Origin of the sequence: uncultured Sphaerochaeta sp. (assembly GCF_963676625.2) — a bacterium.
Taxonomy (GTDB): domain Bacteria; phylum Spirochaetota; class Spirochaetia; order Sphaerochaetales; family Sphaerochaetaceae; genus Sphaerochaeta.
Genome location: NZ_CAXXYB010000004.1, coordinates 1384114 through 1432879 on the forward strand (window position 1 = coordinate 1384114; position 48766 = coordinate 1432879).

A 48766-nucleotide genomic window follows, 5' to 3' on the forward strand; every position below is an offset into this window, starting at 1 on the left:
GTAAAGGCGTGGGAAAATGCTGGTGCAATTCCTGTACCAATGGATGTTTCTGAATTGTATTCTTCTTTGCAACAAGGTGTTGTAGATGGTCAAGAAAACCCCTTGAGTGAAATCTACAACCAGCGTTTCTATGAGGTCCAGAAATATCTTTCGTTAACTTCCCACGTTTATACTCCTATGTTGTTCAGTGTTGGAAGTACCACTTGGGCCAGACTTTCCGATGAACAGAAAGGTTGGATTAGTAAAGCTGCCAAAGATGCACAGATCTTGGTTTATGAGGTAAACGATTTAGGAAATTCTGAATTCCTTGCAAAGATAAAGGCTGCAGGGGTTCAGGTCAATGAAAACCCCAATAGAGAAGAATTCAAGAAATTGATGGTGGGTTCTCAGGTATTGTTTTCCTCACAATACGGAGATGAGTTGATTAACCTAATTAAATAGCTTGGTCCCGATTTGATCTGGAAAGTTACAAGTCAGTAACTTTCCAGTAGAGTCTACAAATTGAAAGGTGTCATTTTTTATGCATTCTTCAATAAGGAAATGGTTTTTAGTCATGGTTAATTTAAATGCATTTCTTCATCACTGTGCAATCATGGTCTCTGATATCCATTGGAATATTCATTTTTTCAATGATGTCTTTGGAATGGAAATCTATCAAATGGAGGGAAATAATGAGGCCCCTAAACAAATTTGGTTGGATGGTGGTATACAGTTGATTGCCTCACAAGGGGTTGAAATTCCAGGGAGTTGTTTACTCAATCATATTTGTCTGAGAGTCCCGGATGTAGAGACCGCTTTGATGAAAGCAAATAAATATCATATATCAACATTGGCCAAAGGTCAAAACTGGATAGTGTTGGATTATGGTCTCTGCATTGAAATACTTCCAATGGAATAGGAGCAAAGAAATGAAAAGAATTGCATTGATCCATACTGTTCCTACAGTATATATGACATTCGCCGAACAACTTAGAATTGAATTAGGTGACGTACTGATTAGCAATACGCTTGATGATTTTCTTGCTAGCGATGCTGAGATTAGAGGTGAATTTAGTATTAATAATATGGATCGCCTTTATAAATTACTTAAAGCCGCAGAAGAAACTGGGCCTGATTTGATTGCAGTCACCTGTTCTACTTTATCACCAGCAGTCATTTCTCTTCGTCAATTTTTTAAGATACCGATTGTGACCATTGACGAATTGATGATTCGGGAGGCAGTGAGGCTCGGGGAAAAAATTATGATTCTTTCTACTGCAGAGAGCACCGTAAAACCTACGAGAGAAAAATTGAAAGCTGAAGGAATAAGAATCGGAAAAGAAGTTTTGCTGGATAATATCGTTTGTCATGAAGCCTATAAGGCAATTAAAAATCAAGACAAAAGTTTGCATGATGTCCTGATTTTGGCAGTTGCCCGAGAAATTCGTGATTATGATGTGATTGTCCTTGCCCAGGCTTCCATGGCTCATTTGGAGCAGCCAATACATGATGCTACAGGTATTACGGTAGTCAGCAGTCCTCGTTATTGTGTTCAAGAAATCAAAGAAATTCTTTCACGCTAAATTTTGCTTATTTTTATTGGTATCAGGAACTTTCATGGGCAAACGTATACAGCTATTTAATGCGTAAAGAGTAAATGAAAATGACTGTTTTTAACAAAATGAAAAAATTGTAATAAGGAGAAAGAAATGAAAAAAAGACTGGTTGTCCTGATGGCATTGTTGCTTTGTTTGGGGACTCTCTTTGCAAATGGAGAGATAGAAAAGGGTAAAGATACGTCCTCATATCCAGAAAAGGTAATTAAAATAATTGTACCTTATGGTGCTGGAGGTGGTGCTGACATTACTGTGAGACTTTTTTCTAAATATCTGGAACCTATTCTTGGCCAGAATATTGTTATTCAGAATGTTACCGGAGGTAGTGGCACAATAGGTTGGACTCAGCTTATAAACGCTAAACCCGATGGCTATACACTCGGCTATGGCGATTGTCTGATGTCGAATGGAAAATTGCTTTTTGATGGTGTTCAATATGACAATTCGAGTTTTACTCCGATTTCCAAGTATGCCAGTGATCCGCACATCATTGTTGTATCGAAATCTTCGGGAATAACCAGTATGGATGATCTAATTGCAAAGGCAAAAGAAAATCCAGGTAAAATGACATTTGGGCTTGGAGGCGCTTGGTCGAGCCATGATTTTCTTCGTATCAGTCTTGAGGAAAAGACAGGTATAAAATTTAATCGGATGGTCTTCCAGAGTGGGGCGGCTGCAGTAAATGCCGTAGCTGGAGGAAACTGTGATGTAGCAGTTCCTTTTACGGCCGAAGCTCTTGCTCAGATTGAAGCCGGAAATGTCATGCCTCTTGCGATTACCAGTTCGACACGCTTTGCAATTATCAAAGACATACCTACTCTCAAAGAACTTGGGTTTGACTTTGAGCATGTAATGTGGAGAGCTTTAGTTGGTCCTGCAGGTATTCCTGAAGCGATTATCAAAATTCTTGACAAAGCAATGGCCCAGGTTCTTACTGATCCAGAATACCAGGCCCAAGTATTGAATGCCGGAAGTTTTGCCCTCTATGAGGGATATGATACATTCAAGGATTCTTTTAATACGAGTCATGAATTTTATAAAAAAATGATTTTAGAAACATCAAAGTAGGATAGTACAAGTAATCTGGGAGGGGTTGTGGAAACATAACCCCTCTATATGGAGAATATTCGATATGTCATATATTACCGGAAACCGAAGATTGCTGTTGATAGCAATAATAATTATCGTAACTTTTTCTGCACAAATTCCCTCTATGCCATCTGAATCGAAGGAATATCCCTCCTTTTTGCTTGTTTGTTGTCTGATTCTTTGTCTTGCTTTACTTTTTAAAAAGGATCAAGGTGCCTTGGGCTATGAGAAGGGGGATATGAAAAGGCTCATAATTTTTTCCCTGATGATTGTCCTTTATTTATTGTTGCTCGACAAAATAGGTTATATTATTTCCACCTTGCTATTTTTGGTATCCTCCTTGTTATTTCTTGGTCTCAAGAGTCGAAACCAGTTGTTCTTTTTTCCTGTTGGGGTAACTTTGACGTTATATTTCTTGTTTTCGCGGGTACTCGCCGTAATTCTCCCAGAAGGGACATGGTTCGGTTTGGTTTTTTAGAGGAAAAAAAATGTTTGAAAATATTATGTTGGGAATTTATGGATGTTTTACCTTGCAAAACATCCTCTATATGGTGCTTGGATTGGTAATCGGAATTATCTTTGGTGCATTACCAGGATTTTCTGCAACTATGGGAGTTGCAGTATTTGTACCGTTTTCATATGTATTGGAGCCTGGAGCCGCTCTGTTGTTATTGAGTGGGATTTATTGTGGGGGTGTTTATGGTGGATCTATACCTGCAATTCTTATTGGTATACCGGGTACACCTGCAAGTGTTCCTACAGGTCTTGAAGGTCGTTCAATGGTAGAAAAGGGAGATGGAGGCAGAGCTTTGACCCTCGTTACCTTTGCTTCTGCCTTTGGAGGCTTCTTTTCTTCCCTAGCTTTGTTGTTTTTTGCCCCGCTTCTTGCTCTCATTGCTCTGAGGGTAGGTCCTCCTGAACAGATGATGATTGCCATTTTTGGTTTGACAGTAGTGTGTATGCTCAGTAAAGGCAATATGCTTAAAGGTCTGTTTGTTGGATTTTTTACCCTGTTGCTAGCTACTGTCGGCCAAGATCCGGTTCTTGGTTTTCCACGGTTTACCTTTGGTTTTTACCAACTTTCAGGGGGTTTTGAAATAGTCTCAGTACTCATTGGGTTGTTTAGTATTCCTGAAGTATTCAAAATGTTGGAAAGAAAAGATGAAACAATCCAAAAAGTTGCATCGGTCGGAAAGATGTATTTGAGTAAAAAAGATATTCAAGTAAATATATTAAATCTCATTCGTTCAACTCTTCTGGGCATAGGTATTGGTATAATTCCTGCTGCTGGGCCTGATATTGCTTCCTTTATGTCATATAACGAGGCTCGAAAAGCGAGTAAGCATCCTGAAGAATTCGGAAAAGGATCTGTTGAAGGAATTATTGCCAGTGAAGCAGCCAACAATGGCGTAACCGGGGGCTCTCTCATCCCTTTACTTACCTTGGGCATTCCCGGAAGTGCTCCAGCTGCGATTTTTCTGGGTGCCATGATTATTCATGGGCTTCGCCCAGGACCAATGTTGTTTACTCAACATGCTGACACAATCTATACCTTGTTGGTTGGTTTTGCTTTTATCAATGTGTTATTGTTTTTTGTTGGTATGTTATTTTGTCGTTTTGCAGGAAGGGTTCTTACTATTCCAAAACAATTGCTCGCTGTAATTATTGTTGCCTTGGCAGTTGTCGGTTCCTTTTCCATCCAACAAAATATAATGGATGTTGTAGTTATGTTCATTTCTGGAATTATTGGATATTTCTTGCTCCGTTATGGGTATCCGTTAAGCCCTGTAGCCCTCGGGCTACTTCTTGGTCCCATGCTTGAAGAGGCGATAATGCTAACTAATACTATGTACGATTCAATCTTCATGATTTTTACCAGACCAATGACTGTGTTATTTTTCTCTCTTATTATTTTTTCTTTTGCCTGGCCATTCCTAAAAACTATTATGCAAAAGAAAATTCAAGTTCATAGGGAGCGATAATGAAAATATTTGCTAGCCAAGTATTGCTTGGTCAAAAGCTTGAACTTATACATAATCAGATAATTACTATTGAACAATCAAAGATTACCGCAATTGTTTCCGGCACATCCTCAGACGCTGATATTGTAATTCAAGGAAACAAAACCCTTTTGCCGGGGCTTATCGATTGTCATTCCCATTTAGCTTTGGATGCACGAATTTTCGGACATCTTGATATGATGGAAGATTGTGAAGCGAAGCAAACAATAAGGGCTTTAGTTTCATTGCAAGACAATCTCAAAGCTGGCATTACGGGAATGAGAAGTCTTGGTGATAGATATTACCTGGATATTCTCCTGCGCAATATGATCCAAGAAAAAACTCTTGAAGGCCCTTGGCTTCAAGTAGCCGGTATTGGAATGAAAGGCCTTCATGGCCATGGTTATGTTGGCAAAGGTTTTTCTGGTGTTGAGGAATTTCAGCGTCAGAGTAGGGAGAATTTATTTCGAGGTGCTGATTGGTTAAAGATATTCATTACTCCCGGTGCTCCTCCAAAAAATTGGCAGCATTCCTGTTTTTCTTTCTCAAGAAGAGGTTAGGGTTGTAGTACAGGAAGCTCATGCCGTTGGCAAAAGAGTCAGCAGTCACTGTATCGGGGGAACAGCTCTTCAATACTGCTGTGAAGAGGGCGTAGATTGTCTTGAACATTGTTATTGGGTCGATAAAAAGGATATTAGCACTATCCTAAAGCATGATACTCAGGTTTGTTACACTCCCAGTGTTTTTTTGGATGAATCCAGACTTCCTATGTGCCCTGCCAGTCATATTGAGGCTGTAAAACGGACAAGAGACGAAGTTTGGCGACGAATTGAGAATTTAGTGAAGGCAAATCCCCGTTTTGTTATTGGTAGTGATGCAAACCATGGGTTGTTGTGGAAAGATTTTGAATTAATGATTGACCTGGGAATGAATAGGGTGGAAGCCTTGAAAGGTATTACCGTTTATGCCGCTGAAATGCTTGGGTTGGAAGGGAGTGTAGGTTCAATCCAAAAGGAGGCTGAGGCGGATTTGATAGCTGTTGAGGGAAATCCCTTGATTGATAAAAATGCTCTTGGCAAAGTTGGCTTCGTAATGCGAGGTGGCAATATAATAATTAATTTGCTAGCAATGTAAGTGCAGTTAGGTAATTTTAAACTTGCATGAAAGAATTTCCTCAAGAATCCAAGATAATTTTATTATTCGTTTCTTTCCATTGATCGAAGGAGTGGGTTTTGATATGTTCAGTCTTGAGTTTTTTGGAGGTACTGTTATATGCAATATATGAAACTCGGTAAAACTGGGATCCTCATTCCCTCCCTGACTCTCGGGACCTGGGCAATGGGTGGCGGTGATAGTTGGGGGGAAGGTGATGACAGGCTCTCCGAGAAAACAATTGAGAAAGCCCTGGAACTAGGTATCAACTATCTCGATACTGCCCCTGCCTATGGAAACGGAAAGTCCGAGGAAATCGTGGGTAGGGTAATCAAACGAAAACGGAATAAATATGTCCTTGCCACAAAATGTGGCCTTGTCTGGGGTCCCTATGATGAAGGATCTGTCCATAAGAGCCGCGATGGAGTTACTGTTCGAAGAAATCTGTCCGAAAAGAGTATCAGGGTGCAAGTCGAACAGAGTCTATTCCGCCTGCAAACTGATTATATTGATGTATTGTTGACTCATTGGCCTTCCGTGGAATCCTTCGACACACCGATAGAAGAAACAGTATTTGCGCTTGAGCAATTGAAAAAAGAAGGAAAGATTCGTTGTTACGGTGCATGCAATGTTGACCGAAAGCAGATAGAGGAGTACCAAAAATATGGATCTCCCTCGATCATTCAAAAACGGTTCAGCCTGCTTAATAGAGAAAATGAAGACCTTGCCTTGTATTGCAATAAAAATGATATTGTCTTTCAGGCTTACAGCCCCCTCGAACGGGGACTGTTGACCGGAAATGTAAGGCAAGAAACCAATGTAATCGGGACAGCCAAGGAAAGCATCCCCTGGTTCCATATGGAAAAAAGGTTGCAAGTCATTTCCATGCTGGAAGAACTCAAGGACTTGTGTTCTTCCTACCAATGTACAGTCGGGAATCTCATACTTGCTTGGACAATGGCCTATATTCCAAGAATGAATGTACTTTGTGGTGCAAGAAAGCCGGAACAGGTACTTGAAAATAGTCTTAGTAGTTCCCTGATCCTGAAAGTGGAGGACATCAACTATATTGATGGCCTTGCGAGAAAGCTTCTATAGATCTTTTATAAACTGAATCATGTCTATTGCCTTGGGAGGACAGCCTGTAAGGCTTTTGCCCAAGCCCTTGGTGCAAACCCCGACGCCTATCTTGTTTGGATCTGCCTCGCCCTTGTAGCCTTGTCCTATGCAGATTTGTGTTTCAAGGTTGCCCAGGCGGTCTACTTCGTCAAGCCGTTTAAGGGCGTGAATCAGATTTCCGTAACAGGCCGAGCAGGCATTTTTGGGTAGGGTATGTTTTGCCAGGTAGGCCACTTCTCCGCTTGGGCGTGCCTCATTGTTGTTTGCTGGCTCGTTGAGCTGGATGAATCTGGCCCTGGTGAGATCTGTGGAGCCGACCCCCATTTTCTCTGCAAGCTGGATGTAGGGGATATCCTCGAGTTCAAAACCCAGAAGCTGGGCGCCAAAACTATCACAGAGCACACTATCCCTTGTTGCAAACATCCTGTCTGTTTCTACGGGATTGCCTCCCTCCTCGAAATCAAGGTCTCCGTTGAGACTGTCAACGATTACCAGATCGGCACATCTGATTGCATTGAGTGCAGCTATGGGTTTATGAAGGCCGAGGGTATGGAACATTCTTTTGGATCTATCAGAAAGGCAACCCTTCATGTTTTTCAAGGCACAGGTCATTGCTGTCTGACAATGGCCTTTCAAAACTGGGAGATTAATCAAGAAATCGGTATCGAGAATTGTTTTGCTTATCTCCATGGTTATCCCGTTTGAAGTCAATTTCCTGTATTCATCATCCTTGACATCGACAAGAGGAACTTCGAAGGTTTTACTGATTGCTTCATACCCGTTTACCCTGAAACCTTCCTTGGTGCTGTCCCCGACCCAGGCACTCTCGACAATCTTGATCCTGGAATAACCTTTCTCCCTGAGATGGGAAAGAATTTCTTTGACAATTGCTGGGTGGGTAGTTGCCCCGCTATCCGCGGTTACGGCAACTACGAGGTTTGGTTTCAAGGCTATCGAAGTGTTTTTGTCAGGTATGAGCGACTCGATATCGATGGCTTCAAGCAGTGCTCTTGTCATTGCAACGGGGTCTGACCCGTAGGTCAAGATAATATCATTTTTTTCCATTATTCCATTTCCTTCATGTGGCTTGTCAAATCATGGGTGATATGTTCATAGATCAATTTCTTGCAGGCTTCTTTTTCCCCGTTTTTCAATAGATTCATGATCCGTGAATGCTGGTTGAGGTAATAGGTCAACTCATCCTCGGGAAGATCCTGGGCTATACGGAGTTGCTGGATCTTTGCATCAAGGCGTTCGCAAATGTTGAAGAGGGCCAAATTATCCGAGGCCTTTATCAAAGCAAGGTGGAAGAGGCTGTCCTGTTCAAAAACTGTGGCCCTGTCCCCGATTCCCAGGGCATATTGGCAATCGGCGGCGTAACGTGAGAAATCCTTGACATTCGCTGCATAGGCATTCTCATCGATACTGTCGATTGCCAGTTGCTCAAGGGAAACCCTTACCTTTGCTATGTCATTGGCCTCTTTCTGGGTAATGATGGAAACAATGGCATGGCTTCTTGGCTTGATGGTTATCAAGCCATACTCGCTGAGACGCCTGATAGCTTCCCTGATAGGAGTGCGGGATACGCCGAATTGCTCTGCAAGTTGCTCCTCTGGGATTTTCATTCCACCTTTCAATTGACCCGAAAGAATTTGCTCTTTTAGCATTGTATAGACCTGGTCGGCAAGGCTGTTCTGTACACATTTAGGCATTATATATCTCCTACTGTCGATAATACTGTAGGTCGTATTGGTTATTTCGTCAATGTGAAAACTGATATGTGCAGTAAGAAGCTTTTGATATGTAAAATTGTATACAAACATATTATGACTATTAATATATAATATATAAGATGATAAGTGTTTTTCTATTTACGTGTTAAAAGAAAATATTTTGTATTGTATAAGTAATACAGTTTACCATTTGACAAAGTATGCCAAGAGTGGTATCTGTATTGTATACAGTATGCAATTAGTTTTTTGGGAATGTTCCCATTATCGAAACAGAAAACCCAACTGGAAGAACAAGGAGTTTCCTACCATGAAAGAGAATGTCATGGATTTGCTTTCCCATAAGGAACGTACATTCAATGAAAAGGAACTTGCAGCCTTGGCCGCCTATTTTCGGATGGTCATGTTTGATACCCTCCATGAACGAGGAACAGGGCACTGGGGGGGATCAGCCTCCAGCGCAGAATTGACGACTAGCCTCTATTTCAACCGTATGCACATCAAATCTGATGAACCTACCTGGGAAGACCGTGACCGATTCATTCTTTCCAAGGGACATGCCTCGATCAATCTCTATACCGTATTGGCAAACCGTGGGTATTTCCCTCCCTCCGAGATTTCCTCGTTCAGGGTTTTGGGATCAAGGCTTCAAGGACATCCTTGCATGCATAAACTACCGGGTATAGACATGTCGACAGGAGCTCTTGGCCATGGACTTTCGATCGGGCTTGGCATGGCTCTGGCGGCCAAGCTTTCAAAGAAAAATTATTGGACCTATGTACTGACAGGGGAAGGCTGTCTCAATGAAGGCCAAAGCTGGGAAGCCCTGATGGCTGCCGCGAAATTCAAACCTGAGCATTTTGTCCTGATGGTCGACTATAATAAAGTGCAGCTTGATGGAACCGAGGATCAGATCATGCCAATGGATTCCCTTACGGAGAAGCTTTCTGCCTTTGGGTGGAATGTCTGCAAACAGCAGCTGGATGGAAACAATACCTCAGATATTCTCAAATCCTTTGACTGGATGGATAGTGATGATGTCTGGCCCAAGGCCGTTGTCTACGACACAATCAAGGGCAAAGGAGTTTCGTTTACTGAGGGAAAGAATACCTGGCATGGAGCGGTCATCGATGATGACTCCTATGCAAAGGGAATTGTAGAGCTTGAAAAAGATCTTGAAAAAAAGGAGGCGGCATTATGAGTCTAGCAATGAGAGAGGCCTTCGGGAAAAAACTGGCCGAGCTCGGAGAGACCCATCCTGAGCTGGTGGTCTTGGATGCCGATGTGTCTTCATCGACCAAGAGTGCAATTTTTGGGAAAGCCTATCCTGACCGGTTTTTTAATTGTGGAGTTGCCGAAGGCAATATGGTGGATATAGCTGCCGGTCTTGCTACCTGTGGTTATCATCCGGTAATAAATGCCTTCTCCATCTTTTTGGCTTTGAAAGGAACCGATCAGATCCGAAACGTACTCTGCTATAACAACCTGCCGGTTGTCATAGCCGGCGCCTATGGCGGCTTGTCCGATTCTTTTGACGGAGCAAGTCATCAGGCAATTTGCGATATTGCCATCATGAGAGCCTTGCCCAACATGCAGGTCATTGTACCGGCGGATGCATCACAGGCTGAAAAAGCCCTGGAATATGCCTTGGCCCAAAAGGGACCGGTTTATATTCGGCTCAACCGAAATGCGATGCCTGACCTTCCATCCTCAAAAAAGATAGGGACCGTATGTTCTGTCGAGGGAAATGACATAACCATTGCCGCGAATGGTATTACAGCTTCTTTTGCCAATGAAGCAGCGATTCTGCTGGCCAAGGAAGGAATTAAGGCTGAAGTATTGAGTGTTCCTTTTGTAAAGCCCTTGGATGCAAAGGTGCTGGAAGCAAGTGTGGCCAAGACCGGTAGGCTCTTGTGCCTGGAGGAACATGTCCTGATGGGTGGTTTTGCCTCTGCCATCAGCGAAGTTTTCATGAAAGATGGAATCACCTGCAAATTTGATGCCATTGGGCCTTGAGGATACCTTCGGGGAAACGGGCCCCTATGAACAACTCTTGGCGAAACATGGTATCAGTCCTGAGAATATTGCTTTGAGAGCAAAAAATTATGCAAATAAAAGAGGTATATATGAATCAAATAGAACACGCCTATGCCCTATTGAATGAATGGAAAGGAACGAGCTATATCCATGGTCTCGGTGTCCTTGATCAAGTCGGAACCCTTGCGGCAAAATATGGAAAAACAGCATTGGTCGTAAGCAATGGCACGTATCTGAAGCCAGTGGCTGACCAGGTTGTTGCATCCTTGAAGGCAACAGGGATTACCCTGGCCGGTGGTACCATTGCTCCCGATGCAAAACCCAATGCCCCTCGGGAAGAGATGTCTATAGACTCGAATCCTATATGCTACATACAAAACCAGATTGCATTGTTGCCATCGGAGGTGGTTCTACCATTGATGCCTGCAAGGCAGCGGATGTCCTTGCCACCTTAGGTGGGACGGTGAGCGCAGAGATAGATCATTATTTTGGAACAGGGATTGTCACGGAGGCTCTCAAAACGACTGGCTTGTCCCAGATCCCCTTGATTGCCGTGCAAGTCTCTGCTTCCAGTGGAGCGCACCTTACCAAATATGCAAATATCACTGATCCTGTGCTGGGACAGAAAAAACTTATCGTCGATGATGCGATATGTCCTACAGTAAGCCTGTTTGATTACGAGGTCACTGTATCGATGCCTTTATCGGTAACCATAGACGGTGCCTTGGATGCAATTTCCCATACCTTTGAGGTGTTTTGTGGAGCCAAGCCTGAATTATACGGGAAAGCCAAGGCAATTGCGGAGTGTGCCATAAGTCTGGTTACTGAATATTCAAAGGATTTAATCGCAAATCCCAAGGATTTGAAAGCTCGGGAAGCCATTGGGTTGGCCACCGATCTTGGAGGTTATGCCATAATGTTGGGAGGTACCAGTGGTGCCCACCTTACCAGTTTTTCCTTGGTTGATATCGTGTCCCACGGTACTGCCTGTGGAATCATGAATCCGTATTATGCGGTTTTCTATTCCAAGGCTATCCAGGATCAGTTGAGAGTTGTTGGCAATATTTTCGAAGCCCAAGGCTTTGCCGTAGAAAATGTGGCTTCCCTCGAGGGAAGGGCTTTGGCGCTGGCGGTTGCCGAGGCAATGATTGGTTTCAGTAAGAGCATCAATGCTCCTACAAAACTGTCTGATCTGAAGGGATTCGGTGAGGGGCATATTGCAAGGGCTCTTGCAGCTGCAAAGGATCCTCAGCTGGCTATGAAACTGAAAAATATGCCGATTCCGATGACTGCCTCCGAGGTTGATACGTACATGGAACCGATCCTTCGATCTGCGGCTACAGGGGATTTCTCCATTATACGGGAACGATAAGACAGATGGCGCCAAGACAACAGTCTTGGTGCCATTACCCTTTGTTTTCGTGAAAGAATCCAGAACGAAAGGAGAATGTATATCATGAGACTATCTGTTGCCATTGCCGGATTGGAGGCCATGCCAAATGCCTTTGTTGTCTTTAGGGGTCTTCCTCGATCCATAAAAAAAGCACATGAACTAGGCTATGATGGAGTTGAGCTTGCACTGAAAAGACCTGACGAAATATCACGATCTGACTTGAAAGCACTGCTGGTTGCCAATCAGATGGAAGTGAGTGCTATTTCCTCAGGACAGGTTTTTGCCGCCAGGAACCTGTTTTTCACCGATGAGGATCCAGAACGAAGAGCTGAGTTGTACTCTACGTTCTGTGGATTTATCGATCTTGCGAGTGATTTTGGACAGTTGGTGAATATCGGAAGAACAAGAGGTCCCATTGCAGGACGGGATGTTGCCTTATGTGAACGTTTATTTCTGGATATGGCAGGAAGCCTTTCCGACTATGCCGAAAAGAAAGGTGTCGAGCTGATACTTGAACCGGTCAATAGATATGAAATTGATTTCATCAATACCCTTGATGAATGCGTAGCCTTGATCAAAAAAGTGAATCGAAAGAACTTTACCATGATGCCCGATGTATTTCATATGAATATTGAGGACGATCATATTGGTGACAGTCTTGTCAGAAACCAGGAATTTGTTCGATATATCCATTTTGCCGATACGAACAGGCATTTTCTTGGGGATGGTCATATGCCTTGGGACGAAATTTTTAATGCCTTGAAGGTGATTGGGTATGAAGGATGGACGACCTTGGAGATCCTTCCGATTCCTGATGCCGAAACTGCAGCAAAACGGTCGGTTGCTTTTTTGAAGGAACGCTACGGAAATTATTATCGATAACCTGAAATGATACGAAACCACCGGTTTTACTGGTGGTTTCGTATCTTATACAGCTAGTTGGAAGAAAGTAGGTCTTATTTTGCCAATAAGGCTGATATGTTTTCGCTGACCATTTTCTCCAGACTTCCCCGACCCACGGACTCCGGGAAGTTTCTCCAGACGATGACCTTGCTTGCAGGTGATACTTCTGCCAGGGGACTGGCTACCGGATTATGTATATTGTCGATGATGATGTCATACTGTTTATTGGCAGCATCTGCAATTTGAGTGGCGGTTATCGGCCCTGGGCCAAAAGTTCCGGCAACGTTCAAGCCAAGATCCTTGGCAAGATACACTTGCATTGAATGGCACAGTACTTTCTTGGTATCCAGACCAGCTTTGGTCACTGCCGCCTTTCCTTGTTCGATGGTTGCGTCATATTGGGCAACTCGTTCTCCGCTTATCGCCTCAGTCCCGAAGATTGTGGCAATTTCCTGTGCTTGTGCCTTGACGGTGGCAAGGGAGTTGTCGGTTGTTATCTTCACCATTTTGGTCGATCCGTTTGATAGGGCATCTCCCAAGGTTTTCATCATACGTTCATATCCTGCGTAGATGAAATAATCGGCATCGGAAATATTCTTGACATCGGAAACCGTTATTTCGTACTCGGGGGGATGCACCAAGGAGGCAGGGGCTATGGTCGTAAGCGTATCGACACCCCCAAGATCAGCAAAGGCTGCTGTCCAGGAGGTAGAGGCGACGACCTTTGGCCCTTGGTTGGTTACAGTGGTCTGCGTTTCTTCGATTCCTTGGGCATAGAGACTGGCTGAGAGAATCAGGAAAAGCAAGACGGGCAAAAATTTTCTTTTCATAGAGACTTCCTTTTATGTAATAGATGAACAACGAGATATAACAAGGCGGAAAGCAAGGCAATTGTCCCACTTGGAGGAAGATCGCTTACTATGGCGCCCAGAAAACCAAAGAAAGAAAGAAATAGACCTATGAGACAGGAGCGAATAAATAGTTGCTTGAGACTTTTTGCCTGGATGGCAGCAATCAGGACAGGAAGGATCAACAAGGCGTCGATCAACAGGGCTCCCAATAGTTTCATTGCCAAGGCGATTACCATGGCAATGGATACGAGCATGATCGTATGGTGGAACCTGACATGCATACCCAACGACTGGGCAATTTCCTGGTCAAAGAATATGGCGCTGATGGTCTTGAAATTGAATATGACATACACAATGAGGATTATTCCCATACAGGCAAGGGTGAAAACTTCCAACTTGCCCAGGGCAAAGGGACTTCCCCAGAGCAGTTGCAAGGTATCCTTTGCCGGAACATCGAATATGTGCATTACCAAAGAAGCCATTGCCATGGTAAAGACCATTGCCGCTGCACTGCTGATTCCAAAACCCTGGGAAGAATCCCCTGTCAGTTTGAGAATCACAAATACCAGCAAGAGATTGATCAATAGGCTGACAGGAAGCATTGGTAGGGAAAAGGCCAGGGATAGCGCCCCTCCCAGAATGACTCCATGCATGAGCATATAGCGCATTGGTACCAGATCGAGGCGAAGAACCATGACCCCGGCGGCAGGAAAGCAAATTCCGGCGATGGTCATGGCAATGAGGCCTTTTGCAACGGGAGGTAGCATGAGCAAGGAGAGCAGATTACTCATGGTCATCTCCCAGAATCAGTATTGGCCAGTCCAGATCGATACCGATTTCCTTGTCATGCGTGACAATGATTATGGTAGGCATCTCTCCTACGCTCAAGGATTTGAGGATTTCCAATAAAGTCCTTCGACTCTCTACATCCAAAAAGGAGGTAGGTTCGTCAAGCAGTAAGAGTCGTGCTTTTTGACAAAGACAACGTGCAAGGGCTACCTTTTGTTGTTCCCCACCGCTTAAGGAATAGTAATTTCGATTCCTGAGTTCAAATACTCCTGTTCGTCTCAGGCTTGTATCTATCTCCCATTTCTGTCGCTCTAGTGAAAGAGTCCTGTCAACTGCCATACTGACCACTTCAAAAGCTGATACCGGGAATTGTTCCTGGTGAGCTTGTTGTTGTTTTATATACCCAATGGTTCCTGCCTGAAGTTGGCTTGGGGCTTTCCCGTCAATGAGAATATTCCCTCCAGAAAGTTCAAGTTTTCCCAAAAGAGCTTTCAAAAGCGTTGTCTTTCCATTTCCATTGGCGCCTTTTACCAAGAGATGGCCGCCCTTGGGTATGGAAAAAGATACATTGTTGAGTATCTTGTGGTCTCCATATGAGAAGGATGCACTTGAAACTTCTACAGGAACTCCGCTTACCAAATTGGCCCTGATCCTCAATATTCTGTACATTTCAACGCTGTCTTCCATAGGTTCCAATAAGGCTTCCGTCATGCAAGCCAGTTTGTCGACCTTTTTGTCCCAGGAAATCTCTACTCCCGACTTTTGATAATAGGCAAGGGCCAGCTCACTTATCAGATTGATATGGGCTTTCTTGACGCCAAAGCGAACCATCAATACAGCTGCTGCCTTTCCTGCAGCGGTGTCATGTATATATAAAAATTCTTTGTTTCCCTTGTAAGTTTCCAGAAATTTTTCCAAGGAAAAAAGTGGGTTGAGCCACCTTCCTTTATCTGAAAAAATACAAGTTTCATTGTCATAGGCCTGGAGGGTTATGTTGTCCGGGAGTTTTTGTTTATAAGGTTCCACTCGTGCTCCAAAAAAAGCCACGATTGCAAAAAGAAAGGTTCTTCTTGCCTTCATGGCTTGTTGTATGTATTTGATTACCTATTCGTAAAGAAGTTGCTTCTTCATGAAGCTGTATGAGTGCATACTATAGGGATGAATAGCTCTTGTCAAGAAATATGACGATAGTAAAAAAGCGCTTTCAGTACGAATTATTCGTTTCCAAGCAGTTCTGAGAGGGTATCAATAGTCATTTCAACCAACTCGCCCAAAAGGTATCCCTGTTTCCCCACAATGGTAATATTGCACTTGCTGATCGGGATGAGAATCTTATGTGCAGGGCTCTGCGAAACTGCAAGAGCCATGGCGGGAGTTATTTCACCATGAAGGGAATCGGCTGCGATGATGCCGAGGGGGCCCATTATTATATCTGCGGTTCGGCAAGCAACCAATACCGGGTTCTCACCAGTCGCCGTAGCATCGGCACCACTGCGAAGCATGGCGCTGGCTGCCATGCTATTGGTTCCTATGGCAAGGATTTCCAATTGAGGGAACCGTTCTTTGACTGATGAAACCAGTGTCTTTCCCAGACTACCGCCCTGTCCGTCGATGATTACAATTTTTACCGTTTTATTCATGATATAAAAGTATACGAGAAAGACGGTGAAAAGAAAACCTGCAATATGCTTTCTTGGCATCGTCCCGATGCCTTCAGTTACTTGCAGAATGAAACAGTTATCTGTACCATTGGAATAATGGAATCCCTAAAGAAAGAACGGTTGTCTGTTATGGTGACCGATGCAATCAAAGACATTATCAGAAACGAAAACTTGAAACCGGGAGATCGGTTGTATAGCGAGAAACAGCTTTCCGAAAGACTTGAGGTAAGTAGGTCTTCTATCAGGGAAGCCCTTAGAATGCTTGAGGTGTCTGGCATTATAAAGGTTTATCAAGGAAAGGGTGTCTTTATCAATGATCAGGACACGATGGTACATCCCGTACAAGATTGGGTCGTGGAAAATGCAGAATCCTTGAAGGAACATTTTGAAGTTCGTCTTTTGATTGAACCTCATGCTGCTTCTGTTGCAGCCCAACGGGCTAGTTCCAAGGATCTGGAAATTTTGCAAAAGACCTACAACGATTTTGTTGGTTTTGTCCAGTCAGGGAATGTTGCCAGGGCTATAGCTACTGATGGAGCTTTTCATCTTGCCATTGCCAAGGCTACCCGAAACAGAACTCTTATTGTTCTTATGCGAACAATGGAACAGACTCTCAATGAGGGATGGTATGCAAGTTTGCATGTTCCAGGGCGACTGGACTCCTCGATTGCAGAGCATTTTGAATTGCTCCAGGCGATAGAAGCGAAAGACTCTGTGTTAGCTGCATCAACCATGGAAAAGCATCTGAATAAGGCTATTTCTGACATTCAACAGTTTTTTGGTGCTATGTAAGAAATAGTTTGACAATATGCAAAAAGAGGGTTTATTATAGACTAACTTGTCAGACAACTGACAAGTTAGTCTTTATTATAAAGGTACTCTTGATGGAAATAAGTATTACAACTTTGATAGAAAATACCCAGGGTGAGCATACAGCCCTTTCAGTGGAACATGGCCTTTCCTTTCTTATTGAAAAGGGAGACCAGTCAGTATTATTCGATACTGGCCAAAGCAAAAAATTCATGGACAATGCTGCAAAACTAGGGAAAGATCTTTCCTTGGTTCATCAGGTTGTTCTCAGTCATGGCCATTATGACCATAGCGGAGGATTTCGTTCCTTTGTGGATACAAATAATGCTTCAGAAGTGACCCTTTGGACTGGAAAGCATTTTTTCGACCTGAAATACGGAAAAATTGGCTCTGCCGTACAATTCTTGGGTAATGACTTTGATGAAGATTTTTTGGTGCGAAATACCATTACACACAAGACAGTCAGCAATGAAATAACTGAAATTGTTTCTGGCATATGGGTTGTCAATGGGTTTTCCAGTACTTATCCAGAAGAAGTTCCAAATCCACGGTTTATCAAAAGAAGTACTGCCGGGGGAGTCTGGAAGGAAGATGATTTTGAGGATGAGGTGTTGCTTGTCGTAGAATCTTCCCAAGGGTTGGTTGTGATAGTCGGGTGCGCCCACCCTGGAATCCTGAATATGCTTAATACAGTCTCAAAGAAATTCGGCAAGAATATTTTTGCACTTCTGGGAGGTACTCATCTTATAGAAGCTGACGAAGAACGATTGCAAAAAACTCTGAAGGAATTTCAAGAAAGGTCGATCGAAATTTTGGGTATATCGCACTGTTCAGGTCCTTATGCTGTTGAACAAGCGATTTCTCTTGGCCAAACGAATTTTCGCAATAGTACGGGGACAACGCTCATTCTAGAAGGATGACGAGAGAATATACTTTGTTAAGGGGGACTGAAATGGCTGGATGGTATCTGTTTTTAGTTATTATCGTTGCTATTGTGGGAATGGTGGTTTTGATCTCGAAGTTCAAATGGCACCCATTCATAGTGTTATTACTTTCCGGATATTTTGTCGGGGTGTTATGTGGAATTCCTGTCGATAAACTTATAACGACTCTGACTTCTGGATTCGGTTCGATTCTCGGGAGCATAGGAATCGTAATTATTGCAGGAACAATTATTGGGACAATTCTGGAGAAAACCGGGGCAGCACTTACTATGGCCAATACAATCCTTAAGGTTGTTGGTAAGAAACATGCTCCTTTGACCATGAGCCTGACAGGATATATCGTAAGTATTCCGGTTTTTTGTGATTCAGGTTTTGTCATCCTTTCTCCGATCAATAGAGCCTTGGCAGCAAAATCAGGGGTTTCTCTTGCCGTTATGGCTACCTGTTTGAGTTCCGGGCTGTATGCCACCCATTGTCTGGTGCCTCCTACACCAGGTCCAATTATCATGGCAGGGACGTTGAATGCAGATCTTGGATTGGTAATTCTCGTAGGCTTGTTGATTTCGATTCCTGTCATGTTGGTCGGATACCTGTATGCGTTGAAGATTTCCAGTAAATTTGATATTCCTGCAAATCCTGAAGTATCATTGGAAGATCTTGTTGAAAAATATGGAAAATTGCCCAGTGCCCTCAAATCGTTTGCGCCTATTCTTCTTCCTATCCTGTTGATTGCCCTGAAATCGATAGCTGATTTTCCTTCAACCCCCTTTGGAGCTGCACATGTAAAGGCTTTCTTTGACTTTATTGGAAATCCTGTTACCGCTTTGATTCTTGGAGTTGGGCTGGTCGTTACCTTGATTCCTAAGTCAGAGAAGAAAGGAACTTCCTTCAATTGGATGAGTGAAGGGATTTCAAGTTCTGCAAGCATTTTGGCCATAACCGGTGCAGGAGGTGCCCTTGGTGCCGTTTTGAAATCTCTCCCCATCGCTGAGGTCCTTTCAGGTAGTCTGATCCAAATGAACGCCGGTCTGTTGATTCCGTTCCTTATTGCAGCACTCTTGAAGACAGCAATGGGAGCTTCAACGGTTGCAATGATTGTTACTTCAGCTATGATGGCTCCCCTGATGGTAAAATTGGGGTGGACTTCGGAAATGGCAAAAGTACTTACCCTTATGGCCATAGGGGCTGGTTCCATGACTGTTTCCCATGCAAATGATAGCTACTTCTGGGTTGTGTCGCAGTTCTCAGATATGGATACTGCTACTGCGTACAAGACGCAAACCGGTGTTACCCTGGTTCAGGGAATTACTACTATTACTATAGTTATGATCCTTGGAATATTTTTTCTTTGATTCAATAATAATTTTGCCGGCAGGATTTTCCTGTCGGCTCTTGGGAGGTCCTCGATGAATGTATTCTTTTGGTACCATCAACGTAGGATGCTCAATGCCATGGTCCAGAACCAATGGGTTGAAGCTGAATCCCATACGAGGAGCTTGCTTGACAAACAGGGACCTTCCATGGGGTTGGAATATAATCTTGCCGTTGTGCTTCTTGGCCAGGAGCGATTTGAAGAGGCCTCTCGTACGTTGTTCCTTGCCATTGAACGATATGGTGAAAGTCTTCGGTTATGTCGCCTGTTAGCTGATATCCAATATGTCAGAGGAAATCGTAATGAAGCGATTCAATGGTATCAAAAAACACTTGATGATAATCCTCAGGGTAAGGAATTGCATTTGGTAACGGCACGTCTGGACTTGCTTCTTGATGAAACTCGCTTTCATCGGATACAAGAAACACTGCAAGGCATTGGAGAAGCCCGGGAACAGCTGGAAAAGAATCCCCAGAGAGCTTTTGTCTTGTATCAGGCTATTGCTGAGGCTGATCCTACCCATGTCGAGGCTTTGAATAATCTTGGAACCTTGTATCTCAATTCTTTCAACAATCCCCTTGCGGCAGTTGAGGCTTTTTCACAAGTTCTGGCTTTGGTTGACAATCCAGGAGCAGCAAGAAATCTTGCCAAGGCAAAAAAAGAAGCAAAGGTTTGATCTTTGCTTCTTCTGATATCCTACATTTGTGTGTGGGTTTCTTTTTTATCCAAGCCTATCAAGTATATTTCGAATGAATCATCTCTACAGGCTTTTGGCTTGAAGGGTTTTACCTTGGTAAACATGGCTCTCATGGTTTGTATCAATTCAACTTGTCCGCCACCTTGGAAAATCTTTACGACCAGGTTTCCATGGGTTTTGAGATGATCACTGGCAAGATAGACTACTTGTTCTGCCAAGTACTCACTTCTTGCGGTATCGACGGAACGATTACCCATGGTCATGGGTGCTACATCACTGATAATTGCATCATAAGGGCCGTTTTCAACTAGCAAGGCCCTGATATCCTTGCTAAAGGCATCCCCGACAAATGCGGTGACCGTAGAGGGAATGGGGTTCAGGTTCAACGGGTTTAAATCGACTGCAATGATCTTTCCCTGTCCCTTGAGAAGGACCCTATCGGTGTAGAGGGTCCAGGAACCAGGGGCTGCCCCGACATCCAAGACTGAATCACCAGGCTTGACCAATCGAAAATTGTTCTGGATTTCTTCCAGCTTATATACCGAGCGGGCAGGGTAGCCCTCTTTGTGTGCTCTCTTTGTATAGGAGTCTGCGCGATCTCTTCTGCTTGTTGCCATACTTTTACTATAGCAAATATAAGAGAATGTCGAAAGGGCAAAAGAAGGTGCCAGCTGTTTTTATGGGGTGGGGAGAGAAGCTGGCACCTAGGAAATCACACTTTAAGGAGGTTTGAAAAAAACTGTTGTTCTGTACATAGACTATAATGCAGATAGCGTGCCAACTTGAATTTCTTTATTTAAAGTGATTAATACATTCCATAGGAATAGAATACATTCAATTTTCAATGGTCTCCACTGTGAAAAAAAATCACAGGGATCAAATAGATTACAGTATTTCGATGTAGGGGCTTTTTATGGTTTTCAGAAGGATATCATGTACCTGTTGAGTGTCATGATAAGGAAAATAACAATATCCAGGTCTCTCTTGGATAAAAGGAAGGTACCAGCAATTTTTATGGGGTAGAGTATTGCTGGTACCTTGGAAATCACACTTAAAAGGAGGTATGAAAAAAACTGTTGCTCTGTTCATATAGTATAATGCATTATTCGTGCCATGTATTAAATACATGACTATAAGTATATTAAATTATACTTATAGTTGTTTTTATAAAAGGAATTGGCGTTGGTATACTGTGCAAAAAAGTATCAGTTTCCTAATTTATTACACTTGGGTAATCTCTTAAGCAAAAAGGGTTGGAAATACTCTGTTTCTACATGATTGTTGATTTTTTGTATAGGGAAAAGGTAAAAAGAAGGTGCCAGCTGTTTTTGTGGGGTGGGAAGAGAAGCTGGCACCTAGGAAATCACACTTTAAGGAGGTTTGAAAAAAACTGTTGCTCTGTTCATATAGTATAGTGCATAAATCGTGCCAACTTCAAAATTATATACCGTAGGAATTAATATATGACTATATGGACTATATGACGAACAAACTATTCATTTTTTGCTGTGCAAAAAAGTTACAGTAATGTAATTTTTCACACTATTTTCTATATTGCCTGGCTAGTTCCAGAAAAAATTGACGGGAATTTAAGTCTGAACCCTTGTTGATTGACGAATTGTCATTACCTCTATACCTTATATCCTATGAATAAAAAGAGCATCATCAACCGGCGATTCCGGAATAACTCGTATACGAATATCACCTTGAAACTCATAATCATCAATGTCTTGGTGTATGGCCTTACGATGTATGTCTACCCCAAAAGTGAATATTACCTGGCCATGATACCTTCCTTTGTGTTGCATGGGTATGTCTGGCAGTTTTTTACCTATATGTTCGTGCATGGTAGTTTATCCCATATTTTCTTTAATATGCTTAGTTTGTTCATTTTTGGAACAATGGTGGAACAGAGGGTAGGAAGCAATGAATTTTTGCTATTCTACCTTTTGACCGGTATAGTCAGCGGAATTCTTAGCTTTCTTTGTTATCTTGCAGCTGGCACAAATGTTATCCTTATCGGGGCCTCGGGTGCCATTTATGGTGTACTATTGATGTTTGCCGTTTTCTATCCATATGCAAAGGTATTCATCTTCGGATTGATACCTATCAGGGCACCGATTCTTGTCGTACTCTATGCAGGGATTGAATTATCAAGCCAGGTTTTCGGGGCCGGTGGAAATGTTGCTCACCTTACCCATCTCAGCGGACTGCTTTTTGCCTATCTCTACTGCAGGATCAGAATGCATATAAATCCCATAGAAGTATGGAAACGGACCATGTAAGCTGGTCCGTTATTCCTTTTTTTGATTCGCTTACTCGTTCAGTCCATTATCCCGTAATTTACCCTGATTTCCGCATACCGTTTCTTTATCACGTCATAGATTATCTTGATTTTCTCGTCATGATGGATAAAAGCGGATTTCATTGCATTGATGGTCAATTTTTCCAGGTCCCTGAGATTCAGGTTATAATATTGGACTGCCAATTCCATTTCCTTGGTCAAGTCCGTATCACTCATGAGGCGATTGTCCGTGCACAGGAATACCCTGAAATTGTTCCTGAAGAAAATAGGGAAGGGGTGGTGGGCATAATCGATTGCAGCCCCAGTTCCTACATTACTGGTGAGACACATTTCCATAGGAATTCTCCGATCGAGAATAAAATTGGCAAGGGATCCCATTTCTTCTATATGGGTCCCCTCTATTGTCATATCCTCTATCAACCGGGTTCCGTGTCCAATACGGTGTGCGCCACATACTTGTATTGCCTGCCAGATGGATTCAACCCCAAAGGCTTCTCCCGCATGGATGGTAATATTGAAATTCTTGTTTCGAATGTATTGGAAGGCTTCCAGATGTTTTTTTGGGGGATAGCCACTTTCGTCACCTGCCAGATCGAATCCGACGACTCCCCGGTCACAGAAAGCTACCGCAAGTTCGGCGATTGCAAGGGAAACGGAAGGATTCTGGTTCCTCATGGCACATAGTATGAGCCCTGAAGGCATTCCTGTACTCTTTTTGCCTCGTTGCAAGCCGTCCAGGACAGCTTGTACCGCTTGTTCCGTGGACAATCCCTTTGCTGTGTGCAGAATGGGGGCAAAACGAATTTCTGCATAGCAAACATTTTGTGCTGCCAAATCCTCTACGGCTTCGAACGCTATTCTTTCCAAGGCCTCCCTGGTTTGCATCACGGCAGTAGTGATGGAAAAAGTTTCCAGATAAAGAGAGAGACTCTTTTGTTTGCAACCTCTGACAAACCAGGCCCTTAAGGTTTGGGGGTCGGTTGCAGGGAGTTTTACATGCTGTTCTTGTGCCAGTTCCAGGATGGTCTCGATTCTGAGGCCCCCATCCAAATGGTCATGCAATTCGACTTTTGCAACTTGTTGGATAATTTCTTTTGTCAACATGGTAGTATCATACATCATTACTCTTGATATACGCAAATCCAAAGAAGCAAAATGAAAGGTAAAAATTCCTTTCAAGGATTTTATGCTCTAAAAAAGGTGAAACTCTGTACATAAATACAAAAACTTGAAATACTATGCATAAGTAAGTTTAAACAAAATAATGAGTAAGGAGTTTTTGAAACTATGTCTAGAAATGTTGAAAGTCTTAACAAAAAGTTACTTGCCGCTGCCGTTTCTTCGACTAAAGCCAAGGAAATCAAGACCCTTTTGACCCAGGGTGCAGACATACACACTCAAAATGAATGGGGTCTTACTCCAATAATGCTTGCAGCTCAATACAATCCCTCCGTCAGTGTGCTCAAGGCTTTATTGGAAGCTGGGGCAGATATTCAGGAGGCCGAACCTAAATATCGTTCAAATGCCTTGCATCTTGCCGCCAACAAAAGTACGAGTCCAAAGATCATCGCAGAATTGCTGAAAGCTGGTGCAGATCTCAATGCCCGCAATTATCTCGGGGAGACAGCCCTGATCCTTGCAGTCAATACCAATAACGAAACAAGAATTGTCTCAGAGTTGATCAAAGCCGGTGCTGATATCAACGCCCGGGACTATCAAGGCCATTCCGTGTTGGAATATGCCAAGGCTACCAAGCGTACCTATATCATAAACCAGCTCAAACGAATGGGGGCAAACTAAGTACCAAATTTCTGAAAGAAAATCAGTATGAAACAGATCTCCTGCAAAGGAGATCTGTTGTCCTTGAAGAAGAATAAAATACTTCAAGAATCAATAATTATAACGTTTGTTATATTCTTTCCAGAAATCCAGGTCTTGAGGAGCTTTGAAGAAGGAACCGTACTCATTGAGGACCTTTGGTCCCATGCGTCGCAAGCCACCGTTGAGATGGGTGCCAAGAATGGGGACAACAGTCTCTGGCTTTTCGGCTTTGATTGCTTGAAGAAGTTTTTCATGGTCACCGGAGATTTCCGAGTATTTTTGTGTTTCTACAAAATCAAGAATCCTGAAACGCGTATAATGGATTTCTTGCTGTTGAATGATATTCCAAAGATCCTGGCACCTTCGATTCTTAAACCAAATACTATGCATTTCACTATCTAGATTAAAGTAGTCTGTTTTGTTGACAGGTTCTTTTTCTATCAATATTTTTTGTTTCCTGATATTGTGTTCAATCTCTTCCAGAATTAAGGGATCAGGATGGCTATCGATGAAATCAATGATGATTCTGCTTTCAATATTTATTCGGAGATGAATCATCTGGTAAATGTAATCCAAATCCAGAAGGCTAGAGAAGACACCTCGATAAGGAATGATATCTACCAAGCCAAGATCACTTAGACGCTGGAAAGCTGTTCTGACAGGTGGTCTGGAGGCATTGAATCTTTCGCATACTACGCTTTCTTGCAACTGTTCTCCTGGATTAATCGTCAAGTCGCAAAGTTCTTGCTTGAGTATTTGGAAAATATTATTACTTGATTCGCTTTGGCCTTTCTCTGTCATTTTATCAATTCCTTTACGTGGATGTACTCATTTGCTACTACTTCGTATGGTATCATCATTTTATTATTAAACAAGCAAGTATGGGAAGGTGTATTCATATGAAGGTACTTCCCATACTTATTACAGAAAGGCATGGTCTATTCTGGTTGCTTGCCAATATAGGCCAGGATACCCCCGTCGACATACAGCACGTGCCCGTTTACGAAGTCAGAGGCTTCGGAGGCAAGGAACACCGCGGGGCCCGTCAGGTCCTCGGTCGTCCCCCACCGTGCAGCCGGAGTCTTTGCTACGATGAAACTGTCGAACGGATGCCTGGACCCGTCTGCTTGCCTCTCGCGCAAGGGAGCTGTCTGCGGGGTAGCGATGTATCCGGGTCCGATCCCGTTGCACTGGATGTTGAACTGCCCGTATTCACTGCAAATGTTTCGGGTGAGCATCTTCAGTCCACCCTTTGCCGCCGCATACGCACTGACCGTCTCCCGACCCAGCTCGCTCATCATCGAACAGATGTTGATGATCTTTCCCTTGTTCCTCTCGATCATCGAGGGCAGTACTGCCTTCGATACGATGAACGGTGCATTCAGGTCAATATCGATTACCTTGCGGAAATCGGCCACGTCCATCTCGATCATCGGCGTGCGCTTGATGATCCCTGCGTTGTTCACCAGGATATCTATGGGTCCCAGCTCCGCAGTTATCTTTGATACGGTCGCTATCACCGCCTGCTCGTTGGTCACGTCGCATACGTAGCCCTTGGCCTCGATGCCCTTCTCCTTATAGGATGCAAGGCCCTTGTCGACCAAGGCCTGGTTGATATCATTGAAGGCTATTCGTGCCCCGGCCTGAGAGAATGCCGTTGCCAAGGCAAAACCGATACCGTAGGAGGCGCCCGTAACGAAGGCTACCTTTCCCTTGAGTGAAAATTTCTGTGTAAAGTCCATAATATGTCCTCTTCCTATACCAAACATTGATTGCTTTTAGCGGTTTTTCTTAACTAAGGAAATGGCTTCTGTTTGCATTGTTTTCAATGCTGCTTGCAAATGGTACATATCATTTCCCAGAATTAACATAGTAATACCTTTCGCGATAGCTGCCTCAATATTTTCCTTGGTTGCAGGTACTACCGGACACATTACTCCAATTCCTCTTTTTGCTGCTCCTTCGGCCAGTTTCTTGTAAGCATCGGCAACTCGTGGATCCTCGGTTGCATAGCCTACCTTAGCTCCAATGGAGAGTGAATAATCAATTGGCCCGAAGTTGACTGCATCGATTCCCGGAACATCAAGGATTGCATCCAGGTTTTCCGTGAACTCGAAATCTTCGTCCATGGGGATGACCAGGGTGTCTGCATTGCTCTTTGCTACATATTCAGCCCAAGAGAATCCTGGACCTCCAAATCCTGCGGATCGAACATTCGATTCAGCACCTCGACGTCCGAGTGGAGGGAATTTTGCTCCATGGACAATCTGCAGGACATCTTCTTTTGTACGGGTATGGGGGACTACAATTCCCTCGGCGCCCATCTCCAGAACCTTGCGTATTTCTATTTCATCGGTTCCCGACACCCTGACCACTGCCGGAATACCCGCAAGTTTTGCGGACATAATCAGTTTTTCCATATTATTCGGGCCATCAAGAGGACAATGTTCAAGATCAAGATATACGAAATCGTATCCCCAGTTCCCGATAGCTTCTACGACACATGTCGCTGCAGTAAATACAGTGATACCAAAGACAGGACCCTTTTTCATTCGTTCGCGTAATGTCATATACTTCTCCTTCTTTTCCCATTTTATGGAAATGGCAAAAGTGTTTTAATTTTTGAAAGCAGGATTTTTCATTTTTTCTCCGAGGAATATGGATCTCTTGAAATGCCTTGCAGTATTCTTACATAAGGCTTGGAAGGAAGAGAGAAATTCCTGGAATAAATGAAACGAGCAACAATATCAAAAGATTGCAAAACAAGAAAGGAACGGCTTCCTTGAAAACCTCAATGATGGATAATCCTGAAATCTTTGCTCCGACATTGAGACACATCCCCACAGGAGGCGTAACCAACCCAATTGCCAGGCCTACGATCAAAATCATTCCAAATTGTAATTCATCCATTCCTAATTGCCGCATGACAGGTAATAGAATTGGAGCGATAAGAAGAATACATGGAACAACATCCAGGAAAGTACCAAGAAACAAAATGAGAATATCAAAAAGAATGAGGACAACCCAGAAGGGTATGTTGGAAGCCAATAAAAACGCGGCAATGGTATTGGGAACTTGCTCAATTGCCAAGGCCCAGGTAAAAACCATGGTAAATCCACCAATGATCATGATAGAAGCGGTCATCACAGCTGTTTTTTTCAAGGATTTGATTATGGCCTTGCATTTCAGTTCCTTATAAACAAAAAAACCAAGAAGCACGGAGTAGAGAAGGGCAATACCGGCACTCTCACTGGCAGTCGCAATTCCGAAAGAAACTGAAACAATGATCAATATAGGCATAAAAATTGCGAGTGTTCCATCCTTTGCAATTTTAAGGGTTTCTCGTATGGGAAGTGATCCTTCTTCTTGTGGATAATGCTTTTTCTTGGAGATGAGAAAGGTGTATATAAATTGTGATCCACCAACCAAAATACCTGGAATGACACCTGCCAGGAAGAGTTTTCCTACACTCGCACCACTTACCATCGAGTACATAAGCATGGGAATGCTCGGAGGGATAATCATTCCCATTGTTGAGGAAGCTACGGTTACTCCTGCCGCAAATCCCCTGGGATATCCTTTTTTGATCATGTCCGGGATAAGAATACTTCCCAAGGCCGAAGTGTCTGCAACGGAAGAGCCTGTTATTCCACCGAAAATCATGGAAGCTACAATATTGACCTCTGCAAGTCCCCCATGGAAGGGCCGCACCAATAGCAAGGCAAAATTAATCAGTCTTCGAGTAAGCCCGCAATGGTTCATCAATTCCCCAGTCAGCATAAATAAGGGCATGGCAATGATAATGAAGTTGTTGGTTCCGCTTAGAATGCGTTGGGGAAAGGACATCAGAAAGGAAGGTTCTGTCAGGAGCATATATACAATGCCTGAACTTCCTATCGCATAAGCAATAGGTACCCCCAATAACAAGAGAACAAGCAAGACCAAGAACATTATAGTAAGGCTCATATTACATCCCTTCCCCTAAATAAGAATCATCAAAATATCCACACTGAGGTTCTTCGATATGGATAAAATGGCTAAGAATATTCACGATTGAATACAAGACAGTCAACGATGAAGAAATTGGAATGATGGAATAAAAAAAACCAAAGGGAACGCCAGAATTTGGAGAGACCGTGGAGCCTACCATTTGTATCCATCGAATGCTGTAATACATCAAAAATCCAGAGACAACGATGATTACGATTTGTATGAATATTTCGGAGATGATTCGCAACGTTCCATGAAGCTTTGAAGTAAAGTAATTGATGCTGATATGTTGCTTTTCCCGAACACAGACCGCTGCCCCAAGAAACGTGTCAAATACAAATAGCATTGTAAGAAATTCTTCAACCCATCCATAGGAAAGACTTAAGAAATAACGAAGGAAAACAGAGATAATAACCCCAACAGCCAAGAGACCTATCATGGTTATGCAAATTGCAGATAGGGTTTTATCTAGATATTTGATTAATGAATTCATGAATTTCCTCGATATGAAGGCAAGCCAAAGGAATCCCTCGGGCTTGCCGGATAGGTATCTTTAATTTCCCAGTGCAACTTTTCTTACGGCATCAAGTTCTTCTTGCGTAAAGGTGCCTTTCTGAATGAAATAGTCATATACCGGGGCACAAGCAGCAATGAATTGCTGACGCTCTGCTTCTGTGGGTTTATAGATTTTTACTCCACTGTCCTCAATCAATTTATAATACTTATCATCCATTTCAAGCCTGAGTTTGTTTTGTTCTTTGGTAAAGATCCAAGCTCCATCAGTGACGATCTTTTGGAGGTCTTCGGGTAGATTGTTATAAAATTTTAAATTCATGCTTATGACTTCTGGATGAAATTGGTAATTGATATAGGTCATATATTTCTGGACTTCATAGAATTTCATGTCCCCGATATTGGCCAAAGGATTTTCCTGTCCATCCGCAACACCGGTTTTCAATGCCATATAGGTATCTGCATAGGGAATTGAGACTGGATTTGCTCCCAATTCACTCATGCATTTGATGATTGATTCCATTCCAGGGGTTCTGATTTTCAATCCCTTCATATCTGCTGGGCTCTTAATTTCATGAACATTATTGGTTATCTGACGTGATCCGCCATTACCGAAGGCAAGCAATTTCAGGTTGTTTTTTTCTCCATCCTTTCGGATGGCTTCACCGATTTCACTTTGGGAAACTCTCATCAGGGCATCTTGGTCCTGGAAAAAGAATGGCATGAGGATGAGGTTCAATTTCTCTGTCTGGGGATCGAAGGGACCTCCTACAAAACATTCCAGGTTTCCCATCTTTTCCGATTCAATCATTTCAGCTTCTTTGCCAAGAATTCCTGCAGGGTAGATCTCTACACTGAGACGACCGTTTGAGGTCTCTTCCAAATATTTCTTATATACCAGCAAAGCTTTATGTCTAGGACTTTCGGTCGTGAATTCATGGCCAACCTTGATTTTGTAGACCTTCTCCACCTTTGTTGTCGGAGTTACCTCCGTAGCAACGTTTGCCGGTGTTGTTTGCTTTGTGCAACCTGTTAACACCAAGGCGGCAACAAAAACAGCCAAGAGCATTTTTTTCATTTTTTCAATCTCCTTTCTATATTCTTTCCAGATGCATCGAGAAATGCTGAACTGGTAAGTTTTACGTCTACTTAAAAAACCTCATGGAAGAAATCTTTTTAAGTGATATCACATATTAAAAGTGAATTCAGTTTAACTAATAGAAATCTAAATCATAAAATGGATTCTGTAAAGAAATATTTTTATAAATCGTCATTTCTGATTTTTGTGAAAAAAGCATTGTACATTCCTTGATTGAATGCATAAGCAAAAAAAAGGAATATCTGAAAACCAGATATTCCCTTGATGGAATTACGTATTGAGGATACTTGTATTAGCCCTTGATCCATTCCTTCTCGACAATCTTGTCCTGGATCTCTTTTGTGAGCTTGGCGATAAGATCCTTGATTTCTCCGACAATATTGTCCAGGTCATAGGAAAGGGTTTCCTCAAGGTTGCTTCTCAGCTTGACCTCGACTTTCCCTTCTTTCAGGGAACGGTTTCCTATCGTAATGCGGATAGGCAAGCCAATGAGGTCGGCATCCGCAAACTTTACCCCTGCTGATTCCTTTCTGTCATCAAAGAGAACCTCGATACCGTTGTCGGACAAATCCTTGTAGATCTTTTCTCCGACTTCCGCATCCTTGACCAAACTTACCAGATGCACCTGATAGGGTGCGACGGTAATAGGCAGGGACAAACCTTTGTCATCGTTATAGTTTTCGGCAAGACAGGCAAGCAAGCGACCGACCCCGATACCATACGAACCCATAATCACAGGGCGACGTGTCCCGTCTACATCCTGGAAGAAACAATTCATGCTCTCGCTGTATCTGGTTCCCAACTGGAAAATATTGCCAACCTCGACACCCTTTGAGGATGCCAGGGGTTTCCCGCAGACAGGGCAGGCATTGCCTGAAGTAGCACTGGCAATATCGGCAACGATTCCAGAATAATCACGCCCGAAATTTGTATTCAACAGATGATAGCCTTCCTCGTTGGCTCCTGCGACGAGGTTGTTGCTCTTTGCCACTGAGTCATCAATGATGGCGATGACTTCAGCCTTGGCTCCGATGGGCGATCCAAAACCAGGGACCATACCACCTGCAACAATTTCCTCGATATGGGCAGGACGAAGGGAATTTGCCTTGGCGGCATTTTGCAGTTTGTTCTCCTCAACGTCCATATCCCCACGAATGACACCGATGATCAATTTTTCTTGTTCTTCCCCGTTCGAGGCATCGATGAAGGTTCCGACCATGAAGACAGCCTTTGCCGTTTGTTTTTTCTCGATCTTGAGGAAAGCACAAAGCTCGTCTATTGTCTTTGTATTGGGAGTAAGGATTTTTTCGATGGCCTTTGGCTCTGATGTAAGATATTCCTTTTTGAAGGTTGCTACCTGGCGGTTTGCCGTATAGCCACATTCGGAACAGGTAATGAGGGTATCTTCGCCAATGGGAGAAAGGTACATGTATTCATGGGAAATTTTTCCTCCCATCATACCGCTGTCTGCCCCTACGACAATGACAGGAAGTCCGCAACGACTGTATATCCTGAAATAAGCCTTGTAATGCTTGGCATAGATGTCATCCAGACCTTCCTGGGTGCGATCGAAGGAATAGCTATCCTTCATGGTGAACTCCCGTACCCTGATCAATCCGGCACGGGGACGGGGGTCGTCACGCCATTTTGTCTGGATCTGGTACACCAGCTGGGGAAGCCTCTTATAGCTATCTATCTCTCCCCGGGCAAGATCGGTTACACATTCCTCATGGGTCATGGCGAGGACCATATCCCTGTTGCCTCGATCCTGGAACCGGCTCAATTCTTTGTCAATGCTGTAAAATCTTCCTGTTTCTTTCCATATATCAGCAGGATTGACCAATGGCATGAGAATCTCTTGCCCCCCGATGTCATTCATCTCTTCGCGAATAACCTGTTCAATTTTTCTGGTAGCGTTGAAACCGAAGGGAAGAAGCGAAAAAATACCGGCGCCCATCTGGCGGATAAATCCTGCACGAAGCAGATATTCATATCCCTTGCAGTCGGCACCGTTTGGGGCTTCCCTGAGGGTTTTGGAAAACAACGTGGACATTCTCATGATAATACGTCTCCTCTGATTACTGGAACACCGCCCATTGTAGCAAAACGACCAACCCTTCTCAAGGTATAAACATCTTTACTGACACGATGATAACTTTATCTTCATGGTCGATGCATGCTATAATCGGCCATGGATAAAAGCCAATTTGATGAACAACGGCAGCAGGTAGCTGCTTGCATGACTAGATTGTATAATCGCCAGCTTACGACTGCCTCAGGTGGAAACATAAGCTTGAGGATCAACGACGATTTATTTTGCATAACTCCTTCCGCCCTCGACAAAGCGTCGCTGACGTATGATACGATCGCCCTTGTTACCATGGACGGGGAGAATTTGACCAAAAACCTTACCTTGAGCATTGAAACCGAGATGCATAGGCTTATCTTGCGTTCTCGCAAGGATTGCCAGGCTATCGTTCATGCCCATCCGACCTATACTTCAGCTTTCACGGCTATAACGAATAACGGAAAGTGCGCCATTGATACGAAAATGATTGCCGAGTCCTACTATATATTGGAAGAACCCGTGATGGTGGACTATCGCTTGATGGGAACCGTTGCCCTTGCCGAGCAAGTAGCAAGCCAGGCCCTTGGTCATGATGTCTTGTTGTTGGAAAACCATGGGGCCCTTACTATTGGCAAGACTCTTTTGGAAGCTTTTGATAAAATGGAATTGCTGGAGAGAGCTGCCCAAATGACAGTAATCTCCGCAATAATGGAGCGCAAAGGGTGTTCTGTATCCGATTTGCAAGAAAGTCGGTGTCAGGAATTAATGCATATGAAAAACAAAAAATAAGGAGATAGAAATGCTTGATGTCAAAGAACTGAAGCTAAAAGCTTTGGAAATTCGAAAATTGACGATTGAGGAAATCGGCCATTTCGGATCAGGGCATATTGGTGGCAGTATGTCGATCGTGGAATTGCTTACGTATCTGTATTATCACGAGATGAGAGTAGATCCCACCGATGTGAAAAAGATTGACCGTGACCGTCTGGTTTGTTCCAAGGGACATGCTGGACCGGCTGTCTATGCTACGTTGGCGAGTAAAGGCTATTTCCCTATTGAACTGCTTATGACTCTCAACCAAGGTGGTACGACCCTTCCCAGTCACTGTGATATGACCAAGACTCCTGGTATTGATTTTACGGGAGGCTCCCTGGGACAAGGTTTCAGTGCTGCCGTAGGCATTGCCCTTGGACAAAAGATTCAGAAAATTGAGGCTAACACCTTTGCAATAATCGGAGATGGAGAGAGTCAGGAAGGACAGATTTGGGAAGCGGCGGAGACAGCGGCCCAATGGAAGTTGGGAAATTTGATTGCCTTTACTGATTTCAATAAGCTCCAGCTTGATGGTCCCACTTCAGAGATCGTCGGCATGGATAACATCGATACCCGTTGGCTTGGATTCAACTGGCATGTACAGAGGATCAATGGACATGACTTTGCCCAGATTGACCATGCCGTACAGGTTGCCAAGACCGTAACCGATAGGCCGAGCATGATTATCATGGATACCATAAAATCCTATGGTTTTATTCCGGGTGAAGGTATTACCGCAAACCATAGCATGGCATTTGATACCGCTACAGCCGAAAAGGCCGTACACGACCTCTATGCACGCGAGGGGGTACAGGAATGAGAGATACAAGTACAATTTCGAATATGCGCGATGCCGTAATGGCCGCGATCAATGATTTGGCAAGTGAGCACCCCGAAGTTGTAATGCTTGATGCAGACCTTTCGAGTTGCATCGGGTCAACTTCCTTCTGCAAAGCCTTCCCCAACAGGTTTTTTAACTGCGGGATTGCCGAGGCAAATATGATTGGTGTCGCTGCCGGTCTTGCCTCTACGGGATTGATTCCCTATGCCCATACCTTTGGCTGTTTTGCAAGCCGCAGGGCATATGACCAGTTCTTCATTTCCGTTGGGTATGCCCATCAGGTAGTTCATCTTGTCGGAAGTGACCCGGGCATTACTGCCCAGCTCAATGGCGGGACCCATATGCCCTTTGAGGATATCGCCCTCATGAGACAAGTCCCGGGTGTAATAATTCTCGATCCGAGTGATACGCAGAGTTGTTATGAGTTGATGAGACAGGCCCATGACCTGAACAAGACTTCCTATACCCGTGCAGCCCGAAAGGGTGCAACCCATCGGTATCCTGTTGGAACCAAGATTGAACTTGGCAAGGGAATTGTTCTTGCCGAGGGTGATGATGTCGGTATCTTCGCTACCGGTGAAGTGATGGTAAATGCCGCCGAGAAGGCTCTTCCCTTGCTCAAGGCAAAGGGAATCAATGCAACCTTGGTGGACCTGCATACCATTCGGCCCTTGGATTATGCCCTGGTCGATCAGGTTGCCAAACGTTGCGAACATGTTCTTGTTTGCGAAAACGGACGGTATGCCGGTGGTGTAGGCGAGGATATCGCTGGATACCTGGCCAGGACAAATCCTGTCTTGATGGATTTTGTCAACGTTGGCGAACGGTTCGGTGAAGTAGGCAAGCTCGATTATCTTGCAAAGACCTTTGGTTTCACTGCAGAGAATATTGCCCTGAAAGCTGAAGAGCTGGCTAAAAGGTAAGTTGAACATTTGTAGATAGTTTGGGGTCAGGAGCCAAAAGGTTCCCGGCCCCATTTTTTGCGGAAAAAGGTAAAATAGAAAGAAGAGTGTTAGCTAAACATGCTACAATCGTGAGTTATGAAGATTGAACTGGAAACCATACCTGTCTGGGATGGCGTGAAAAGCGGAAGTGAGTGCTTTGTCTGTGACTTGATGAAAGGTGCCGAACAACATGCGATTTCTTTCTACCTTGGTAATTCGGTAATGAATCCCGAAACCCGGGTCAAGGTCAATGAACATGGTTTTTGCCCCACTCATGCCCAGATGCTCCTGGTGGCAAACAAACCCCAGGGGATTGCCTTGATGGCAGATACTTATCTTTCCACCACGAGAGAGAAACTGGAAAAGAACTTTAAGGCCTTGCTCGGTGCAAAACCGGGAAGGAAGACACTGAATGCAATCACGGACTTCTCGAATCAGCTTGAAAAGAGAGAAGAGGGATGTCTTGTCTGTACTTCCATGCAGGGGCGTTTGGAGCGCTATTGCTTTACGATTGCGTATCTATGGAATCAGGATGCTGACTTCAAGAAGGCCCTGGGGGAAAGCAAGGGATTCTGCCTTCACCACTTCCAGAAGATACTTGAAGCCTCGAATCAGGCTCTTTCAGGCAGTGTCCAGACGGATTTCGTAAAGGCGATCACGCAATTGGAATTGGCCAACCTGGACCGAATCGGGGAGGATGTCCGTTGGATGACCCAAAAATATAAATCGGAAAATTTTGACAAGGGCTGGAATGGATGTGAAGATGCCCATAAGCGTTGTGTCAACAAAATGACAGGGGAGTCCCGGGTTATTGATCCGTTGGACTGATTGTAGGGTTTTTTTTGGTCTTTCGCTTGTTTTTTTGCTTGATTCCCAGGGAAAGTTGCAGGGCATCTGATTTTTGTTCCAATTCCTTTTGCATAAGCAAGGAACTATTTCCTTCCAGTTTGCTGAAATGATAATAATCGATCATCGATCCGTTGGAACGGTAGATGAGTATATAATCTTTCTGGGGAAGAAAAGCCACGGCCAGTACCAGATTGCAACCAAGGCCTTGCAGTTTCCGTAGTTTATCCATCTGTCCCTTGTTCAGGTAATCAGTATAGAAGATTACGGCCAAGGGCCTGCTATTTTTTCTGTCATGCACCAAAAGATCTATGGGAACAGACCCTATACGAGGAAAAATATCTACCTTCATACCCTGGGGCAAGGCAAGGAAGGTTCGTGAACTCTCATCCAGGGAGAGGCCCAACACTTTTCTTAATTCCCTGTGCAAATGCGATGCAAAACAATGGGCAATACTGGCTTTTGCCTTTGGCCATTCAAAGAGTTCTTTGTCTTCCTTGATCAGATGGCTCAAGGCTTCTTCGAATGCATCGAAGAGCAAGATATTGGTATATCGCCCATTGTCTTCCATTTCCAATTTATTGCTCCTGGGAAAAATTTACTGTCCAGTGCATCTCTGCCACTTGGGAGATGGTCTGGTAGACAGAACAATACCTTGTGGCTGTCTCAAAGGCCTTGAGGCATTTGGGATGGTCGTCGCAGCCGGTTACGGTAGCAGTGATGGTACAGTCCTTGAGCGTGGTAGGCGGAGTCTCTCGCTTGATTCCGTTGACCTCGAAGCTGATATGCTCCCAGGCAACCTGCATCTTTACGGCAAGAGCCTCAAAGGTAACAAAAAGACATCCACTAAGGGCTCCCAATAAATAGTCATAAGGTGCTGTCTCTCCAATTTCATATACAGCTCCCTTATCAGTATTGAATTGATAATGGCCATGAACGAAATCAGCTCTGATATGTTTTTTTTCACTCATTTTTTATCTCCATATATAAGATAGCTCATTTTTCGGGATAATTGCTAGCTTTTTACTGTTTTGAGGGATTTACATGTACCATGCAGTGCTTGACCTCGAGAAAATTATGCTCAATGGCATGATGGACTCTTTCTGCGATGGCATGGGCTTCTATGAGACGTAAATTTCCATCGGCAGATATCTCGATGTCCACATAGGCTCTTGAGCCGAACTGTCGGGTATTGAGTACATCAAGGGACAAGACACCTTCCTGGTCGAGGACAACCTTTTTGATTGCATCAACCATTTCCTGGGGACAGGCATGGTCTACCATCTTGTTCATGCCATCCAAAAAGATTTGTATTCCGACTTTGAGGATGAACCCTGCAATGAGAATGGCAGCCAAGGAATCGGCAATGGGAAAGCCAATTATTGATCCGGCTATACCGATCAAGCCCCCAGTTGTTGCCAATACATCGCTTTGGGAATCCCAGGCCGAGGCCATCAAGACAGAAGAATTGACTTTCTTGGCACCCCAACGGGTGTAGAGGAACATGATTTCCTTGACGACTATTGAAATCATTGCCACCACCAAGGCCATTGTCCCCGGGGTTGGCTGGGATTTGTAGGTACCTTTTATGATTTTTTGTACTCCATCGACACCAAGGCCAAAGCCTACTGCCATGACTATACCGGAAAGCAAAATGGCCGCGACGCATTCCAATCGTTCATGTCCATACTGATGATTTTTGTCCGATGCCTTTGAAGCGGCACTGATTCCGATGATGACAATGATTGAACTCACGACATCAGAGGCATTGTTTATTCCATCATTAATCATAGCGCTGGAATTGGCGACGGCTCCCACGATGAGTTTTGATACAGCGAGAAGTACATTCAATGCAATATTGCCACGTGAAATATTCATGGCAATTTTTTTGTCAGGTTGGTGTTCCATAAGTTACCTCCGGTAGCTTTTGGCACTTGTTATGATTCGACCATACTCCCATTGGACAAAAAAAAGCATCCGTGGGGTTACTAACCGTCCCACAGATGTTGAAGCACCTGTTGTCCTCTCGGACCCAGCCCCACGAATCCTGTTTGGATCCATCGCCTGCTCAGTTTGTACTGTAGATTCATAGGCAGTGCAAATTCAGATACCTACAAAATACAAAACAATGATACATTTGTCAATGTTTGTACAAAGAGCCAAAAAAAAACCCCGAGGGTTAACTCGGGGCAATGGAACTACTCTGTTTGTTTTGGCTTCTTGATGATCAAATGCAGGTCATCAAGTTGCTGCTGGTCGAGTTCGGAAGGGGAATCGTCCATTGGACTTATCGCCGCAGTATTTTTGGGAAAGGCAATGACTTCATGAATCGAGGTTTGCTCGCTCATGATCATGACCATCCTGTCGACACCGGGGGCAATCCCACCGTGTGGTGGTGGTCCATATCTGAAGGCATTGAGAAGGAACCCGAATTTTTGTTCTGCCGTTTCCTCGTCAATGTTGCAGATCTTGAAGATTTTCTTTTGCAAATCGACATCGTGGATACGGATGGACCCACTGGCACATTCATATCCGTTGCAGACCAAGTCATAGAGGTCGCCCTTTACGCTGCCTGGGTCAGACTCAAGCGTCTCAAGGTATTCGACCTGGGGCATGCTGAACATATGGTGGGCAGCTTCCCAGTGACCTTCCTCCTCATTGTACTCAAACAACGGGAAGTCAATGATCCAGCAAAATTCGAAGCTTTTTCTGATCAGTTTCAAATCCTTGCCCAGCTTGGTTCTTACTGCTCCGAGACTGGTGCAACATTTCTTCCAGTTTTCATGGGCGACGAAGAGAATCAAGTCACCCTCACTGGCTCCAAGACGTTCGATCAATTCGCTTTCCAAACCACCAAAGAACTTAGTTACTCCCCCAGACAGGGTATTGCCGGCTCCGACCTTTATCCAGGCCAGACCCTTGGCGCCATAAATCTTGGCGGCATCCTCAAGTTCGGTGATATATTTACGGGAGAAATCGATTCCATCGGTTTTTGGTGCGCACAAGGCTTTTACATGTCCACCTTGGGAGAGAATATCGCCAAAAGTCCCAAAGGAACTCTTCTTGGCAAGATCATCTACATCCTTCATGGGAATGTCAAAGCGCAAATCAGGTTTGTCGCAGCCATAGGTATTCATGCTGTCGTGATAGGAAAGTCTGGTAAAATGAGCGGGAAGCTCATAGTTCATGACTTCCTTGAAGACGTGGTTGAACAGTTGTTCCATGAGCAACAGTACATCGTCACGCTTGACGAAGCTCATCTCGATGTCGAGTTGGGTAAATTCAAGCTGGCGGTCCCCTCGGGCATCCTCGTCACGATAACAACGAGCTATCTGGAAGTATTTATCCATGCCGCCGACCATCAGTATCTGTTTGAACAGTTGAGGGCTTTGGGGTAGGGCATAGAATTTACCAGGGTAAATTCTGCTTGGAACCACAAAATCCCTGGCTCCCTCTGGAGTGCTCTTGATGAGAGTCGGTGTCTCGATTTCCAAGAAACCCCTTTCCTCAAGGTATTTTCGCAGGGAGAAAACAAAATCGTTGCGCAATTTCATTCTCTGTTGCATCCCTTGTGTCCTGAGGTCAAGATACCTATATTTGAGTCGTAGATCTTCCCGAGGTTCATTTCCGTCATCAATTTGGAAAGGAAGAGGTGCACACCTGGATAATATTTCTATTTTCTCGGCCTTGACCTCGATTTCTCCAGTGTTCATCTCTGAGTTGATCATAGAATCGGGGCGAAGGCGGACAAGGCCTGTCACCGCAATGCAATATTCCATTCTGAGTTCTTTGGCAATATCCTGCAATTCTGTACTTGCATCGTCGTCTACGACGACTTGGGTAATGCCATATTTGTCCCTGAGGTTGATAAAATGAAGAGCCCCATGATTTCTGTCCCGATGAACCCAGCCATTGAGAATAACAGTTTTCCCCGTTATCCTCTTTTGTCAGTGCCCCGCACGTAGTTGTTCGTTGTGAAAATGCTTCTTCTGCCATAATGGGGTCCCCGTCGGGCCTCCTTTGCAAAGTCACCTCATAGTATAACATCAAGATTCAAAAGGCAATTGCTTGTTTAGGAGGAAACGGGAAGACTCTTGCAAACTTCATTGGGGCAATTCACGAACCGTAACCTGTTTTTTCTGAAGATATTCTATGGCTTGCACTGCTGCATTGGCTGCACTGGTAGTGGTCGTATAGGGAATTTTCAGGCGCATGGCTTCCGTTCGTATTTCATCATCGCTCTTATGGGCATGATACCCCACCGGGGTGTTGATCACCAAATCGATCTGTTTTGCCCTAAGATAGTCCGTTATGTTCGGGTTACCTTCATGGACTTTCTGCACGACTTCACAGAGAATGCCTGCCTCGAACAGGGACCTGGCAGTCCCTCTGGTAGCGGCAATGGAAAATCCCATTTCCTGAAGCTTTTTTTGCCATAGGAATAATGGTTTGCCTATCCTTGGCATTGACACTGATCACCACTTTTCCTGAGACCGGAAGCCTGTTTCCTGCGCTTGCCTGGCTTTTTGCAAAAGCTTCTCCAAAGGTTTTCCCCATGCCTATGGATTCACCGGTAGAAACGCATCTCGGGTCCAAGCAAGGGATCTACATTGGTAAATCGATCGAAGGAGAAGACCGCTTCCTTGATAGCCCATCCTGTGATGCAATGACCTTCGCCCAAGGAGCCTTTGGTCTTGACCAATTTCTGGCTTACCAAATCTTGCCCCTCCCAGATTCGTACCGCTGCCTCGATGAGATTGACTCCCGAGGCTTTCGATATGAAAGGAACGGTTCTCGAAGCCCTGGGATTGACCTCAATCAGATAGAGCTGGTCATCTTTTGCGGCAAACTGGATATTCATCAATCCCTTGACGCAAAGGGCCACGGCAAGCTTATGGGCCCACTGTTTCATCTGGGAAAGAATTTCTGGGTTGGATTTATAGGGAGGGAATACCGCAGCGGAGTCCCCGCTATGGATTCCTGCTGCCTCTATGTGCTGCAAGATACCCCCGATATAGAGGCTTGTCCCGTCAGAAACCGCATCCAGATCATATTCAAAGGCATCGTCGAGGAATTGGTCTATGAGCACAGGGGCCTTGATACTTGCCTCGACTCCGCTGTTCTTCACAAAATCCTCTATGCCGTTTTCATCATAGACGATGAACATACCCCGACCACCCAGGACGAAGGAAGGCCTGATGAGAACCGGGAACCCTACCTCCAGGGCCATGGAAAGTATTTTGTCATTGCTCTTGGCAATCCTGTTGGCAGGTTGCCTCAGTCCAAGTCTCCTGACCAGTTGGGAGAAACGGTCCCTGTCTCCGGCTTCGTCGAGGCCATCAAGCTGAGTTCCTATGATATGTGCACCACTTTTCTCCAGATTCTCTGCAAGGTTGAGAGGAGTCTGTCCTCCCAGTTGTACGATGACATCTTAGCATCACTGCTGCCTGCTCCCTTCCTTTAAAATCAGATAAAGGAAAAACGGCGCGCCTACAAATGCGGTCAATATTCCAATCGGGATTTCACTTGTCGTCAACATCCGTGCAAAATTATCAACGACCAGCATAAAGCTGCCGCCAAGCAGAACCGCAGCCGGAAGCATAATCCGGAAATCATCCCCCACAATCATCCTTGCAAAATGGGGAATAACGAGGCCGACCCATCCGATCAATCCACTTACTGAAACGGCCGCGGCAGTGATTAATGTTGAACAGATAATGATTCCCGTACGAACTGTTTTTGCATTTACCACCCATAGTCCTGGCTTCATCATCACCCATTGTTAAAACATTGATCCTCCAGCGCCACATTATAATCGGGATCATTCCAATCAGAATAATTGGTCCCGCAAAAGTAGCATCCTGGACTCTGATATAGAAGCCAGACTTCCCATCAACCAGTAGGTAATTGCCGGCAAGATATCCGTAGGATCCGCAACCAACTTTAAAAAGGATACTCCCGCATTGAAAATTGATCCAATCATGATCCCTGCTAAGATTAGTCCTAAAGTGGCATTGAATTTTACTTTTTGACTAATGAGAAAAACCAGGCTTACCGCCAGCAGTCCAAAAATAAAGGCACTGACGGATACACCACGATAACCTATCGCGAAAAAACAAACCCAACGCCGCTCCAAATGCCGCTCCATTGGAAGCCCCTAGAATATCCGGGGAAACCATAGGGTTTTGAAAAATTCCCTGGTAGGCAGCACCGGCACAGGAAAGTCCTCCGCCGATTACCGCTCCCATCACAACTCTTGGCAATCTTATATTGAAGAGCACCGTTTCCGCCTGATTTGGCCAATCCTGCGGTATCTCGATCACTTTTGACAGCAATATTTTAATTAAGGTTACAGGATCAATTGGATATTTTCCAAGAAGAAAAGATCCAAAAAAGCAAATTATAAACAGCGTGACCAAAAGTGTATAACGAAATCTGATATGCATTGGATCCGTCACGATATAACCTCTTCTTTTCTTTAACACTTCGTTATATTTTTGAAAACACAACGAGGTCCTGATAAAGGTTCGCTTTCTCTGCGAACCTAAATTTTATTTCTGGTGATTAAAATATCCGCTCTAAAAAATCCCCAATGGTTTTTTCTGTATCAGCAGCATACTTTCTTTCAAACCGTACCAAATCCGCCTCGTACTGATTAACCAGAAATTCTCGCAGCTGTAGATGATAATCGACACATTCGTGATTAATGTTAGCATTGCTGCACATATTACGGTTGCTTGTCTCCAGTTTCAAAACGCCGAGGCAAGGGATTTCTCCTTCAAGAACTTCATATAATTGCGCTCTGAATTCCGGCATCAGCATTTCCACGCCACCGATCTCATCCAGCAAAATCAATTTTTTTCCTTGGCTTTTTCCTCAAATACTTGATTGCGGTATCCACAAAAATTTCAGACGTCATTTTTGTTTTATTACCGTCAAAGTAAAGAAACACATCGGACAGATGAGGAGAATATTTTTTTGTCAGTTCCATTGCCTCGGAAGCCGGCACAATTCGAAATCCGACTGTTTTGCCGGAGTCGTTTACGAGCCGCTGGCTGCTGAACCCTCCTACATCAATCAAGTGATCGCCAATCAGTTTTCTGATCAATGTAGATTTTCCTTCCTGAATCGGGCCTTCTAAAAAAAAGTGTTTTTTTCATTTCTGCTTTTCTTCCGTTCTATCCGGTTCCCCGAAATATTGCTGAAACAGTGTTTCCGCACGCTCTTCCAGCTCGCCCCTCATGCAAACATATTTCTTAATAAAGTTTCTTCCATCTGCCGTTAGGAAAGAGACCCCGCCTTCGCTTCCTCCCGCGTGACGTTCCAAAAGAGCCAGTCCGGTTTCTTTTTCGGCAAGTCCTATCATTTTTAGCCCTTTGCTGTAGGAGATGTTCATCTGCCGGCAGGCGGTCTGCATTGACCCGGTTCTATCCACAAGCTCTAAAAACTGCAAAATGCCCGGACCGAAAACCAGTTCATTGCGTCCAATCTTCAGCTGAATACCATATCGAAGTGGATCTCTCCGATTCGCGTAAATCTGCCGAAGCCGGTCAAAATCCTCCTGAGAATCCAGTTCGAGCAGAACACCAACGTCATCAACATCCAAGTATTCCAATTCATGTCCGGTGGAAGTCACTGCGCCCCATAGGCCATTGCTTCCCTGATAGCATAGAATATCTTCAAACAAATCATTTTTTAGTAAAATCGGATGCCCCGGTTTCCCGTTATATACAGGACAAATTGCCGATTTCTTTCCTTCCATCAGCAAATCTAGACTGATGGAAGTAAACAACGGGATATCAGCCGGTATGACAAAAACCCGCTCACATTCCTGCTTTAAGTAATCGATACCGATACATACTGCATGAAGCATATCATTTTGCATGTATTCCTCATTACGAAGAAAAACAACCCCCATATGTGCTAAATGTTTTTCAACATTCTGTGCTCTGTATCCTGTGACGATAACAATCGGTTCCACTCCTGCTTTTTTTAGTGTGATAATAATTTTTTTGATTACAGAGGTATCACCCATCCTGATTGTGGGATCATAATCAGGCATATGAGCCGGCATACCTGCTGCTGTGATAATGGCACCTGTTTTCATTTCTGCCTCCGCTAAAGCGTTATGTTTTTTTAATAGATCGGATTTATTTTACCATATGGAAGGGTTGCGTGTAAATGATTGTTTTGCCCGCGGAGATTGATTCCCTCGCGTCAAATGTAGAGAAAAGTCTATTCAAACAAAAAAGGGCTACAAAAGCTCTTTTTGTATTTCTTTATACCACCCAAGTTTTCCTTGTGTAATATTGATATTGATCTGCTTTATTTCCTGATATTCTTCAAATCCCTGCACCCCTAGTTCTCTTCCCGAGCCGGACATTTTATATCCGCCCCATGGAGCCTCGTTGAAGGTTGGATTATAGCAATTGATCCATGTGATGCCAGCTCTGATTTCCTTGATTACCCTTAAAGCGCGCGATCCATCCGAAGTGAATACAGCTCCGGCCAGACCGTATGGAGTATCATTGGCAATTGCAATGGCTTCCGCTTCTGTTTCAAAGGTTTGAATGGTCACAACAGGACCGAATATCTCTTCTTTTACGATCCTCATATCCGAAGTACATTCATCAAAGATTGTCGGCCTTACAAAGTAACCCTTGCTGCAATCCAACCTTCCATATATCGCTCTCCTCCGCAGACACATTTTGCGCCTTCCTGCTTTCCGATCTCAATATATTTCAGCACGGCATTCATGTGTTCCTCCGAAACCAGCGGTCCCATGTCCGGATTGGCGAGAGGATCACCAATCGTCATTGCGTTTGCCCGTTCTGTCAGCCTTTTTACAAATTGATCTTTAAATGATCTTTCTATAATAATCCTGGAACCTGCTGAGCAGACTTCTCCCTGATTGAAGAAAATGCCTACCATAGCCCATTCAACTGCTGCCTCAAGACCCGCATCCCCAAAGATGATATTCGGAGACTTTCCTCCCAGCTCCAGACCAACTTTTTTCAAATTACCGATAGCTGCTTGGGCAATCGTCTGCCCAACAGAAGTGCTGCCGGTAAAGGAGATCATGTCGACATCATAGTTTTCCGCCATTTCCTGACCGGCAATTCCACCGGAACCCAAAACTAGATTGGCTGTTCCTTTTGGCAAATTCAAGGAATCAAATATTTCAAACAAAACAACGGAGGACAAAGGTGTATTGGAGCTTGGTTTAAATACGATAGAATTTCCCGCAGCCAACGCCGGTGCGATTTTCCAGGCTGCCATTAAAAATGGATAATTCCAAGGTGTGATTTGCGCACATACTCCGATCGGTTCATGAACCGTATAAGTATGCATTTCTCCGAAACCCTTGTTCACATTATAAACACTCCCGCTTGGCTTTGTGATCAACCCGGCGTAATACCGGAAGCATTGAATCGCATCATCAACGTCACATTCCGATTCTCTCAAAGGTTTCCCGTTGTTGATACTATCAAGGATTGCAATATCCTGCTTTCTTGCAGAAATTTCTTCGGAGATCCGATACATATTGTCCGCTCGTTCCTGCGGACACATATCGCGCCATTCTCTGGTTTCATAAAAACTTTTTTTTGCTGCCGCAATCGCCATTTTGACATCCTCTGTTGTACTGTCGTAAATGATAGCGATCTCCTGTCCGGTCGAAGGATTAATGACTTTCTTTGGTTTATTTGATGAAGCAGGGACCCATCGCCCATCTATGTAATTTCCTTTGACTTTCATAATCGACACCTCCTGTGTGATATCCTTGTCTTTCTATTTTAGTCAGTTTAGCATGATATGGAGGAGGGTTTCTGTTGTATATACAACTTTCTTATTTACTGTCTTGCTTTTATTTCGGCATTAATATGCTCAAACAAGGTATATTGATCTTTTTTGTAAACAATCAATCCTAGTTTTCTCATATGATTCAACTCTTTGGACAGCACACTTCTGTTTACACACAAATATTGGGCAAATTCCTCTTGATTCATTCCGATAGAAAAGGTGTTCTTTCCCTTCTTCTCCCGGATAATGCTTAAATAGGTCAAAACCCGTTCCCGAAGGGTTCTTTTTGATAAAACATCGATTTTATACATCAGTCGAACCAGTTCGTTGCCTAATATTTCGGTGTTGTTCAGCATAATTTTTTCTTTCCACGGTCGAACTGATCTTATCAATTTCCAGCAGCTTTTTATAGGCAATAAAGAGAATTGAACAATCTGTCTGGCTAAGGAGGGTTACCGGACTTGTCAGAAAAGTAGTGTTAACGGCATCCATCGAAAGAACCTCTCCGGATTTGTAAATTCTTAATATCTGAGCGTCCCCATTGAAATGATACTTGATGCTGGTCACTGTCCCCTTTTTTAGAAGGCCGATCTTACTGACCGGTTCTCCTTGGTTGACGATGATTTCGTTCTTGTCATAATCTTTTTCCTTTGGATGAATAAAATCAAAGACTTGCTCAATTTCATATTGACTCAGTCCTTTGAACAATCTGGATCCTGTTAAAACTCTGATGTTCTCATCCTCTACCATAGGTGCTTCCTTTTGCATAATCATACTGATATCATAAAAGGAAGAGTATGCACACTCTTCCTTTTATGATCGTTTATTCTTTTCTTGAATTATTTAAGCGGTGATGCAGCAGGATTGTTTTCGGAATTCCTGCTGAAGATTCCTTTCTGCTAAAGAGGCAAATCTTAGCTTGAGGTTCTAATTAATTTTAATATAGCACTATGCCTCAATTAAATCTGTTGTATATCCAACACTTCTAAAAATATATTTTTAATATATTGTAAACCGTTTCTTTTTATAATCAATCTTGCCGCATTTCCTCATTTGATTTAATTCCTTTGAAAGGACGCTTCTGTTGACACATAAATACTGCGCAAGCTGATCTTGTGTCATGTCAATATCAAATGTGCTGCAACCGCTTTCTTCTCGCTGATCAGACTTAAATAGGTCAGGATTCGTTCCTGCAGTGTCCTTTTTTGACAGAACATCTATTTTATACATAAGACGGATCAGCTCATTACTTAGAATTTCACTGCTGTTAGACATAATTATCTTTTTCACTTCCAGACTTATTTGGTCAGTGCGGAATATTTTCAAGAACGGAACAAAAATAACACTGCTTTCAGCCTGGCTAACAAGCGTTACCGGACTTGTCAAAAGGGTTGTATTAACTGCATCCAGAGAAAAAATCTCGCCCTGACCATAGATCCTTAGAATTTGTATGTTTCCATTGAAATGATTCTTTGAACTGATCGCCGTCCCCTTCCTCAGAATCCCTATGCTATTTACCGGATCTCCCTGATTGACAATGATTTGATTTTTTTGATATCTGACTTCTGCAGGCATCACAAAACTGATGATGTCTTTTAATTCAATATCATCCAGTCCTTGAAATAGCTTTGACTTCTTTAAACAGTTTAAGGTTTCATTCTCTACCATATTCTATACCATGTCCGGATCTACTGAACGATAAGCACCTTTTTTCTCTTTGCGATCGCCCACCTTGTCCAGTCTCTTCAAAACGCTGCCGCATTTGCACGGTTCCACCAGCCATCTGCTGCTGTCCCCGGTACGGTATCTTAGAAAAGGCATTCCCTTACGTGTCAACGTTGTGAAAACAACTTCGCCGAATTCACCGTCAGGCAGAACCGCTTCGGTTTTCGGGTCAATGATTTCAAAGTATAAATCCGCTTCTCTCGGATGATAACCTTCCAGCGTCCAGCAGCTTACAGCACCGCCCAGTCCCATTTCCGTCATGCCATAGTGCTCAAATACCTTACAGTTCCACACCTTGTTGACTAATTCGCAGGTTTCAGCCGGAACATATTCCGAGCTAAGCAAGACTGACCTCATCTGTGAAGCAATATGAGTAAAGTTTTCTTTCCACTCCTCTTTTTTTCGCCCAGAGCAGCAGAAGTCTTTGCCAATTCGTCAACCTGTGTCGGTGATCCTACGATACAGGTAACTCCTTCCCGTTCCATGATTCTTAAAACGTCAGGAATGTCTTGATAATCGAATTTCAACGGACCATAAGGCACCGTTGCGCTGCCCAAGCGGCGCAGCCCGATATCAAGCAGATCTCCAACAGAACCAGGCCTTGCGCAAGGCATCATGATCAGCACCACATCGCTTGTATCCACCAGATTTCTCATTCCATGATGAAAGAAGTCTATGGTCAGCTCCTGATCCTCTTCCGTATAACAAATCCGTTTCGGGGTTGCTGTCGTCCCGCTGGTTTCAAGAGTAACGATTCTGCTGATTTCCCGCATTTCTGACGCAAAGCATATCTTTGCCTCGTTCCCGCAGATCATCAGGGGTAACAAAGGGGATTCTCTCAATATCTTTCAGATCCCTGATTGAATCGGGTTCAATCTCTTTGAGCAACTCCTTATAAAATACGCTGGCTTCCTTGGCAATTCGAATCGTCTCCACAAGCCTTTCCAGCTGATATTTTTCTAGTGCCGCTCTCGTGAGAGGCTCATTCTCTGCAAGATTTATTTTTCTTTTGATCCAGTCGTCCATCTTTCCACCATTTCATATATATTATTATTCATTAAAAGCGCCTGCATTGAATCGTCCGGCAATTATCTTGATTTTTCTGCAGTCAGCATGAAGTATCCTGTTTTGAAAGAATCTTTGGATGGATGGCTTCCCCGCACAGGCACCCATCCAGACAGCCGTCCTTCATGAGTGTTTCCGCTACAAAACGATCCAGTTCATTGGAGCAATCTTCCCATTTGATATTTTTGTATCCGATCTCGGAAAGCTGCTCGATCAGCGGTTCCATAAGGAATCTGCCGCTTGCTCTGAACGTACTTAATCGGTTTTTATGCTCCGTTTCGCATTCCGTTCCGCATTCTCCTTCTTCATGAGGTTTGAGCCTTTGACGTTCTGCTTCGATTTTGAGAGCTTTCGCAAAGCCCGGATCCGGATCCTTTACATAAAGGTCGCTGAGAAACAGCTTCCCGCCTTTTTTTAATACGCAGTAAGCTTCGTGCAGCGCTTCGTCGGGCAAATTAATGAGAGATAAGGTGCATTCCATCATAACACCGTCAAAGGAGAAAGATGAGAAATCATCCAAGAACTCTCCGTCACCATATTTAATATTCAAATTCGGATTTCTTGTTTTTCCTTCCTTGATCCTTGCCATGGAAAAATCGATCCCGCTGCACTGAAATCCATATTCCTTTTCAAGATATTCCACTGTTTCGCCCAGCCCGCAGCCGACATCAAGTACCGCAGAGCCCTTTGGCAGATTCCAAAGCTCCATCGCTTTTTTTGTGATTCTGAATTCTCCCGGTCTAAAACTACTCATACTGTTCCTCCATTTGCTATACTCTGAGTATATCTGATT

At 43.8% G+C, this 48766-nt stretch carries 55 protein-coding genes, 3 pseudogenes and 1 riboswitch (1 of these 59 cut by a window edge); of the genes and pseudogenes, 24 read left to right on the forward strand and 34 right to left on the reverse strand.

Going from position 1 to position 48766, the window contains the following annotated elements; all coding sequences use genetic code 11:
* The 9 genes from ACHZBG_RS09310 to ACHZBG_RS09350 all read left to right on the forward strand — a co-directional run.
* Window positions 1-441, forward strand: partial view of a DctP family TRAP transporter solute-binding subunit gene (locus ACHZBG_RS09310; RefSeq protein ID WP_320129173.1) — the 3' portion only. 537 nt of this gene lie to the left of the window's left edge; only the last 441 of its 978 coding nucleotides appear in the window; its start codon lies off the left edge, out of view; the stop codon is at window positions 439-441.
* 202 nt (window positions 442-643) lie between these two features.
* On the forward strand, window positions 644-898 hold the full coding sequence (locus ACHZBG_RS09315; protein WP_320129174.1) for a hypothetical protein: 255 nt from the start codon (window positions 644-646) through the stop codon (window positions 896-898).
* Window positions 899-908: 10 nt separating this feature from the next.
* Window positions 909-1562, forward strand: a complete 654-nt coding sequence (locus tag ACHZBG_RS09320) for an aspartate/glutamate racemase family protein (protein ID WP_320129175.1) — start codon at window positions 909-911, stop codon at window positions 1560-1562.
* Between the two features lie 126 nt (window positions 1563-1688).
* On the forward strand, window positions 1689-2663 hold the full coding sequence (locus ACHZBG_RS09325) for a tripartite tricarboxylate transporter substrate binding protein (RefSeq protein WP_320129176.1): 975 nt from the start codon (window positions 1689-1691) through the stop codon (window positions 2661-2663).
* A 64-nt stretch (window positions 2664-2727) separates the two neighbouring features.
* The gene (locus ACHZBG_RS09330) at window positions 2728-3162 is read left to right on the forward strand and encodes a tripartite tricarboxylate transporter TctB family protein (RefSeq protein WP_320129177.1); all 435 of its coding nucleotides are present in this window, start codon (window positions 2728-2730) and stop codon (window positions 3160-3162) included.
* A gap of 10 nt (window positions 3163-3172) precedes the next feature.
* A complete protein-coding gene (locus ACHZBG_RS09335; RefSeq protein WP_320129178.1) occupies window positions 3173-4666 on the forward strand; it encodes a tripartite tricarboxylate transporter permease in 1494 nt (497 codons plus the stop codon).
* The gene (locus ACHZBG_RS09340) at window positions 4666-5244 is read left to right on the forward strand and encodes a hypothetical protein (protein WP_320129179.1); all 579 of its coding nucleotides are present in this window, start codon (window positions 4666-4668) and stop codon (window positions 5242-5244) included. The genes ACHZBG_RS09335 and ACHZBG_RS09340 overlap by 1 nt, the downstream gene beginning before the upstream one ends.
* Entirely contained in the window at window positions 5189-5818 is a 630-nt protein-coding gene (locus tag ACHZBG_RS09345; protein WP_320129180.1) for an amidohydrolase family protein, read from the forward strand. The genes ACHZBG_RS09340 and ACHZBG_RS09345 overlap by 56 nt, the downstream gene beginning before the upstream one ends.
* Before the next feature lie 138 nt (window positions 5819-5956).
* Window positions 5957-6934: an aldo/keto reductase gene (locus ACHZBG_RS09350; protein WP_320129181.1), complete on the forward strand. Its 978-nt coding sequence runs from the start codon at window positions 5957-5959 to the stop codon at window positions 6932-6934.
* Here the strand turns inward: ACHZBG_RS09350 and ACHZBG_RS09355 are convergent.
* Entirely contained in the window at window positions 6929-8020 is a 1092-nt protein-coding gene (locus ACHZBG_RS09355) for a DUF362 domain-containing protein (RefSeq protein WP_320129182.1), read from the reverse strand. The two genes, ACHZBG_RS09350 and ACHZBG_RS09355, sit on opposite strands and share 6 nt — an antisense overlap.
* A complete protein-coding gene (locus tag ACHZBG_RS09360; RefSeq protein ID WP_320129183.1) occupies window positions 8020-8667 on the reverse strand; it encodes a GntR family transcriptional regulator in 648 nt (215 codons plus the stop codon). Before ACHZBG_RS09360 ends, ACHZBG_RS09355 begins: the two co-directional genes overlap by 1 nt.
* A 328-nt stretch (window positions 8668-8995) precedes the next feature.
* Between ACHZBG_RS09360 and ACHZBG_RS09365 the strand changes: the two genes are divergently transcribed.
* From ACHZBG_RS09365 to ACHZBG_RS09385, 5 genes are all read left to right on the forward strand, one after another.
* On the forward strand, window positions 8996-9886 hold the full coding sequence (locus tag ACHZBG_RS09365) for a transketolase (protein ID WP_320129184.1): 891 nt from the start codon (window positions 8996-8998) through the stop codon (window positions 9884-9886).
* A complete protein-coding gene (locus ACHZBG_RS09370; protein ID WP_320129185.1) occupies window positions 9883-10701 on the forward strand; it encodes a transketolase C-terminal domain-containing protein in 819 nt (272 codons plus the stop codon). Before ACHZBG_RS09365 ends, ACHZBG_RS09370 begins: the two co-directional genes overlap by 4 nt.
* 110 nt (window positions 10702-10811) lie before the next feature.
* Window positions 10812-11177 carry a hypothetical protein gene (locus ACHZBG_RS09375; protein ID WP_320129186.1) on the forward strand — a complete coding sequence of 122 codons (366 nt, stop codon included), beginning with the start codon at window positions 10812-10814 and terminating at the stop codon, window positions 11175-11177.
* The gene (locus tag ACHZBG_RS09380; protein WP_320129187.1) at window positions 11087-12094 is read left to right on the forward strand and encodes an iron-containing alcohol dehydrogenase; all 1008 of its coding nucleotides are present in this window, start codon (window positions 11087-11089) and stop codon (window positions 12092-12094) included. Before ACHZBG_RS09375 ends, ACHZBG_RS09380 begins: the two co-directional genes overlap by 91 nt.
* Before the next feature lie 84 nt (window positions 12095-12178).
* Entirely contained in the window at window positions 12179-12997 is an 819-nt protein-coding gene (locus ACHZBG_RS09385; protein WP_320129188.1) for a sugar phosphate isomerase/epimerase family protein, read from the forward strand.
* 74 nt (window positions 12998-13071) lie between these two features.
* Here the strand turns inward: ACHZBG_RS09385 and ACHZBG_RS09390 are convergent, their stop codons facing one another.
* The 4 genes from ACHZBG_RS09390 to ACHZBG_RS09405 all read right to left on the reverse strand — a co-directional run bounded on the left by ACHZBG_RS09390 (window position 13072) and on the right by ACHZBG_RS09405 (window position 16298).
* The gene (locus ACHZBG_RS09390) at window positions 13072-13848 is read right to left on the reverse strand and encodes a metal ABC transporter solute-binding protein, Zn/Mn family (RefSeq protein WP_320129189.1); all 777 of its coding nucleotides are present in this window, start codon (window positions 13846-13848) and stop codon (window positions 13072-13074) included.
* Window positions 13845-14660 (reverse strand): metal ABC transporter permease, encoded by an 816-nt coding sequence (locus ACHZBG_RS09395; protein WP_320129190.1) that lies wholly within the window; start codon window positions 14658-14660, stop codon window positions 13845-13847. Before ACHZBG_RS09395 ends, ACHZBG_RS09390 begins: the two co-directional genes overlap by 4 nt.
* Complete coding sequence (locus tag ACHZBG_RS09400; protein WP_320129191.1) at window positions 14653-15738, reverse strand: DUF1893 domain-containing protein; 1086 nt, start codon at window positions 15736-15738, stop codon at window positions 14653-14655. The genes ACHZBG_RS09395 and ACHZBG_RS09400 overlap by 8 nt, the downstream gene beginning before the upstream one ends.
* A gap of 134 nt (window positions 15739-15872) precedes the next feature.
* A complete protein-coding gene (locus tag ACHZBG_RS09405; RefSeq protein ID WP_320129192.1) occupies window positions 15873-16298 on the reverse strand; it encodes a DUF3842 family protein in 426 nt (141 codons plus the stop codon).
* Between the two features lie 45 nt (window positions 16299-16343).
* Here ACHZBG_RS09405 and ACHZBG_RS09410 point away from each other — a divergent pair, with 45 nt between their 5' ends.
* The 4 genes from ACHZBG_RS09410 (at window position 16344) to ACHZBG_RS09425 (ending at window position 20121) form a co-directional block, all read left to right on the forward strand.
* On the forward strand, window positions 16344-17111 hold the full coding sequence (locus tag ACHZBG_RS09410) for a FadR/GntR family transcriptional regulator (protein WP_320129193.1): 768 nt from the start codon (window positions 16344-16346) through the stop codon (window positions 17109-17111).
* A 92-nt stretch (window positions 17112-17203) separates the two neighbouring features.
* Window positions 17204-18049: an MBL fold metallo-hydrolase gene (locus ACHZBG_RS09415; RefSeq protein ID WP_320129194.1), complete on the forward strand. Its 846-nt coding sequence runs from the start codon at window positions 17204-17206 to the stop codon at window positions 18047-18049.
* Window positions 18050-18081: 32 nt separating this feature from the next.
* Window positions 18082-19425: a GntP family permease gene (locus tag ACHZBG_RS09420; RefSeq protein ID WP_320129195.1), complete on the forward strand. Its 1344-nt coding sequence runs from the start codon at window positions 18082-18084 to the stop codon at window positions 19423-19425.
* Between the two features lie 54 nt (window positions 19426-19479).
* The gene (locus ACHZBG_RS09425) at window positions 19480-20121 is read left to right on the forward strand and encodes a tetratricopeptide repeat protein (protein ID WP_320129196.1); all 642 of its coding nucleotides are present in this window, start codon (window positions 19480-19482) and stop codon (window positions 20119-20121) included.
* Window positions 20122-20141: 20 nt separating this feature from the next.
* Here the strand turns inward: ACHZBG_RS09425 and ACHZBG_RS09430 are convergent, their stop codons facing one another.
* The gene (locus ACHZBG_RS09430; protein ID WP_320129197.1) at window positions 20142-20759 is read right to left on the reverse strand and encodes an RlmE family RNA methyltransferase; all 618 of its coding nucleotides are present in this window, start codon (window positions 20757-20759) and stop codon (window positions 20142-20144) included.
* A gap of 1029 nt (window positions 20760-21788) precedes the next feature.
* Between ACHZBG_RS09430 and ACHZBG_RS09435 the strand changes: the two genes are divergently transcribed.
* On the forward strand, window positions 21789-22427 hold the full coding sequence (locus ACHZBG_RS09435; protein ID WP_320129198.1) for a rhomboid family intramembrane serine protease: 639 nt from the start codon (window positions 21789-21791) through the stop codon (window positions 22425-22427).
* A gap of 38 nt (window positions 22428-22465) precedes the next feature.
* Here the strand turns inward: ACHZBG_RS09435 and ACHZBG_RS09440 are convergent, their stop codons facing one another.
* Entirely contained in the window at window positions 22466-23566 is a 1101-nt protein-coding gene (locus ACHZBG_RS09440) for an adenosine deaminase (RefSeq protein ID WP_394699373.1), read from the reverse strand.
* A 168-nt stretch (window positions 23567-23734) separates the two neighbouring features.
* Here ACHZBG_RS09440 and ACHZBG_RS09445 point away from each other — a divergent pair, with 168 nt between their 5' ends.
* Window positions 23735-24247, forward strand: a complete 513-nt coding sequence (locus tag ACHZBG_RS09445; RefSeq protein WP_320129200.1) for an ankyrin repeat domain-containing protein — start codon at window positions 23735-23737, stop codon at window positions 24245-24247.
* Between the two features lie 90 nt (window positions 24248-24337).
* On the opposite strand, the gene ACHZBG_RS09450 is transcribed toward ACHZBG_RS09445, so the two are convergent.
* The 7 genes from ACHZBG_RS09450 to ACHZBG_RS09480 form a co-directional block, all read right to left on the reverse strand.
* On the reverse strand, window positions 24338-25069 hold the full coding sequence (locus tag ACHZBG_RS09450) for a GntR family transcriptional regulator (protein WP_320129201.1): 732 nt from the start codon (window positions 25067-25069) through the stop codon (window positions 24338-24340).
* 137 nt (window positions 25070-25206) lie between these two features.
* On the reverse strand, window positions 25207-26010 hold the full coding sequence (locus tag ACHZBG_RS09455) for a gluconate 5-dehydrogenase (RefSeq protein ID WP_320129202.1): 804 nt from the start codon (window positions 26008-26010) through the stop codon (window positions 25207-25209).
* Window positions 26011-26046: 36 nt separating this feature from the next.
* The gene (locus ACHZBG_RS09460) at window positions 26047-26838 is read right to left on the reverse strand and encodes an aldolase/citrate lyase family protein (protein ID WP_320129203.1); all 792 of its coding nucleotides are present in this window, start codon (window positions 26836-26838) and stop codon (window positions 26047-26049) included.
* Window positions 26839-26956: 118 nt separating this feature from the next.
* Window positions 26957-28234 carry a TRAP transporter large permease gene (locus ACHZBG_RS09465; protein WP_320129204.1) on the reverse strand — a complete coding sequence of 426 codons (1278 nt, stop codon included), beginning with the start codon at window positions 28232-28234 and terminating at the stop codon, window positions 26957-26959.
* 1 nt (window position 28235) lies between these two features.
* Complete coding sequence (locus ACHZBG_RS09470; RefSeq protein WP_320129205.1) at window positions 28236-28751, reverse strand: TRAP transporter small permease; 516 nt, start codon at window positions 28749-28751, stop codon at window positions 28236-28238.
* Between the two features lie 60 nt (window positions 28752-28811).
* A complete protein-coding gene (locus ACHZBG_RS09475; protein WP_320129206.1) occupies window positions 28812-29849 on the reverse strand; it encodes a TRAP transporter substrate-binding protein in 1038 nt (345 codons plus the stop codon).
* A 313-nt stretch (window positions 29850-30162) separates the two neighbouring features.
* The gene (locus tag ACHZBG_RS09480; protein ID WP_320129207.1) at window positions 30163-31929 is read right to left on the reverse strand and encodes a proline--tRNA ligase; all 1767 of its coding nucleotides are present in this window, start codon (window positions 31927-31929) and stop codon (window positions 30163-30165) included.
* Between the two features lie 132 nt (window positions 31930-32061).
* Between ACHZBG_RS09480 and ACHZBG_RS09485 the strand changes: the two genes are divergently transcribed.
* The 4 genes from ACHZBG_RS09485 to ACHZBG_RS09500 all read left to right on the forward strand — a co-directional run bounded on the left by ACHZBG_RS09485 (window position 32062) and on the right by ACHZBG_RS09500 (window position 35364).
* Window positions 32062-32727 (forward strand): class II aldolase/adducin family protein, encoded by a 666-nt coding sequence (locus ACHZBG_RS09485; RefSeq protein WP_320129208.1) that lies wholly within the window; start codon window positions 32062-32064, stop codon window positions 32725-32727.
* A gap of 10 nt (window positions 32728-32737) precedes the next feature.
* Window positions 32738-33571 carry a transketolase gene (locus ACHZBG_RS09490; RefSeq protein WP_320129209.1) on the forward strand — a complete coding sequence of 278 codons (834 nt, stop codon included), beginning with the start codon at window positions 32738-32740 and terminating at the stop codon, window positions 33569-33571.
* Window positions 33568-34515 (forward strand): transketolase C-terminal domain-containing protein, encoded by a 948-nt coding sequence (locus ACHZBG_RS09495; protein WP_320129210.1) that lies wholly within the window; start codon window positions 33568-33570, stop codon window positions 34513-34515. The genes ACHZBG_RS09490 and ACHZBG_RS09495 overlap by 4 nt, the downstream gene beginning before the upstream one ends.
* 117 nt (window positions 34516-34632) lie before the next feature.
* Window positions 34633-35364 carry a DUF6062 family protein gene (locus ACHZBG_RS09500; RefSeq protein WP_320129211.1) on the forward strand — a complete coding sequence of 244 codons (732 nt, stop codon included), beginning with the start codon at window positions 34633-34635 and terminating at the stop codon, window positions 35362-35364.
* On the opposite strand, the gene ACHZBG_RS09505 is transcribed toward ACHZBG_RS09500, so the two are convergent.
* The 19 genes and pseudogenes from ACHZBG_RS09505 to trsM all read right to left on the reverse strand — a co-directional run bounded on the left by ACHZBG_RS09505 (window position 35345) and on the right by trsM (window position 48760).
* Window positions 35345-35953: a hypothetical protein gene (locus ACHZBG_RS09505; RefSeq protein WP_320129212.1), complete on the reverse strand. Its 609-nt coding sequence runs from the start codon at window positions 35951-35953 to the stop codon at window positions 35345-35347. The genes ACHZBG_RS09500 and ACHZBG_RS09505 overlap by 20 nt on opposite strands.
* Before the next feature lie 7 nt (window positions 35954-35960).
* Window positions 35961-36353, reverse strand: a complete 393-nt coding sequence (locus ACHZBG_RS09510; protein ID WP_320129213.1) for an OsmC family protein — start codon at window positions 36351-36353, stop codon at window positions 35961-35963.
* 52 nt (window positions 36354-36405) lie between these two features.
* On the reverse strand, window positions 36406-37290 hold the full coding sequence (locus tag ACHZBG_RS09515) for a cation diffusion facilitator family transporter (protein WP_320129214.1): 885 nt from the start codon (window positions 37288-37290) through the stop codon (window positions 36406-36408).
* Between the two features lie 82 nt (window positions 37291-37372).
* A riboswitch (NiCo riboswitch) is annotated at window positions 37373-37464 on the reverse strand.
* A gap of 116 nt (window positions 37465-37580) precedes the next feature.
* Window positions 37581-39378, reverse strand: a pseudogene (gene aspS, locus ACHZBG_RS09520) (aspartate--tRNA ligase).
* A 107-nt stretch (window positions 39379-39485) separates the two neighbouring features.
* Window positions 39486-39848, reverse strand: coding sequence for a hypothetical protein (locus tag ACHZBG_RS09525; protein ID WP_394699374.1), 363 nt, complete (start codon window positions 39846-39848; stop codon window positions 39486-39488).
* Between the two features lie 101 nt (window positions 39849-39949).
* On the reverse strand, window positions 39950-40807 hold the full coding sequence (locus ACHZBG_RS09530) for an ATP-grasp domain-containing protein (RefSeq protein ID WP_320129239.1): 858 nt from the start codon (window positions 40805-40807) through the stop codon (window positions 39950-39952).
* Window positions 40808-40819: 12 nt separating this feature from the next.
* Window positions 40820-41828 (reverse strand): annotated as a pseudogene (locus ACHZBG_RS09535) (FecCD family ABC transporter permease).
* A gap of 118 nt (window positions 41829-41946) precedes the next feature.
* Complete coding sequence (locus ACHZBG_RS09540; RefSeq protein WP_320129218.1) at window positions 41947-42237, reverse strand: nucleoside-triphosphatase; 291 nt, start codon at window positions 42235-42237, stop codon at window positions 41947-41949.
* Window positions 42221-42520, reverse strand: a pseudogene (locus ACHZBG_RS09545) (hypothetical protein); the annotation flags it as partial. The pseudogene ACHZBG_RS09545 and the gene ACHZBG_RS09540, both read right to left, overlap by 17 nt.
* A gap of 18 nt (window positions 42521-42538) precedes the next feature.
* A complete protein-coding gene (locus ACHZBG_RS09550) occupies window positions 42539-43489 on the reverse strand; it encodes an NTP transferase domain-containing protein (RefSeq protein WP_320129219.1) in 951 nt (316 codons plus the stop codon).
* A gap of 147 nt (window positions 43490-43636) precedes the next feature.
* Window positions 43637-43996, reverse strand: coding sequence for an aldehyde dehydrogenase family protein (locus ACHZBG_RS09555; protein WP_320129220.1), 360 nt, complete (start codon window positions 43994-43996; stop codon window positions 43637-43639).
* A 32-nt stretch (window positions 43997-44028) separates the two neighbouring features.
* Entirely contained in the window at window positions 44029-45138 is a 1110-nt protein-coding gene (locus tag ACHZBG_RS09560) for an aldehyde dehydrogenase family protein (RefSeq protein ID WP_320129221.1), read from the reverse strand.
* 95 nt (window positions 45139-45233) lie between these two features.
* A complete protein-coding gene (locus ACHZBG_RS09565; protein WP_394699375.1) occupies window positions 45234-45539 on the reverse strand; it encodes a helix-turn-helix domain-containing protein in 306 nt (101 codons plus the stop codon).
* Entirely contained in the window at window positions 45487-45933 is a 447-nt protein-coding gene (locus tag ACHZBG_RS09570) for a cyclic nucleotide-binding domain-containing protein (RefSeq protein WP_320129222.1), read from the reverse strand. The genes ACHZBG_RS09565 and ACHZBG_RS09570 overlap by 53 nt, the downstream gene beginning before the upstream one ends.
* Before the next feature lie 249 nt (window positions 45934-46182).
* Window positions 46183-46851: a Crp/Fnr family transcriptional regulator gene (locus ACHZBG_RS09575; RefSeq protein ID WP_320129223.1), complete on the reverse strand. Its 669-nt coding sequence runs from the start codon at window positions 46849-46851 to the stop codon at window positions 46183-46185.
* A gap of 3 nt (window positions 46852-46854) precedes the next feature.
* Complete coding sequence (locus ACHZBG_RS09580) at window positions 46855-47253, reverse strand: hypothetical protein (RefSeq protein WP_320129224.1); 399 nt, start codon at window positions 47251-47253, stop codon at window positions 46855-46857.
* 8 nt (window positions 47254-47261) lie between these two features.
* Complete coding sequence (locus ACHZBG_RS09585; protein ID WP_320129225.1) at window positions 47262-47681, reverse strand: AMP-binding protein; 420 nt, start codon at window positions 47679-47681, stop codon at window positions 47262-47264.
* Complete coding sequence (locus tag ACHZBG_RS09590) at window positions 47650-47934, reverse strand: hypothetical protein (protein WP_320129226.1); 285 nt, start codon at window positions 47932-47934, stop codon at window positions 47650-47652. The genes ACHZBG_RS09585 and ACHZBG_RS09590 overlap by 32 nt, the downstream gene beginning before the upstream one ends.
* 82 nt (window positions 47935-48016) lie before the next feature.
* Complete coding sequence (gene trsM / locus ACHZBG_RS09595) at window positions 48017-48760, reverse strand: DVU_1556 family methyltransferase (RefSeq protein ID WP_320129241.1); 744 nt, start codon at window positions 48758-48760, stop codon at window positions 48017-48019.
* Window positions 48761-48766 lie beyond the last annotated feature (6 nt).

Coding starts and splice junctions, on each gene's coding strand:
- ACHZBG_RS09425 (WP_320129196.1), top strand. CDS start 19,480: ATGAATGTATTCTTTTGGTACCATCAACGTAGGATGCTCAATGCCATG.
- ACHZBG_RS09550 (WP_320129219.1), bottom strand. CDS start 43,489: ATGAAAACAGGTGCCATTATCACAGCAGCAGGTATGCCGGCTCATATG.
- ACHZBG_RS09505 (WP_320129212.1), bottom strand. CDS start 35,953: ATGGAAGACAATGGGCGATATACCAATATCTTGCTCTTCGATGCATTC.
- ACHZBG_RS09495 (WP_320129210.1), top strand. CDS start 33,568: ATGAGAGATACAAGTACAATTTCGAATATGCGCGATGCCGTAATGGCC.
- ACHZBG_RS09410 (WP_320129193.1), top strand. CDS start 16,344: ATGCTTTCTTGGCATCGTCCCGATGCCTTCAGTTACTTGCAGAATGAA.
- ACHZBG_RS09590 (WP_320129226.1), bottom strand. CDS start 47,934: ATGGACGACTGGATCAAAAGAAAAATAAATCTTGCAGAGAATGAGCCT.
- ACHZBG_RS09480 (WP_320129207.1), bottom strand. CDS start 31,929: ATGAGAATGTCCACGTTGTTTTCCAAAACCCTCAGGGAAGCCCCAAAC.
- ACHZBG_RS09470 (WP_320129205.1), bottom strand. CDS start 28,751: ATGAATTCATTAATCAAATATCTAGATAAAACCCTATCTGCAATTTGC.
- ACHZBG_RS09570 (WP_320129222.1), bottom strand. CDS start 45,933: ATGGTAGAGGATGAGAACATCAGAGTTTTAACAGGATCCAGATTGTTC.
- ACHZBG_RS09370 (WP_320129185.1), top strand. CDS start 9,883: ATGAGTCTAGCAATGAGAGAGGCCTTCGGGAAAAAACTGGCCGAGCTC.
- ACHZBG_RS09420 (WP_320129195.1), top strand. CDS start 18,082: ATGGCTGGATGGTATCTGTTTTTAGTTATTATCGTTGCTATTGTGGGA.
- ACHZBG_RS09490 (WP_320129209.1), top strand. CDS start 32,738: ATGCTTGATGTCAAAGAACTGAAGCTAAAAGCTTTGGAAATTCGAAAA.
- ACHZBG_RS09450 (WP_320129201.1), bottom strand. CDS start 25,069: ATGACAGAGAAAGGCCAAAGCGAATCAAGTAATAATATTTTCCAAATA.
- ACHZBG_RS09400 (WP_320129191.1), bottom strand. CDS start 15,738: ATGAAGGCAAGAAGAACCTTTCTTTTTGCAATCGTGGCTTTTTTTGGA.
- ACHZBG_RS09440 (WP_394699373.1), bottom strand. CDS start 23,566: ATGTATGATACTACCATGTTGACAAAAGAAATTATCCAACAAGTTGCA.
- ACHZBG_RS09430 (WP_320129197.1), bottom strand. CDS start 20,759: ATGGCAACAAGCAGAAGAGATCGCGCAGACTCCTATACAAAGAGAGCA.
- ACHZBG_RS09510 (WP_320129213.1), bottom strand. CDS start 36,353: ATGAGTGAAAAAAAACATATCAGAGCTGATTTCGTTCATGGCCATTAT.
- ACHZBG_RS09355 (WP_320129182.1), bottom strand. CDS start 8,020: ATGGAAAAAAATGATATTATCTTGACCTACGGGTCAGACCCCGTTGCA.
- ACHZBG_RS09335 (WP_320129178.1), top strand. CDS start 3,173: ATGTTTGAAAATATTATGTTGGGAATTTATGGATGTTTTACCTTGCAA.
- ACHZBG_RS09565 (WP_394699375.1), bottom strand. CDS start 45,539: ATGCTGAACAACACCGAAATATTAGGCAACGAACTGGTTCGACTGATG.
- ACHZBG_RS09415 (WP_320129194.1), top strand. CDS start 17,204: ATGGAAATAAGTATTACAACTTTGATAGAAAATACCCAGGGTGAGCAT.
- ACHZBG_RS09585 (WP_320129225.1), bottom strand. CDS start 47,681: ATGCGGGAAATCAGCAGAATCGTTACTCTTGAAACCAGCGGGACGACA.
- ACHZBG_RS09465 (WP_320129204.1), bottom strand. CDS start 28,234: ATGAGCCTTACTATAATGTTCTTGGTCTTGCTTGTTCTCTTGTTATTG.
- ACHZBG_RS09325 (WP_320129176.1), top strand. CDS start 1,689: ATGAAAAAAAGACTGGTTGTCCTGATGGCATTGTTGCTTTGTTTGGGG.
- ACHZBG_RS09320 (WP_320129175.1), top strand. CDS start 909: ATGAAAAGAATTGCATTGATCCATACTGTTCCTACAGTATATATGACA.
- ACHZBG_RS09365 (WP_320129184.1), top strand. CDS start 8,996: ATGAAAGAGAATGTCATGGATTTGCTTTCCCATAAGGAACGTACATTC.
- ACHZBG_RS09315 (WP_320129174.1), top strand. CDS start 644: ATGGAAATCTATCAAATGGAGGGAAATAATGAGGCCCCTAAACAAATT.
- ACHZBG_RS09455 (WP_320129202.1), bottom strand. CDS start 26,010: ATGGACTTTACACAGAAATTTTCACTCAAGGGAAAGGTAGCCTTCGTT.
- ACHZBG_RS09350 (WP_320129181.1), top strand. CDS start 5,957: ATGCAATATATGAAACTCGGTAAAACTGGGATCCTCATTCCCTCCCTG.
- ACHZBG_RS09405 (WP_320129192.1), bottom strand. CDS start 16,298: ATGAATAAAACGGTAAAAATTGTAATCATCGACGGACAGGGCGGTAGT.
- ACHZBG_RS09475 (WP_320129206.1), bottom strand. CDS start 29,849: ATGAAAAAAATGCTCTTGGCTGTTTTTGTTGCCGCCTTGGTGTTAACA.
- ACHZBG_RS09375 (WP_320129186.1), top strand. CDS start 10,812: ATGAATCAAATAGAACACGCCTATGCCCTATTGAATGAATGGAAAGGA.
- ACHZBG_RS09330 (WP_320129177.1), top strand. CDS start 2,728: ATGTCATATATTACCGGAAACCGAAGATTGCTGTTGATAGCAATAATA.
- ACHZBG_RS09435 (WP_320129198.1), top strand. CDS start 21,789: ATGAATAAAAAGAGCATCATCAACCGGCGATTCCGGAATAACTCGTAT.
- ACHZBG_RS09385 (WP_320129188.1), top strand. CDS start 12,179: ATGAGACTATCTGTTGCCATTGCCGGATTGGAGGCCATGCCAAATGCC.
- ACHZBG_RS09555 (WP_320129220.1), bottom strand. CDS start 43,996: ATGAGGATCGTAAAAGAAGAGATATTCGGTCCTGTTGTGACCATTCAA.
- ACHZBG_RS09360 (WP_320129183.1), bottom strand. CDS start 8,667: ATGCCTAAATGTGTACAGAACAGCCTTGCCGACCAGGTCTATACAATG.
- ACHZBG_RS09525 (WP_394699374.1), bottom strand. CDS start 39,848: ATGCCAAGGATAGGCAAACCATTATTCCTATGGCAAAAAAAGCTTCAG.
- ACHZBG_RS09380 (WP_320129187.1), top strand. CDS start 11,087: ATGCTACATACAAAACCAGATTGCATTGTTGCCATCGGAGGTGGTTCT.
- ACHZBG_RS09515 (WP_320129214.1), bottom strand. CDS start 37,290: ATGGAACACCAACCTGACAAAAAAATTGCCATGAATATTTCACGTGGC.
- ACHZBG_RS09395 (WP_320129190.1), bottom strand. CDS start 14,660: ATGAGTAATCTGCTCTCCTTGCTCATGCTACCTCCCGTTGCAAAAGGC.
- ACHZBG_RS09500 (WP_320129211.1), top strand. CDS start 34,633: ATGAAGATTGAACTGGAAACCATACCTGTCTGGGATGGCGTGAAAAGC.
- ACHZBG_RS09445 (WP_320129200.1), top strand. CDS start 23,735: ATGTCTAGAAATGTTGAAAGTCTTAACAAAAAGTTACTTGCCGCTGCC.
- ACHZBG_RS09575 (WP_320129223.1), bottom strand. CDS start 46,851: ATGGTAGAGAATGAAACCTTAAACTGTTTAAAGAAGTCAAAGCTATTT.
- ACHZBG_RS09460 (WP_320129203.1), bottom strand. CDS start 26,838: ATGACATTACGCGAACGAATGAAAAAGGGTCCTGTCTTTGGTATCACT.
- ACHZBG_RS09340 (WP_320129179.1), top strand. CDS start 4,666: ATGAAAATATTTGCTAGCCAAGTATTGCTTGGTCAAAAGCTTGAACTT.
- ACHZBG_RS09485 (WP_320129208.1), top strand. CDS start 32,062: ATGGATAAAAGCCAATTTGATGAACAACGGCAGCAGGTAGCTGCTTGC.
- ACHZBG_RS09560 (WP_320129221.1), bottom strand. CDS start 45,138: ATGAAAGTCAAAGGAAATTACATAGATGGGCGATGGGTCCCTGCTTCA.
- ACHZBG_RS09390 (WP_320129189.1), bottom strand. CDS start 13,848: ATGAAAAGAAAATTTTTGCCCGTCTTGCTTTTCCTGATTCTCTCAGCC.